The 44,726-nt window shown below is 56.8% G+C and carries 45 protein-coding genes, 2 tRNA genes and 3 rRNA genes (1 of these 50 cut by a window edge); 25 read left to right on the forward strand and 25 right to left on the reverse strand.

What is annotated here, in order from left to right; all coding sequences use genetic code 11:
* Positions 1-174, forward strand: partial view of a threonine ammonia-lyase, biosynthetic gene (gene ilvA, locus PuT2_RS02880; protein ID WP_093969506.1) — the 3' end only. It extends 1,335 nt beyond the left edge of the window; 174 of the gene's 1,509 nt are visible here — the last part of the coding sequence; its start codon lies beyond the left edge, outside the window; its stop codon occupies positions 172-174.
* A gap of 99 nt (positions 175-273) precedes the next feature.
* On the opposite strand, the gene PuT2_RS02885 is transcribed toward ilvA, so the two are convergent.
* Positions 274-810: an adenine phosphoribosyltransferase gene (locus PuT2_RS02885; protein WP_093969507.1), complete on the reverse strand. Its 537-nt coding sequence runs from the start codon at positions 808-810 to the stop codon at positions 274-276.
* A 65-nt stretch (positions 811-875) separates the two neighbouring features.
* Here PuT2_RS02885 and PuT2_RS02890 point away from each other — a divergent pair, with 65 nt between their 5' ends.
* The 10 genes from PuT2_RS02890 to PuT2_RS02935 all read left to right on the forward strand — a co-directional run bounded on the left by PuT2_RS02890 (position 876) and on the right by PuT2_RS02935 (position 8,468).
* Positions 876-1,862, forward strand: a complete 987-nt coding sequence (locus tag PuT2_RS02890) for an SIS domain-containing protein (RefSeq protein ID WP_093969508.1) — start codon at positions 876-878, stop codon at positions 1,860-1,862.
* 3 nt (positions 1,863-1,865) lie between these two features.
* Positions 1,866-2,465, forward strand: a complete 600-nt coding sequence (locus PuT2_RS02895; protein WP_093969509.1) for an HAD family hydrolase — start codon at positions 1,866-1,868, stop codon at positions 2,463-2,465.
* On the forward strand, positions 2,465-3,094 hold the full coding sequence (gene lptC, locus PuT2_RS02900) for an LPS export ABC transporter periplasmic protein LptC (protein WP_093969510.1): 630 nt from the start codon (positions 2,465-2,467) through the stop codon (positions 3,092-3,094). Before PuT2_RS02895 ends, lptC begins: the two co-directional genes overlap by 1 nt.
* Positions 3,091-3,690: a lipopolysaccharide transport periplasmic protein LptA gene (gene lptA, locus PuT2_RS02905; protein ID WP_093969511.1), complete on the forward strand. Its 600-nt coding sequence runs from the start codon at positions 3,091-3,093 to the stop codon at positions 3,688-3,690. Before lptC ends, lptA begins: the two co-directional genes overlap by 4 nt.
* A gap of 10 nt (positions 3,691-3,700) precedes the next feature.
* Complete coding sequence (gene lptB, locus PuT2_RS02910; RefSeq protein ID WP_093969512.1) at positions 3,701-4,492, forward strand: LPS export ABC transporter ATP-binding protein; 792 nt, start codon at positions 3,701-3,703, stop codon at positions 4,490-4,492.
* 186 nt (positions 4,493-4,678) lie between these two features.
* Positions 4,679-5,005 carry a ribosome hibernation-promoting factor, HPF/YfiA family gene (hpf, locus tag PuT2_RS02915; RefSeq protein ID WP_093969513.1) on the forward strand — a complete coding sequence of 109 codons (327 nt, stop codon included), beginning with the start codon at positions 4,679-4,681 and terminating at the stop codon, positions 5,003-5,005.
* A gap of 157 nt (positions 5,006-5,162) precedes the next feature.
* Complete coding sequence (locus tag PuT2_RS02920) at positions 5,163-5,618, forward strand: PTS sugar transporter subunit IIA (RefSeq protein ID WP_173862498.1); 456 nt, start codon at positions 5,163-5,165, stop codon at positions 5,616-5,618.
* Between the two features lie 7 nt (positions 5,619-5,625).
* Complete coding sequence (hprK, locus tag PuT2_RS02925) at positions 5,626-6,561, forward strand: HPr(Ser) kinase/phosphatase (RefSeq protein ID WP_093969515.1); 936 nt, start codon at positions 5,626-5,628, stop codon at positions 6,559-6,561.
* The gene (gene rapZ / locus PuT2_RS02930; RefSeq protein ID WP_093969516.1) at positions 6,558-7,421 is read left to right on the forward strand and encodes an RNase adapter RapZ; all 864 of its coding nucleotides are present in this window, start codon (positions 6,558-6,560) and stop codon (positions 7,419-7,421) included. Before hprK ends, rapZ begins: the two co-directional genes overlap by 4 nt.
* Positions 7,422-7,427: 6 nt before the next feature.
* Positions 7,428-8,468 (forward strand): septal ring lytic transglycosylase RlpA family protein, encoded by a 1,041-nt coding sequence (locus PuT2_RS02935; protein ID WP_093969517.1) that lies wholly within the window; start codon positions 7,428-7,430, stop codon positions 8,466-8,468.
* On the opposite strand, the gene rsmI is transcribed toward PuT2_RS02935, so the two are convergent.
* Entirely contained in the window at positions 8,465-9,394 is a 930-nt protein-coding gene (gene rsmI, locus PuT2_RS02940; protein ID WP_093969588.1) for a 16S rRNA (cytidine(1402)-2'-O)-methyltransferase, read from the reverse strand. The genes PuT2_RS02935 and rsmI overlap by 4 nt on opposite strands.
* Positions 9,395-9,434: 40 nt before the next feature.
* On the opposite strand from rsmI, the gene PuT2_RS02945 reads away from it, so the two are divergent.
* The 6 genes from PuT2_RS02945 (at position 9,435) to PuT2_RS02970 (ending at position 13,464) form a co-directional block, all read left to right on the forward strand.
* Positions 9,435-9,920 (forward strand): YraN family protein, encoded by a 486-nt coding sequence (locus tag PuT2_RS02945; protein WP_093969518.1) that lies wholly within the window; start codon positions 9,435-9,437, stop codon positions 9,918-9,920.
* Positions 9,921-10,001: 81 nt separating this feature from the next.
* Positions 10,002-10,595 carry a phosphoheptose isomerase gene (locus tag PuT2_RS02950; protein WP_173862499.1) on the forward strand — a complete coding sequence of 198 codons (594 nt, stop codon included), beginning with the start codon at positions 10,002-10,004 and terminating at the stop codon, positions 10,593-10,595.
* An 11-nt stretch (positions 10,596-10,606) separates the two neighbouring features.
* Complete coding sequence (locus tag PuT2_RS02955) at positions 10,607-11,308, forward strand: BON domain-containing protein (protein ID WP_254046918.1); 702 nt, start codon at positions 10,607-10,609, stop codon at positions 11,306-11,308.
* The gene (locus PuT2_RS02960; protein WP_093969519.1) at positions 11,305-11,799 is read left to right on the forward strand and encodes a TlpA disulfide reductase family protein; all 495 of its coding nucleotides are present in this window, start codon (positions 11,305-11,307) and stop codon (positions 11,797-11,799) included. The genes PuT2_RS02955 and PuT2_RS02960 overlap by 4 nt, the downstream gene beginning before the upstream one ends.
* 27 nt (positions 11,800-11,826) lie before the next feature.
* Positions 11,827-12,729, forward strand: coding sequence for an acetylglutamate kinase (gene argB, locus PuT2_RS02965; RefSeq protein ID WP_093969520.1), 903 nt, complete (start codon positions 11,827-11,829; stop codon positions 12,727-12,729).
* 3 nt (positions 12,730-12,732) lie between these two features.
* Positions 12,733-13,464 carry a pyrimidine 5'-nucleotidase gene (locus PuT2_RS02970; protein ID WP_093969521.1) on the forward strand — a complete coding sequence of 244 codons (732 nt, stop codon included), beginning with the start codon at positions 12,733-12,735 and terminating at the stop codon, positions 13,462-13,464.
* Positions 13,465-13,525: 61 nt separating this feature from the next.
* Here PuT2_RS02970 and PuT2_RS02975 read toward each other — a convergent pair whose 3' ends face one another.
* From PuT2_RS02975 to gpmA, 4 genes are read right to left on the reverse strand one after another with little or no spacing between them, the layout of a single operon-like run.
* Positions 13,526-14,278 (reverse strand): molybdopterin-synthase adenylyltransferase MoeB, encoded by a 753-nt coding sequence (locus PuT2_RS02975; RefSeq protein ID WP_093969522.1) that lies wholly within the window; start codon positions 14,276-14,278, stop codon positions 13,526-13,528.
* Positions 14,278-15,792 carry a S41 family peptidase gene (locus tag PuT2_RS02980; RefSeq protein WP_093969523.1) on the reverse strand — a complete coding sequence of 505 codons (1,515 nt, stop codon included), beginning with the start codon at positions 15,790-15,792 and terminating at the stop codon, positions 14,278-14,280. Before PuT2_RS02980 ends, PuT2_RS02975 begins: the two co-directional genes overlap by 1 nt.
* A 23-nt stretch (positions 15,793-15,815) precedes the next feature.
* On the reverse strand, positions 15,816-17,297 hold the full coding sequence (locus PuT2_RS02985) for a murein hydrolase activator EnvC (protein ID WP_093969524.1): 1,482 nt from the start codon (positions 17,295-17,297) through the stop codon (positions 15,816-15,818).
* Positions 17,298-17,302: 5 nt separating this feature from the next.
* Positions 17,303-18,055, reverse strand: coding sequence for a 2,3-diphosphoglycerate-dependent phosphoglycerate mutase (gene gpmA / locus PuT2_RS02990; protein WP_093969525.1), 753 nt, complete (start codon positions 18,053-18,055; stop codon positions 17,303-17,305).
* Between the two features lie 89 nt (positions 18,056-18,144).
* Here gpmA and PuT2_RS02995 point away from each other — a divergent pair, with 89 nt between their 5' ends.
* Genes PuT2_RS02995 through PuT2_RS03010 form a run of 4 tightly spaced genes read left to right on the forward strand, consistent with a single transcriptional unit; the run spans position 18,145 to position 20,465 of the window.
* Positions 18,145-18,558, forward strand: a complete 414-nt coding sequence (locus tag PuT2_RS02995; protein WP_093969526.1) for a rhodanese-like domain-containing protein — start codon at positions 18,145-18,147, stop codon at positions 18,556-18,558.
* A 29-nt stretch (positions 18,559-18,587) separates the two neighbouring features.
* Positions 18,588-18,845 carry a glutaredoxin 3 gene (gene grxC / locus PuT2_RS03000; RefSeq protein ID WP_093969527.1) on the forward strand — a complete coding sequence of 86 codons (258 nt, stop codon included), beginning with the start codon at positions 18,588-18,590 and terminating at the stop codon, positions 18,843-18,845.
* Between the two features lie 53 nt (positions 18,846-18,898).
* Positions 18,899-19,402 carry a protein-export chaperone SecB gene (secB, locus tag PuT2_RS03005; protein WP_093969528.1) on the forward strand — a complete coding sequence of 168 codons (504 nt, stop codon included), beginning with the start codon at positions 18,899-18,901 and terminating at the stop codon, positions 19,400-19,402.
* A gap of 1 nt (position 19,403) precedes the next feature.
* Complete coding sequence (locus PuT2_RS03010) at positions 19,404-20,465, forward strand: NAD(P)H-dependent glycerol-3-phosphate dehydrogenase (RefSeq protein WP_093969529.1); 1,062 nt, start codon at positions 19,404-19,406, stop codon at positions 20,463-20,465.
* Here the strand turns inward: PuT2_RS03010 and PuT2_RS03015 are convergent.
* Together PuT2_RS03015 and PuT2_RS03020 are read right to left on the reverse strand one after the other, a co-directional pair.
* Entirely contained in the window at positions 20,462-20,932 is a 471-nt protein-coding gene (locus PuT2_RS03015) for a tRNA (cytidine(34)-2'-O)-methyltransferase (protein WP_093969530.1), read from the reverse strand. The genes PuT2_RS03010 and PuT2_RS03015 overlap by 4 nt on opposite strands.
* Positions 20,933-20,934: 2 nt before the next feature.
* Positions 20,935-21,690 carry a ComF family protein gene (locus PuT2_RS03020; protein WP_093969531.1) on the reverse strand — a complete coding sequence of 252 codons (756 nt, stop codon included), beginning with the start codon at positions 21,688-21,690 and terminating at the stop codon, positions 20,935-20,937.
* A gap of 74 nt (positions 21,691-21,764) precedes the next feature.
* Between PuT2_RS03020 and PuT2_RS03025 the strand changes: the two genes are divergently transcribed.
* The gene (locus PuT2_RS03025; RefSeq protein ID WP_093969532.1) at positions 21,765-22,673 is read left to right on the forward strand and encodes a methyltransferase domain-containing protein; all 909 of its coding nucleotides are present in this window, start codon (positions 21,765-21,767) and stop codon (positions 22,671-22,673) included.
* Between the two features lie 19 nt (positions 22,674-22,692).
* Here PuT2_RS03025 and PuT2_RS03030 read toward each other — a convergent pair whose 3' ends face one another.
* The 4 genes from PuT2_RS03030 to rsmB are packed head-to-tail and all read right to left on the reverse strand — an operon-like array spanning position 22,693 to position 27,734.
* Positions 22,693-23,403 carry a response regulator gene (locus tag PuT2_RS03030; RefSeq protein ID WP_093969533.1) on the reverse strand — a complete coding sequence of 237 codons (711 nt, stop codon included), beginning with the start codon at positions 23,401-23,403 and terminating at the stop codon, positions 22,693-22,695.
* A 10-nt stretch (positions 23,404-23,413) separates the two neighbouring features.
* Positions 23,414-25,753, reverse strand: a complete 2,340-nt coding sequence (locus PuT2_RS03035; RefSeq protein WP_093969591.1) for an ATP-binding protein — start codon at positions 25,751-25,753, stop codon at positions 23,414-23,416.
* Positions 25,750-26,337 (reverse strand): DUF4390 domain-containing protein, encoded by a 588-nt coding sequence (locus PuT2_RS03040; protein ID WP_093969534.1) that lies wholly within the window; start codon positions 26,335-26,337, stop codon positions 25,750-25,752. Before PuT2_RS03040 ends, PuT2_RS03035 begins: the two co-directional genes overlap by 4 nt.
* The gene (gene rsmB, locus PuT2_RS03045; RefSeq protein ID WP_093969535.1) at positions 26,334-27,734 is read right to left on the reverse strand and encodes a 16S rRNA (cytosine(967)-C(5))-methyltransferase RsmB; all 1,401 of its coding nucleotides are present in this window, start codon (positions 27,732-27,734) and stop codon (positions 26,334-26,336) included. Before rsmB ends, PuT2_RS03040 begins: the two co-directional genes overlap by 4 nt.
* A gap of 134 nt (positions 27,735-27,868) precedes the next feature.
* Between rsmB and rimO the strand changes: the two genes are divergently transcribed.
* Positions 27,869-29,185 carry a 30S ribosomal protein S12 methylthiotransferase RimO gene (gene rimO / locus PuT2_RS03050; RefSeq protein WP_093969536.1) on the forward strand — a complete coding sequence of 439 codons (1,317 nt, stop codon included), beginning with the start codon at positions 27,869-27,871 and terminating at the stop codon, positions 29,183-29,185.
* Here the strand turns inward: rimO and fmt are convergent.
* Complete coding sequence (gene fmt / locus PuT2_RS03055; RefSeq protein WP_093969537.1) at positions 29,167-30,117, reverse strand: methionyl-tRNA formyltransferase; 951 nt, start codon at positions 30,115-30,117, stop codon at positions 29,167-29,169. The genes rimO and fmt overlap by 19 nt on opposite strands.
* A 6-nt stretch (positions 30,118-30,123) precedes the next feature.
* A complete protein-coding gene (def, locus tag PuT2_RS03060; protein WP_093969538.1) occupies positions 30,124-30,636 on the reverse strand; it encodes a peptide deformylase in 513 nt (170 codons plus the stop codon).
* A 121-nt stretch (positions 30,637-30,757) separates the two neighbouring features.
* Here def and dprA point away from each other — a divergent pair, with 121 nt between their 5' ends.
* Together dprA and PuT2_RS03070 are read left to right on the forward strand one after the other, a co-directional pair.
* Positions 30,758-31,936 (forward strand): DNA-processing protein DprA, encoded by a 1,179-nt coding sequence (dprA, locus tag PuT2_RS03065; RefSeq protein ID WP_093969539.1) that lies wholly within the window; start codon positions 30,758-30,760, stop codon positions 31,934-31,936.
* Between the two features lie 28 nt (positions 31,937-31,964).
* On the forward strand, positions 31,965-32,435 hold the full coding sequence (locus tag PuT2_RS03070; RefSeq protein ID WP_093969540.1) for a hypothetical protein: 471 nt from the start codon (positions 31,965-31,967) through the stop codon (positions 32,433-32,435).
* A gap of 33 nt (positions 32,436-32,468) precedes the next feature.
* On the opposite strand, the gene PuT2_RS03075 is transcribed toward PuT2_RS03070, so the two are convergent.
* The 11 genes from PuT2_RS03075 to PuT2_RS03125 all read right to left on the reverse strand — a co-directional run bounded on the left by PuT2_RS03075 (position 32,469) and on the right by PuT2_RS03125 (position 44,224).
* A complete protein-coding gene (locus PuT2_RS03075) occupies positions 32,469-33,485 on the reverse strand; it encodes an amino acid ABC transporter substrate-binding protein (protein ID WP_093969541.1) in 1,017 nt (338 codons plus the stop codon).
* A gap of 20 nt (positions 33,486-33,505) precedes the next feature.
* Positions 33,506-34,207 carry a YggS family pyridoxal phosphate-dependent enzyme gene (locus PuT2_RS03080; RefSeq protein WP_093969592.1) on the reverse strand — a complete coding sequence of 234 codons (702 nt, stop codon included), beginning with the start codon at positions 34,205-34,207 and terminating at the stop codon, positions 33,506-33,508.
* Between the two features lie 43 nt (positions 34,208-34,250).
* Positions 34,251-35,549, reverse strand: a complete 1,299-nt coding sequence (locus tag PuT2_RS03085; protein ID WP_093969542.1) for a sulfate adenylyltransferase subunit 1 — start codon at positions 35,547-35,549, stop codon at positions 34,251-34,253.
* Complete coding sequence (cysD, locus tag PuT2_RS03090) at positions 35,549-36,457, reverse strand: sulfate adenylyltransferase subunit CysD (protein WP_093969543.1); 909 nt, start codon at positions 36,455-36,457, stop codon at positions 35,549-35,551. Before cysD ends, PuT2_RS03085 begins: the two co-directional genes overlap by 1 nt.
* Positions 36,454-37,230, reverse strand: coding sequence for a phosphoadenylyl-sulfate reductase (locus PuT2_RS03095; RefSeq protein WP_254046919.1), 777 nt, complete (start codon positions 37,228-37,230; stop codon positions 36,454-36,456). The genes cysD and PuT2_RS03095 overlap by 4 nt, the downstream gene beginning before the upstream one ends.
* Positions 37,231-37,319: 89 nt before the next feature.
* Positions 37,320-38,258 (reverse strand): pseudouridine synthase, encoded by a 939-nt coding sequence (locus tag PuT2_RS03100; protein WP_093969544.1) that lies wholly within the window; start codon positions 38,256-38,258, stop codon positions 37,320-37,322.
* A gap of 92 nt (positions 38,259-38,350) precedes the next feature.
* Positions 38,351-38,463 (reverse strand): 5S ribosomal RNA (gene rrf, locus PuT2_RS03105).
* Between the two features lie 245 nt (positions 38,464-38,708).
* Positions 38,709-41,595: ribosomal RNA gene (locus PuT2_RS03110) — 23S ribosomal RNA — on the reverse strand.
* Between the two features lie 438 nt (positions 41,596-42,033).
* Positions 42,034-42,109: transfer RNA gene (locus PuT2_RS03115), tRNA-Ala, on the reverse strand.
* A gap of 14 nt (positions 42,110-42,123) precedes the next feature.
* A tRNA-Ile gene (locus PuT2_RS03120) sits at positions 42,124-42,200 on the reverse strand.
* A 132-nt stretch (positions 42,201-42,332) separates the two neighbouring features.
* Positions 42,333-44,224, reverse strand: a 16S ribosomal RNA gene (locus PuT2_RS03125).
* Together the 16S, 23S and 5S rRNA genes with 2 tRNA genes alongside form the textbook arrangement of a ribosomal RNA operon.
* Positions 44,225-44,726 lie beyond the last annotated feature (502 nt).

The following is a 44,726-nucleotide window of genomic DNA, read 5'->3' on the forward strand; positions in this document are numbered from 1 at the left end:
GACTGGAACATCAGCTTATTCCACTATCGCAATCAAGGCGACGACTATGGCCGTATTTTGGTTGGCTTGCAGGTCCCCCCATCCGACAAAAAAGACTTCAAGGCCTTTTTAGACGGCTTGGGCTACCCCTACTGGAATGAAACCGAAAACCCGGCTTACCGGCTATTTCTGTAGGCCGATCATCACGCCGTACGGCACATGCGGTCGTACGGCCAAAAAAATTGCCGGCCCAAACAAGGGCCGGCAATTTTTTATACTAAACCACTAAAGTGCTTAGAAGCTGCAAACGGTATAAATAGGCAAGCCAGTTTCTTTAAGGATGTCGGACCCGCCCAGTTCGGGCAAATCGATAATTGCAGCAGCCTCGACCACATTGGCCCCCAAACGCTGCAACAGCTTAGCCGCCGCTACCATGGTGCCGCCGGTAGCAATCAGGTCGTCGATCAACAACACCCGCTGACCCGGCTTTACCGCATCGGTGTGCATTTCGACCGTCGCGTTTCCGTATTCAAGGGTGTACTCTTCGGCCAGCGTTTGGTAGGGCAACTTGCCCTTTTTGCGCACCGGCACAAAACCTAGGTTAAGTTCGTAAGCCAGCACCGACCCCAAAATAAAACCACGGGCATCGACCCCGGCCACCAAATCGAGCCGCTGACGCATATAGCGATATACGAACAAGTCGACCAGAACACGGAACGAGCGGGGATCTTGTAATATCGGGGTAATGTCTCGAAACGTTACACCCGGGCTTGGCCAGTCTGGGACGCTGCGGATGGCATTGCGAATGTACTCTGCTGGGTCGGTATGCATTTAAATTGCCGTAAGACATAAAGTTGGACTTAGGGTTAACTATAACCTTAATTTAAAATGACAAGATGACATCATCACTGCTTTCCACCACCGAAACGCTGGCATCGGCGCGCCGTACGCTGCGCACCGAAATCAATGCGCTGCAGGCGCTCAACGACCGTCTCGACGCGTCGTTTCACATGGCCGTACAAAAAATACTGTCGTGCCAGGGCAAAGTGGTTGTGACGGGTATCGGAAAGTCGGGCCATATCGGCCGCAAAATCGCGGCCACCCTGGCCTCTACCGGCACACCCGCTTTTTTCATGCATGGCGTCGAAGCCATACATGGCGACTTGGGCATGCTCACGGCACAAGATGTCGTTATGGCCATTTCGTATTCGGGTGCCGCCCAGGAACTCATGACCGTTCTGTCGGTCTGTAAACGTATGGCCGTCCCCATCATCGCCATTACAGGCCACCCCGGCTCCGAGCTTGCCGCCAATGCCGACATCCACCTTAACGTGCATGTCGACCACGAGGCGTGCCCGCTTAATCTGGCCCCCACCGCCAGCACAACGGCCACCATGGCACTGGGCGATGCCATTGCCGTTGCTTGCCTCGAAGCTCGTGGTTTTCAGGCCGAAGACTTCGCCTTGTCTCACCCCGGCGGCGCGCTCGGGCGCCGGCTGCTTACCCATGTCCGCGATGTCATGCGTTCAGGCGAGGCCCTACCCATCGTGCTCGAAACCACGCCAGTGCCCGACGCACTGCAAGAGATGTCGCGCAAAGGCATGGGCATGACGATCGTCATCAACGAAGCGCATGCCCCTGTAGGCATTTTCACCGATGGCGACTTACGACGCCTGATCAGTCGCGAAGGCGATATCCGACACCTCTGCGTTGCCGACGGCATGTCGCGCAACCCCAAATACGTATCGGCCAACGCGATGGCCGTCGAAGCTGCCACCCTGATGGACACCAACCATCTAACTCAGGTTGTGGTCGTCGACGAGCAAGGTTTGCTTATCGGCGCCCTGCACATGCACGACCTAATGGCCGCAAAGGTAATTTAATTCATGAAACCCATTTCAATCCCCCACCCTGCCGAAGCCCTTATTCTGGCCAAAGTCAACAGCGCCGTTATCGACCGCGCCCGAGAAGTCCGCCTTATGGCCTTCGACATCGACGGCATCCTGACCGATGGCGGCCTGTGGTACGGTGAAAACGGCGAACTGGTCAAGCGCTTCAACTCGCTCGACGGCTACGGTTTACGCATGCTGCGCGAAAGCGGCATTGCCGTCTCTTTTATTACCGGGCGCAAAGGCCCCATCGTCGCCCGTCGCGCTGCCGAACTCGGCATCGAAATGGTGCAACAAGGCGTGCGCGATAAGGTCCAGGGGCTGACAACCATGGCTCAAGAACTGGGCTGCACCCTTGACCAAGTCGGCTTCATGGGAGACGACATCATGGATCTGGCCGCACTCCAGCGCGTTGGGTTCTCTGCCAGCGTCCCCAACGCGCCAGCGTATATTTCTCAAGCAGTACATTGGGTCTCGTCGGTCAATGGCGGGCACGGTGCGGCGCGCGAATGCTGCGACCTCATCCTTGCCGCGCAAGGTCGGCTTAGCACGTTCCTGCAGCCCAACACTGTCATTTTGGGCGACGTCACCCAATAATGAAAGAACGCCTTCCTTCTCTCGTCGCGCTTTTACTGCTTGTTTCACTGGTTTTTTTAAGCTGGTGGGCGGCCGATTACACCTTACGCTCGGTCTTGCTTGACGAGCCCCGCCGCCTTACACACGAACCCGACGCCTGGTCGCAAAAATTTGTCATGATCCGCACCAACGAAGAAGGGGTTGCCATCAACCGCCTCGAGGGTGACTACATGGTGCACTACCCTGACGACGACTCATACGAAGTCGATGAAGCGCGAGCCGTCGGGCAGCGCGTGGGTTCTCCGGTAACGGTTGCCACCGGCAACAAGGCCATCATGGACAACGACGGGAGCCGTATAACCCTCTCGGGCGATGCTAAATTACATCGCGTACCCTACGACGACCGACCGGCCCTCGACGTCACCAGCGAACAGCTTATTTTGCTGCCCGATGAAGATGTTGCGTACACCAACCTGCCTGCCTTGGTGGTCAACGGGAAGTCGCGCATTAACGGAAAAGGCATGCGCTACGACAACGACTCTCGTACACTTGAGGTTTTCTCCGCCAGCGACGTAAAAATTTCCGGCGAAGAATCCCGTAAACGCTCCGATAGCCAGAACAGCAACGGGCCTGACACGCAAACACCATGACTTCAAATCGCCCCTATCTTCTTACGTCTTTACTGGCCTGTACCTTGCTATGCCTGGGCTTTACAGCCAATGCCCAACAGGCGCAGGGCAATGCCCCCGCCGAAGAGCCCGACACGCTCATTTTGTCTGATACGCTCAACTACGACGATGCCAAGAAAGAAAGCACCTTCACCGGTAACGTCGTCATGACACGCGGTCAAATGACACTTAACTCCGACGTCCTCGTCACGCGCGAAGATGCCGAAGGCTTCCAGTACGGTACCGCTACGGCCAACAAAGGCAAGCTGGTGTTCATTCGCCAAGAAACCCCCGAGAAATTCGAGGTTGTCGAAGCCCGCGGACTTCGCGCCGAATACGATGGCAAAACTGAAACCATCGAAATGATCGGACAGGCCATCGTGACCAAATTTGTTTGCGGCAAGGCTTTCGACACCATCAGCGGCGAACGGGTCAAGTACAACCAATCGACTAGCGTTTACCAGGCATTTGGCGGCCCGAACTCGGCTGCACGCGGCGGGCGTGTACGCTCGCTGGCCACGCCCGGCGCCAAGGCCGAAGCCGCTGCGGCTGCTTGCCAGCAAAAGTCCAAACCTTAAGGCAGTACGCATGGCCTCTACAGCACCACATCGCGCGCCGCTGCGCGCGGCCAGCGATCAACCGGGTAGCCTGACAGCTACTGGCCTGAAAAAAACCTACGGCAAACGCACTGTTGTACAAGACGTCTCGCTATCGGTCGACAGTGGCGAAGTCGTCGGGCTGCTTGGCCCGAACGGCGCTGGCAAAACCACCAGTTTCTACATGATTGTGGGTATTGTCCCCACCGACTCGGGTCGCATCGAAATTGACGGCGTCCCTATTACTGCCATGCCCATGCACAAACGGGCGCGGCTGGGTCTGTCGTACCTGCCGCAAGACGCCTCGGTGTTTCGTCGGCTCACGGTCGAGCAAAACATTCAGGCCGTCCTCGAGCTGCAAGTCGACGAGGCGGGTCAGCCCCTGACCCGGAATGAAATCAATAACCGCCTGGAATCATTGCTCGACGAACTGCAAATCCAACACATTCGCAGCAATACCGCCATCTCTCTCTCGGGCGGCGAACGCCGACGCGTCGAAATTGCCCGAGCACTGGCAACCCACCCCCGATTCATCCTGCTCGACGAACCCTTCGCGGGCGTCGACCCCATCGCGGTCATCGAGATCCAGCGCATTGTGCACTTTCTCAAGTCACGCAACATCGGTGTGCTTATTACCGACCACAACGTACGCGAGACACTAGGCATTTGCGACCGCGCCTACATCATCAGCGAAGGTAAAGTGCTGACCAACGGCCATCCCGACGAAATCATCGACAACGAGGCTGTTCGTCAGGTTTATCTGGGCAAAAATTTCCGGATGTAAGTTCGACCCGGCCAAACGCCGGGTCACAGCGCACGGTTTTTTTTGATTTTCGACAAACCCTGTGTTTACCCCACTTGCTTTCGCCGCAGCAGGCGATACACTGAAAACGTTGACACTACCAAGGAGGCCCCTAAGTATCCGTAAACGGCGCCATGCGCCCAGTGTTGTTTTTAATAGGAGCTCAACATGAACCTGAGTATTACCGGTCGTCACCTCGAAGTAACCCCCGCCATCGATGAATACGTCAAAACGAAACTGGCACGGGTTTCCCGACATTTTGATCACGTTATCGACACCCAGGTTATGCTCTCTGTAGAGCGTCTGAAGCATACGGCCGAGGTCACCATGCGCTTGCGCGGCAAAGACTTGCACTGCGAAGCCTCCAACGAAAACCTCTACGCCGCCATCGATCTGCTGGCAGACAAAATCGATCGTCAGGTCATCAAATACAAAGATAAAGTTCAAGACCACACCCACGATCCGCTAAAACGGCAGGAAATCCCCGCCGAATAGCATCATCCGGCCCGGCAGTTGCCCCAGCGCTAATGGCGCAACGGTGACGCAAACCTGCAGGCCCATGAGCCAGCCCCAATCACTTAAAAGTGTTGGGGCTTTCGTACATTAGGACCCGCACTTTCTGTAAACACATTACCCTCATATAATGTTCACTATGAACTTAATGTCGCGTATTTTGCCTCTGCAGAACATCGTGCTTGACCTCGAAGCCACCAGCAAGAAACGTGCCTTCGAACAAGCCGCCCTGCTGTTTGAAAACCACCACGGCATCGCTCGTACGGCCGTTTTCCAAAGCCTTATCGGGCGCGAACGGCTTGGGTCTACGGCGCTAGGCCACCTCATTGCCGTGCCGCACGGCCGCATCAAGGGCCTCAAAGAGCCCGTAGCCGCGTTTTACCGGCTGGCCGAACCGGTACGCTTCGACCCAAACGACGGTCGACAGGCCAGCATGCTGTTTTTCTTGCTAGTCCCCGAGGCCGCCACACAAATTCACCTCGACCTTCTCGCTGAAATCGCCCGGCTTGCCGCCGACGAAACACTAAGGCAAAAACTGGCTTCCGCCACCGATCCGGCCGAGATTCACCAGCTGCTGACTACCAGCTCTTCGTAACGCCGCCATGCTGACCGTTCAAGAGCTCGTAAGCGACAACACCGAAAAAATTGCCTTTACCTGGGTCGCGGGGCTCAGTGCAGCGCACCGAGTTCTTCCCGACATCGGTATGGCCGGGGCCGATTTGGTCGGCCACCTTAACCTTATTCACCCCTCACGCATTCAGGTTTTCGGTAAAGCCGAACTACTTTATTACACCCGCTTCGAACCCAAGCGCCGCCTGCATCACCTCGAAGACCTGGTAGCTGGCGGAGTACCAGCCATTCTCATGGCCGAAAGTCTCGAAGCCCCCGAAGATCTGCGCGACTTTTGCAATGCCCAGCAGGTGCCCCTGCTTTCTACCTCCATCGAAGCAGCCAAGCTCATCGACCTGTTGCGTATTTATCTGGGCAAGCGGCTAGCGCCTAAAACCATCGTCCACGGCGTCTTCATGGACGTCCTTGGGCTCGGGGTCTTGATTACGGGCGAATCTGGCCTGGGCAAAAGCGAGCTGGCACTCGAACTGATTTCTCGAGGTCATGGCCTGGTGGCCGACGATGCCGTCGAGTTCTCGCGTACCGCACCTGGCATTATCGAAGGTCATTGCCCGCCCCTGCTACAAAACCTCCTCGAAGTTCGTGGCTTGGGGCTGCTCGATATCCGCACTATTTTTGGTGAAACGTCAGTACGACGCAAAATGCGACTCAAGCTGATTGTGCAGCTCATGCGCTCTAATGCCGACGCCTTCGAGCGCCTGCCCGTACAAGACCTGACCCAAGACATCCTCGAAACGCCCATTCGCCGCGTCATGCTGCAGGTGGCGGCAGGCCGCAATCTTGCCGTGTTGGTCGAAGCGGCGGTACGCAACACCATTTTGTCACTGCGCGGCATCGACACCATGGGCGACTTCATCGAACGGCAGGCGCTGGCCATCATGGAAAGCAGCCGCCCCGAGTCGCCATGAAAATCGTACTCATCACAGGCATTTCAGGCTCAGGCAAATCGGTCGCTCTGCGGCTACTCGAAGACTCCGGTTATACCTGCGTCGACAATCTGCCCGTCAAGTTCCTGCATGAATTCATTGCCACGGTTCGCGAAGAAAACCTCGATCGCGTCGCCGTTGCGATCGATATCCGCTCGCCAGGCGAGTTGGCCGGGTTACCCGACATCATCACGGGCTTGCGCGCACAAGGCACCGAACTCAAAGTTATTTTCCTCGACGCCAGCGACCATGCGCTCATGCAGCGCTATTCCGAATCCCGGCGACGGCACCCACTTACCGATCGCCTGCAAAGCAAGGGCGACTCACCCTCTTTGCTCGAGTGCATACACACCGAGCGCGAGCTGCTTGCGCCTCTGCGAGACCAAGAGCACGTCATCGATACATCCGACCTGACCCCGGGACAACTGCGCGCCTGGATGCGCGACCTCATCCAGGCGGGTCGTGCCGAAGTCGTCCTCACCTTTGCATCGTTTGCCTACAAGCGCGGGGTACCTGGCGACGCAGACCTGGTCTTCGATGTTCGTTGCCTGCCCAACCCCCACTACGACCGCGAACTCAGGCCCCTGACGGGGCGCGACGAACCGGTCGCAGCCTGGCTCTCTCAGTTCGGCAGTGTCGAAACCATGATCGAAGATATCAGCGGCTTCATCCGACGCTGGCTACCCCTTTATTTACAAGACACCCGCAACTACCTGACAATAGCCATTGGTTGTACCGGCGGGCAGCACCGCTCGGTGTATGTCGTCGAGCAACTCGCGCGCCGGTTCGCCGACCACGCCCCCCTGCTAGTCAGACACCGTAACTTGCCTGTTCGCCCGTAAATTGCTATGGCCTTTTACCGCTTGCGCTATTTCTGCCTGATCTTACTCCTGGCCATTTTGGCCGGGTGTTCATCGTCGGGCAAGCGCTCGGGCGGCTACTATCAAAACGACGGCCCAGGCAGCTCACCGCCGGCCAATATCGAAGCCATCCCCGACGCCATACCGCGCATCGAAGCCTATGCGCCTGCTAATTTGCGCCCTTACTCGGTCTTTGGTCGACGGTATGTGCCCATCAGTGGCAATGCCCCCTACCGCGAAGAGGGGATCGCGTCCTGGTACGGACGTCAGTTTCATGGCAACAAAACTGCCAATGGCGAGACCTACGATATGTATGCCATGACCGCGGCGCACCCAACGCTGCCTATTCCCAGCTATGCCCGCGTTACTCGGCCCACCACCGGGCGCTCGATCATCGTCCGCATCAACGACCGCGGCCCGTTTCACCCCGGCCGCATCATCGACCTTTCGTATGTGGCGGCTGCAAAACTGGGGCTGATTGGCCCAGGCAGCGGCAAAGTCGTCGTCGAAGCCATCACACAAACCGACATTAGTCGCGGAACCTGGAAAACACCCGGGCAAAATACAGTTGCTGTTGCCCCTCAAAACGCCCAGGACACGGGCGCCCTCCGGGCACAAACCTTTACGGCCGACGAACCTGCAATGACGCCCCTGATGCCCGATGCCCTGTCGGCCATTGCCCTGACAGACAGTAACGGGGTGACATCGCCCGACGATGCCGGCAACGCCTCCACGTCGCCCAATAGCACCTTTGCGGCATCGTCCGAGCAAGCGCAAATTGCGCCACCTGCAAGCAGTGGGTTTTATCTTCAATTTGGCGCATTTGGCAACGCCGAAAATGCCCAGGCGCTGGCTCAAAAGTTAAATACTCAAATTGCAGGGGTCGAGTCACAAACCGTACACGTTGCCCAGGGCGGCGAACTGTTTCGCGTTCAATTGGGCCCATACGCTGACCGCACCCAGGCCGTCAATGCTGCCGTGCGGGTCTACGATGCCGTAGGCGCCCAGCCCACTATCGCACTTCGCTAACCTTTTTGCTGTCGCTCAAGCGCCAGCTTGTAAAGCACATCACGCGGCATCCCGCTGACTTTTGCCGCAATTTTGGCGGCATCGCGCACACTCACAGACTCAAGCAAGGCATCCAGCAGCGTATCGGTGGCCGGATCAAGCAGCGTGGCGTCTGACACCGGCGGCGCATGCACAATCAAGACAAATTCGCCTTGTTCATGGTGACTATCACTATCGACCCAGGCTTGAGCCTGGGACAACGACAATGTATGCACTTGCTCAAAACGCTTGGTCAATTCACGTGCAATGGTCAGTTGCCGGTCGGGCCCGCAGACTGCCAGCAAATCAGCCAATGCCGCACGTAACCGATGCGGTGACTCGAACATGACTACCGGCGCGGGCGTCGTGCACCACGCTTGCAACCACTTACGCCGGGCGACCGGCCGGGACGGCGTAAAGCCGGCAAAGACAAACGCCGGATTTTCGTCGGACGTAGCGCCGCTGGCCATCAACGCAGCAATAACGGCACTGGCACCTGGGATAGGCACCACCCGATACCCGGCTTCGCGCACCGCACGCACCACGCGGGCACCTGGGTCGCTAACGCCAGGCGCGCCCGCATCGGACACCAGCGCCACACGTTGCCCCTGCCCCAACCGCTCGATAATAGACTGCGCCGCCTGAGCCTCGTTGTGACGGTGCGCAGCCAACAAAGGGGTTTGAACCCCCCAGGCATCCAACAGCTGACGACTCGCACGCGTATCTTCGGCGGCAACAACATCACAAAGCGCTAAAGCATGCAAGGCCCGTAACGTCAAATCTGCCAAATTACCGATAGGTGTCGCCACGACATATAAAGTCGACGCGGGCCAGTCTTGCCCCACCACACGATCAGTGAGACGTTTCCATGACCCCTCCAGGGCGCCTACATCGAAATTTTCAAGCATACTCAACCCGTTAAAACCTTCATAAGGTGGCCCGCCATACATGCCCGACCACGACGACCTGACGTTCGAGCTTGCGCGTATTGCGCAAGGCAAGGCCATCAGACGTCGGCGTGCGAAGCCGCGCAGTGCGCCGACGCCTCAACCAGAAACGGCCCAGGGGTCGCCAACACAACGTATCGGCTTCGAAGCCGAGCACCGTGCCTGCGAGTTTCTGACGCAGCGCGGGCTTCAGGTCGTCGACAAGAACCTGCGCTGTAAAGCCGGGGAAATCGACATCGTTGCCATAGACCCGGACCAGAGCCTGCTGATATTTGTTGAGGTTAAATTACGCACCGGCCAAGACTTTGGCGGCCCAGCTGCCAGTGTAAACCGTGACAAGCAAGACAAACTACGCCGCGCGGCTTTGTTTTTTTTGCCTCGTCTGGCGCGTACCTGCTTTGGCGGCAACGAACCGGCCTGCCGCTTCGATGTAATAACCGTCGATAAAGCCGGGCTGACCTGGATCCGTAATGCCTTTGACACCTGACAATACGCTCCTCGGGCCTTGTGCCAAAAAACGTTACATTACCTGACCTCGATTTACAACGCTCATGAGATAATACCGGGCATGGATATGACCTCTCGCATGTCGTCCCACTTCGACGACGCCATCGATACCTTCAAGGCCAGCGCACAGGCTTTGGCCGAGCCCCTTGCGGCATCTGTCGACGTTTTATTTGCGGCACTGGCCAACAACAATAAAATTCTTGCTTGCGGCAACGGCGGTTCTGCCGCCGACGCTCAACACTTCATCGCCGAACTTGTCGGACGTTTCGAGCGCGACCGCCTGCCATTGGCGGGTATTGCACTGAATACCGATACGTCCATTCTTACCGCTGTTGGCAACGACTACGGCTACGATCACATCTTCGAGCGCCAGGTTACCGCACTGGGTCAACCCGGCGACATCCTGGTCGCCATCAGCACCAGCGGGAACTCACCCAACGTATTGCGGTCTATCGAAGCAGCCCACGATCGCGAAATGATGGTGATCGCCCTGTCGGGCAAAGGCGGCGGCAAAATGAACGACGTCCTGCTCGACACCGACATCCACCTATGCGTGCCGCACGATCGCACCATGCGCATTCAAGAAGTCCACATTATCTTGTTGCATGCGTTGTGCGATGGTATCGATGCACTGCTCCTCGGAGACGCCCTGTAATGATTATGTCCATGCCAACCCTCCTCAAAAAAGGTTTTCTTGCCCCCCTGCTTGCGCTAACCACGCTCTTATCTGGTTGCGGCGTCATGCTGGTAGGCGGTGCTGCAACCACTGCAATGGTGGCCGCCGATCGTCGCACCGCCGGCGAGCAGGTTGAAGACCAGGCCATCGAAATGAAGATCGGCGCAGAAATGCGACGCCTGTTTGGCGACCGTGCACGCGTCATCAGCGTGTCTTATGCCGGTCGCGTCTTGCTGGTGGGCGACGTCCCCAATGCGCAAGACAAAGCCCAGGCCGAAACCGCCGCAGCAGGCGTCGAGAACGTCAAAGAAGTCATTAACCGCATCCGCATCGGCGACATTACACCGCTCAGCGTGCGCACCAACGACACCTGGATCAGCACCAAAGTCAGAACCGCCCTGATCGAAGCCAAAGAAGTACCGGCACGCACCATTGTGGTCACCACCGAACGCGGCATTGTCTACCTGCAAGGCAAGGTCACCGAAACCGAGGGCGTGTTGGCAGCCAAGGTCGCCTCCAATGTTTCGGGGGTCAATGAAGTCGTCAAGCTGTTCACCATTGTTTCCCGCGAAAGCCTCGTGTCGCCGACAGCGCCTGTTTCCGACGCCTCGCGCAGCACAGCGGCTCAGCCCGCCAGCGCAACACCGGCTAGCAGCAGCGGCCCCGATACCCAAACAATGCCTGTCCAATGAGCAAACTTAAAATCTTTATTGTGGCGGCGGTAGCCGCCGTCGGCCTGCTGGCCTGGCAACTGTCCTCGCCCGCACGCACCGCACCCCAGGTATCGTTCACCAACCTGCAGGGCAAAACCTTTACTACCGAAGACCTCCGCGACAAAGTCGTCATGGTCAAGTTCTGGGCCACCAGCTGCGTGACTTGCATCCAGCAAATGCCCGATACTGCAGCTACCTACACCGCGCTGGCCGACCAAGGCTACGACGTCATTGCCGTCGCCATGGACTACGACCCCATCGACTATGTCCGTAATTACGCCGAAACCCGCGAGCTCCCGTTTAATGTTGTGCACGATGCCGACGGCAAAATTGCCGCCGCCTTCGGCAACGTCCAGCTCACGCCAACGGCATTCCTTATCGATAAAGACGGCAACATCGTCAAGCGTTATCTTGGCAACTACAATAAAGAAGAATTCGTCAAAACCGTTCAGCGCGCGCTGGCCGGTTAAGTTTGCAAACTCTCTGCTTCTGCGCCCATGACCACACCCTCGTCCGACCCAACCACCTACACCTCCGAGATCAAGGCAGCCGTTCTTTCCGAAGCACTGCCCTATATCCGTCGCTTTCACGGTAAAACCGTCGTCGTCAAGTACGGCGGCAATGCCATGACCGAAGAGGCGCTTCAACGCAGCTTCGCGCACGATGTCGTATTGCTGAAACTGGTGGGTTTAAACCCGGTTGTCGTGCATGGCGGCGGCCCGCAAATCAACGAAGCGCTCAAACGCGTCGGAAAAGAAGGCGAATTCATTCAAGGGATGCGCGTCACCGATGCCGAAACCATGGAAGTCGTTGAATGGGTTCTGGGGGGCCAGGTCCAGCAAGACATTGTTATGATGATCAACGAAGCTGGCGGCAAGGCGGTGGGCCTGACCGGTAAAGACGGCTGCCTTATTCAGGCCACCAAAAAACTGGTGCCTAATAAAGAGCGCCCCGGTGAAATGATCGACATCGGTTTCGTCGGTGACATTTCCCGCATCGAACCGGCCGTCGTAAAAGCGTTGCAAGACGATCAGTTCATCCCTGTCATTTCGTCAATTGGCTACGGCGAAGACGGGCGCGCCTATAACATCAACGCCGATCTGGTCGCTGGCAAAATGGCCGAAGTTCTGGGCGCCGAAAAGTTGGTCATGCTCACCAACACACCAGGCGTTCTCGACAAGCAAGGCAAATTGCTGCGTAGCCTCTCGGCTCGAACCATCGACGAACTCTTCGAAGACGGCACCATTTCAGGCGGCATGCTGCCTAAAATTTCTTCGGCACTCGACGCCGCGCGCAACGGAGTCAATTCGGTTCACGTCGTCGACGGTCGGGTTCCACACTGCCTGTTGCTCGAAATCCTGACCGACCGCGGCGTCGGCACCATGATCAGCGCCCACTAGCGCATGCGGTCTATTCATACCCGTTTACCCACACAACGGGCACGACGGGCGTATGCACAGCATGCGCCCGTTTGGTTATTCGACCTCGACAACACACTGCACGACAGCTCCCGCGCCATTTTCAAAGTCATCGACGGGAAAATGACAGACGCCGTGGCGCAATGTCTCGATGTTGATATCGACTTGGCAAACGAGCTTCGCGCACGCTACTGGAAACGCTACGGCGCAACCGTTATCGGGTTGGTCAAGCACCATAACGTAAACGCCCGCGAATTTCTGCGCATCAGCCACGATTTCGATGCCGAGCCGCTAGTGCATTCCGAGCCAGGTCTGGCGCGCAAGTTTTCGCGCTTGCCTGGCAGAAAGGTATTGCTTACCAACGCGCCTCACGACTATGCCCGGTCGGTGCTTAAAACGCTGGGCCTGCTGCCGTACTTCGATATGATCTGGTCGATCGACCATATGAGGCTGCAGGGCAATATTCGCCCTAAACCTTCACGCGCCCTAATGCGACAAGTCGTAGCGCGGCTAGGCACTCGCCCCGATCAGGTCATTTTGGTTGAAGACACTCTGAAAAATTTGAAAACAGCACGCCAGATGGGTTTACGTACCGTGCACATTTTTCACCCAGGGACACCGTTTTCGGCCATGCACAGCGGGCGCAACAGCTACGTTAACCTGCGTATCAGTACCCTGGGCACACTACTAACCGCCAAACGGCCATTACGACGGTAACACCAGGGCCGTACCCGCCAGACCGCTGCGAAAGCCAAGGCAGCCTCTCAAAACCTCACCCCTAGCAGGACGACGCGCAGACCGGGCAACCCGGGTCTTGCCGATACTTAATTTGATGCCACTGCATGGTCAAGGCATCGAGACACTGCAACCGCCCCACTAACGGCTCGCCTATACCGGCAATGACCTTAATGGCCTCTGCCGCCTGCATGCTGCCCACAATGCCCACCAAGGGCCCCAGCACGCCAGTCGTCGCGCAATTCAGCTCGTCTACCTCGTCGCCTTCAGGAAACAGGCAATGGTAGCAGGGCGCATCGGGGCGACGGAGGTCGAACACACTGACTTGCCCCGAAAAGCGTATGGCTGCGCCTGAAACCAAAGGCTTACGGTGCGCTACGCACGCCCTATTAACGGCGTGACGCGTGGCAAAGTTGTCGCAGCAATCCAGTACAACGTCAACGTCGGCAACGGCCTGTGAAAGCGCCGCATCGTCAAGCCGTTCGAGGCGTGGCACCACGCTAACAAAAGGGTTGATAGCGTTCAGCGTCTGACGTCCCGATTCGGCCTTGGGGACGTCGAGCCGGGCGGTATCGTGCATGATCTGGCGTTGCAAGTTCCCAATATCAACGACATCGTCGTCGGCCAGAACAATATGCCCCACACCGGCAGCAGCCAAATACATCGCCGCCGGCGACCCTAAGCCACCGGCCCCCACAATGAGTACTCGTGCGGCCAGCAGCTTTTCTTGCCCCTCGATGCCCAGCTCGTCGAGCAAGATATGACGCGCATACCGCAGAAGCTGCGCGTCATCCATCAGTCAACCTTAATCATGCCTTCGGGAGTGAAGCGGTAACGCTCGACACCCGACGTATTGGCGCCATCAGAGGCACGCGCAGGGACTTCAGCCGTTTTTACGGCGCCGCTGTCATTTTTTTTTTCGGCCCCGGCATCAGCCTTGGCAACGATTTCATTCTTCTTGACCTGCTTACCTTCAAGCAAATTAATGGCCTGCTGCAGCTGGAAATCGTCTTTACCGCCAAACTCGAACATCTTGACATCGGGCGGCGCCATATCTTGCTCATCTTCCTGGGGCGTTACGACCTCGGGGGCCGACGAACCATTGGCCAGATGATGTTGAAGATCGGCTTCACGAGGAATGCGGAACAAGTTGCCCTGCGGCGTGTCGTCGACAACAACGTCGGGTTCGACGCCTGTTGCCTGGATAGACCGCCCGCTTGGGGTGTAATACAAAGCCGTTGTCAGTTTGATGCCGGAGTCTTCGGTAAGCGGCAACACGCTTTGTACCGAGCCCTTGCCAAACGAACGGTTGCCCAGCACCTTGGCGCGCTTGTGATCTTGCAACGCGCCGGCGACAATCTCGGAGGCCGAGGCCGAACCAACGTTGATCAACACCACCATGGGCACTGTTTTGGCCCATTCGGGGAAAACGACATCGCTGTTGGACACGCCACCGAAGCTGCGCACGTAGTTCACTGGCTTGGCGTGATATTCGCGGTTCGACGACGGAATACGGCCTTTGGTTGACACGACCAGGACATCTGGCTTGAGGAAAGCCGACGACACACCAATGGCGGCATCGAGCAGACCACCTGGGTCGTTACGCAAATCGAGGACCAACCCTTTAGGGGCCTTGCCACCCCCAAGCTCGCGCAACTGGCGAGCCAGGTCGGACACGGTGCGCTCTTGGAACTGGGCAATACGTACATAACCGATATCGTCAGGCAACATTTTGCTGCGCACGCTACGTACCTTGATCATGTCGCGGATGATTTTTACCATCAGGGGCTTGTCTTGGCCTGCTCGCTGAATAGTAAGCACGATAGGCGTTTGGGGCTCGCCACGCATGAGTTTGATGGCTTCGCTAAGGGTCATACCCTTGGTGGGCTTGCCATCAATGTGCGTGATCAGGTCACCCGACAAAATGCCGGCACGGGCGGCCGGAGTGTCTTCAATGGGCGCGATGACTTTAGGCATGCCGTCTTCGCTGCCGATTTCGATACCCAACCCGCCAAAACCACCCTGGGTTATGGCTTCCATTTCTTTGAAAGCTTCAGGGTCGAGATAAGCCGAATGCGGATCAAGGTCGTTGAACAGACCTTTGATGGCCTCATTCATGAGCTTTTGATCGGTCAGGGGTTCGACGTAACTGGCCTTGATGGCGGAAAACACATTGGCGAACTGCTGCAGCTCGCGCAACGGCAAAGGCTCGCCGCGCTGCGCAACTGCAGAAATACCCAGGCTGAGCAGCACGCCGCCGACCGCGCCCATCATGACCAGACCAAAACGACCAAACTTGCGAGTGCTCATGCACATTCCTGTATGTAAACGAATTAACGCCCCAACCAAAGTTGCGGGTTGACGGGCTTGCCGTTATGCCGAATCTCGAAGTATAGACCGGACTCGACCTGCCCACCGGTTGCCCCAACCGTGGCAATGGCATCGGACACCTTCACGGTATCACCCACCTGCCGCAGCAAGCTTTGATTGTAAGCATAGACAGAGAGATAGCCCTGCCCGTGATCGACAATAAGTAGATTACCAAAACCATTGAACCAACCGGCATAGGCCACTCTGCCGGGCGCGACCGGACGAACACGGGTGCCTTCGCGCGCACGAAGAACAATACCCCGCCAGACCCCGCCGTCGGGGCGCTCCATGCCAAATCGGCCCTGGATTTCCCCCTTCACCGGCAGAGGCAGGTTTTTACTAAGACCCTTCAAAACCGCAACAGGTTCCGCAGATTCCGGTTCAGTCGGCCCGCTATCCTCGTCGTCGTCGGCGGCAGTGGGGGCCATACGCTCGGCCGGACGGCGAGCGACCTGCGGCGGCGGTGCCGTTTCCTGGGCTTTTGCCGGCTCGGCATCGTCATTACCTATGGCATCGACAGTGACCACATCGGTTTCAGGTGCGACACGAACCTGCTCAAGCGCCTTAGCCTGACGTTCGGCCTCGGCCGCTTTGGCACGCTGTTCTGCGGCAAGCCGTTCACGCTCGGCTTTTGCTTTGGCCTCTGCAGCTCTGCGCGCGGCCTCTTCAGCTGCGCGCTTTTCACGCGCAATACGCTCGGCCTCGCGCTGACGGGCAATTTCGACCTGCAGCCCATCGACCAGAGACTCGAGACGGGTTTCGTTGCGCGCCAGGGTTTTGGCTTGCTGTCGCTGCGTTTTAAGCTCGGAATCAATCCGGGCCAGCACCTTCAGGCGCTCGGCCTTCTGGGCTTCGAGCTCAACTTTCTTCTGACTGGTTTCTGTCGTGAGTTCGGCCAGTTCGGCCTGCCGGGCAACCTGATTAGTTTGAAGACGCGACAGACGCTTGACACTGGCATCGAGCGCGCGCACCGAGTCGGCCTGGGCTTGCGACACGTAACCCAAATAGCCCAGTTCGCGCCCGATTTCTTGCGGGTTGTCACCGGACAGCAACGCAGCCCAGGGCGACAAACCGCCGGCATACTGGGCCCGCAACTGATCGGCTAGCTCTGCTTGATGACGCTCGACATCGGCTTTGCCTTTGGCAATTTGCGTTTCAAGCGTCGCCAACTGCGCACGCACGGCCTTGTCTTGGCGCTCAAGCTCGTCAAGACGCCGGTTGATGCCGGAAATGGCAGACTCGGACTCACGCAAAGCAGACGCGGCATCGTCGCGTGAAGACGTTTGCTTGTCGATGTCTTTTTGCAGCTCGGCAATGCGTTCGCGCAATTCAGTTTGCTGACGGCGTGCCTCGGCCTGCCGGGCTTCGAGGGCCTGGGAGGATTGATTGCCCGACGCAACACCCGCCCACAGGACCAACATTGCGCAACCGAGCACACGCCGCATGACGCTTATTCCTTTTTGGCTTTACCCTGGGCTGCAACCGCAGCCATGGCCGCCTCGATTTCGGCGGCGTCACCCAGATAATAATGACGAATAGGCTTGAGATCGTCGTCAAGCTCGTAGACCAGGGGCTGGCCGGTAGGAATATTCAGCGACACGATATCGTCGTCGGAAATGCCGTCGAGATGCTTGATCAGCGCCCGCAGACTGTTGCCGTGCGCCGCGACCAATACGCTGCGACCAGAACGCAAGGCCGGTGCTATAGAGTCGTTCCAGAAAGGCACCACACGCGTAACGGTGTCTTGCAGACATTCGGTTGCCGGGAGCTGGTCGGCAGGGATTTTGGCGTAACGCTTGTCAAAACGCGGGTGGCGCGGATCATCGAGCTCGAGCGGATTAGGCGCGATGGCATAAGCGCGGCGCCACACCAGCACTTGCTCTTCGCCATACTTGGCGGCCGTTTCGGCCTTGTTAAGGCCTTGCAAAGCACCATAATGGCGCTCGTTCAGGCGCCAGCTCAGGCCCACCGGCGTGTGCATAGCATCCATAGCGTCAAGGGCGATCCAGAGCGTACGAATGGCCCGCTTGAGCACCGACGAAAAAGCGATGTCGAACTCAAAGCCTTCGTTCTTGAGCAGTTCACCGGCTTTGCGGGCCTGTTCGCGACCGGTTTCGGTCAGGTCGACATCGGTCCAGCCGGTAAAGCGGTTTTCGAGGTTCCATTGGCTTTCGCCGTGGCGCATGAGTACGAGTTTATGCATGACAAAAAAGACCTAAAAGTTGAATTATCGCGTCCATTTTATAATCCCTGTAAACCTTGACCATTTCAAGCATCAACCTGGGACACATCGTGGATTTCATTCTTAGTGAGAACAACCTTTACATTTTACTGATTGCCGTCGTTTCCGGCCTAATGTTGTTGTGGCCGACGCTCATGCGCGGCAGCCGCGCATCCAGCGTGAGCGTATCCGAGGCTGTCCAACTGGCCAACCAAAAACAAGGCATCTTCATCGATGTACGCCCGCACGAACGCTTCAAGGCCGGCAGCATCGCTCAGGCACGCAATGTCCCATTAGCCGACATCGACGCCAAAATGTCCAGCCTGCCCAAAGACAAACCACTCATCGTGTTTTGTGATCAGGGCCGCATTTCAGGCTCGGCGGCCAGCAAATTGCGCAAAAACGGTTTCGCCGAGGTCGTCAGCCTTGAGGGCGGCCTGAACAAATGGACAGAAGCCGGCATGCCTACGTCGGCAAAACATTAAACCCAATCGCATCACCCAAAGGAACACACATGGCCGTCGTTACGATGTATAGCACCGCCGTCTGCCCGTTCTGCGTGCGCGCAGAAATGCTGCTGAAACAGCGCGGCGTCACCGAAATCCAAAAAATCCGTATTGACACCGACCCGGCGCAACGCGAAGCCATGATGGCGCGCACCAATCGCCGCACCGTACCGCAAATCTTTATCGACGACACGCATGTCGGCGGATACGATGACCTGGCAGCACTAGACAGGGCCGGCGGTCTGATGCCCTTGCTGAGCAAATAATTCGTAAACTGCGGCATGGCAATAGTGCCATGCCCAAACTCATAGGAAGACAAATGGCCGAACAGGACCAAGCCGCTCAAGGCAATAACACCCCCGACCCCAGCTTCAATCTGCAGCGCACCTACGTTAAAGACCTGTCGCTCGAAATGCCCAACGCGCCCCAGATTTTTCTGGAACAGGAAGGCCCGAGCGTCGAAGTCACCATCAATGTCGGCGGCCAGCAACTGGCAGAAAGCATCTACGAATCAACCGTAACAGTGACCGTCACGACCAAAATCCAGGACAAAACCCTGTACCTGATCGAAGCGACGCAAGCCGGTATTTTCGAAGCAGCCAACATCCCCGCCGAACAACTCGACCCGCTGTTGGGCATTGTCTGCCCGACCATGCTTTACCCGTACTTGCGCGCCACCGTTGCCGACGCCATCACGCGTACAACTCTGCCCGCATTGCACCTAGCCGAAGTCAACTTCCAGGCACTCTATGAGCAACGTCTGGCACAAATAGCCGAGCAACAATCGGACATCCAACTGCCGCCCGGCGCAACGCGTCAGTAACATGCCTCAGTCTGCATCAGCGCCGTTGCGCGTCAGTGTTCTGGGTGCCGGCAGTTGGGGCACAGCACTTGCAGCACTGGCCTGCGCCAATGCCCAGGTGATGATTTGGGCGCGCGACGCGGCGCTGGCAGAGGCCATCAACGCAACACACCAAAACGCTAGGTACTTGCCGGGCATCACACTGCCTTCGGCGCTTCTTGCCACCAGCAATCTGTCTCAAGCCGTTGCGCACGCGTGTGCGGGCCAGGGCGCTCCTGGGCTCATTATTCTCGGCGTGCCGGTTGCAGGCCTCGAAAGTACCTGCAGTGCCCTCGCTAACGAACTGACCAAACTAAACCACCCTGCAGTTTCGGTGGTCTGGACGTGCAAAGGTTTCGAGCAAACCTCGGCGCAATTACCGCACGCCATTGCCCAAAAAGCACTGGCCCCCATCCCCGGCGTCGGGCTGGGTGTCGTGTCGGGACCATCGTTTGCCAAAGAGGTTGCACAAGGTTTGCCCGTTGCGTTGACCGTTGCCAGTCATCATCCTCAAGTCATCGAAGCCACCACGCAAGCACTGCATGGTAGCAATGCCCGCATTTACAACAGCACTGACGTCATTGGCGTAGAAGTGGGCGGCGCCATGAAAAACGTCATGGCTATCGCCTGCGGCATTTCAGACGGCCTGACGCTGGGCACCAATGCCCGCGCAGCACTTATCACCCGTGGCCTGGCCGAGATGCAGCGGCTGGGCGTCGCCCTGGGCGGTTCTGCCGACACCTTCGCCGGCCTCACCGGCCTGGGCGACCTGGTCCTTACAGCCACCGGCCCGCTCTCGCGTAACCGGCAAGTAGGCCTGGCCATTGGCGAGGGCCAAACCCTAGACGCCATTTTGGCCAATGGCATGACAGCCGAAGGCGTGCGGTGTGCGCGCGCTGCGCTGGCCCTGGGTAACCAACTGGGCGTCGACCTGCCCATTACCCAAGCGGTATGCGATGTCTTGTTCAACGGGCTATCGGCACGGCAGGCGGTCTCCGACCTGCTATCGCGCGAAGCCAAGCCCGAAACACCCAAGCAAGCCTAAACGCTGCCTTCGTACCCCTGCTGTCGCCAGGCTTCATACACCGTCACGGCGACCGCATTCGACAAGTTCAAGCTGCGCTGGCCGGCACGCATCGGCAAGCGCAAACGTTGCTCAGGCCCAAACAGCGCCAACTGGTCAGCCGACAATCCGGCCGTTTCGCAACCAAAGACAAAAACGTCATTAGGCTGGAAAACAAACACCCCCAGCCGAGATGACCCCTTGGTCGTCAACGCAAACCGACGCATCGGATCGCCGCCGATGGCGGCCAGCGCGCCCGGCAAATCGTCGTGCACCCGGACATCCGCCCACTCATGGTAGTCGAGCCCGGCCCGGCGCAAACGTTTGTCATCGAGCTCGAACCCCAAGGGCCGGACTAGGTGCAAAGCCGCGCCAGTATTGGCGGCCAACCGAATAACGTTGCCGGTATTTGGTGGAATTTCAGGTGAAACCAGAACAATATGGAACATGTTTATCTTGATAAGACGTCGTTAAGTCGCTCGCGTACGGGAGTACGCGCCAGTACTACCCCTGTCACCGCCGTCGCACCCGCCGCCAGCAACACCCTGGATACGGCATTCAAGGTACTGCCGGTCGTCATGACATCGTCGACGACGGCAAAACGATGGCCGGCGACCTTCGACGAGCATCCAAAAAGCTCTGCTGTGCCAGCCAGACGCTGCTGACGATTCAGGAATTTTTGCGGCCCCGTCTCGTGATGTCGGTACAACCAATGATGCTTACAAACCAGACCTAATCGGCGCGCGAGTTGTGCGGCCAGCTCGGCAGCAGGATTAAACCCGCGACGCTGCAGAGAAGCTTTGGTCGCAGGGACAGGAACCAGGATTGTATCGTCGGGCAGGACATAGCGCGTGTCGCGCATACGATCGGCCATGAGTGTGGCTAATGTTTTAGCCAATACAAACCGTCGCTGCTGCTTGAACTGCAACAGCAGCAAATTGGCGGGGAATGTGTAGTCGACAGCCGCAAATACCTGACCAAACACGGGCACAAGCGCAGCGCAATCGTGACAACACCCTCGCGCATCGAGCCGCAGGCAGCACCGAGGGCAACGCCTTCCCGATGTTGTCATGCTGCGGCAGGCTTCGCCTGCACAAATGTTGCACAACAGCCCGCCCTGCACCGTAGAACGGCACAAGACGCACTCGCCCGGCAGCCATAGGGTCAGGCCGTCCACCCATTCGCGCAGCCGCAGACTATAGGCCATAATAGCCAGTGAAAATCAACATATCGCCATCTGACCATGGCGTCGGCCATGTGCCAAGCGCCGCATACACAAATATGTCATCACACCCCTCGCTGCCCATCCAGGCCGACCACGTCGTTAAACAGTTCGCTCGCCGTGCGCCGCTAGACAACGCCCAGTTTCTTTACGGTGAGGTTGCTCAGCGTATGCTGCAGCGGCTCAGTTATATCCGTGTCACGCCCGAAACTCTGGTCGATGCGGGCTGTGGCGCCGGGCATGCCATCGAACCGCTACGCGCCCGCTATCCCACCGTCGATTACATGGGGGTCGACAACTGCGCCGCACTGCTCGACGTGGCGCGCGAACGTCACGCCGGCAAGCGTGGGCTCTGGAATCGTCTGCGCAACAAGCCCACGCCCAATACCGACTTCACATGCGCCGACCTGGCCGACACTGCCCTGCCACCCGAGTCGGCGGGCCTAGTCTGGTCAAATATGGCATTGCATTGGCACCCCCGCCCGCACGACGTCCTTCTAGAATGGCGACGCGTTCTGAAACCCGAGGGGGTCGTGATGTTTTCTTGTCTGGGGCCGGGCACGTTTAAAGAGTTGCGCTCAGCACTGCAGGCTGCGGGGCTGCAAACAGCGACACCCGCTTTTGTCGATATGCACGATTTTGGCGATTTGCTTATCGAGTCGGGGTTCAGCGACCCAGTAATGGACCAAGAAACCCTGACACTCACCTACCGTAGCGCCGAAAAACTACTTGAAGACCTGGCGAGCTTGGGCGGCAACCCGGCTCAAAACCGCCGCAGCGGGATGGTAGGTCGCGAATGGCGCGGTCGCCTGCTGGACGCACTAGAAAAACAGCGTGCCATGGACGGCACTATTCATTTAAGCCTTGAGATAGCTTATGGCCATGCCTGGCGAGCGCGCACTTACAGCACGGCACCCGGCGAAGCCCGCATTTCGGTCAGCGCCATTACACGACGGCCGAAACCCTAAGGGCCGTGCTTAACGCAACCTAGCGCGACTCTTGGCGACGGCGCGATGCGTCGATACCCAGCTGTTTAAGCTTCCGGTACAAGTGCGTGCGCTCCAGGCCGGTGCGCTCGGAAACCCGCGTCATGCTGTGATTTTCTCGTGCCAGGTGGTATTCAAAATAAATACGTTCGAATTCGTCGCGCGCATCGCGTAACGGCTGATCGAGCGGGATATTACTAAGCTGCAGGGCATGTGGCTCGAGCGCTACCGAGGCTTCGGCAGCGGCAGCAACTGCTGGCGTTGCGGCCGACGACTGTATGACCGGAGCCGCTGCCATAGCTGCGTTTGCCGGAGCTGCCGCTGAAGCCGCCGCACCACGACTGACCACTGGGCGTGCCAACGCCGCCGCAATGGTCTTCAGCAACTTTTGCAACGTAATGGGCTTTTCGAGAAAATCGACCGCACCAATCCGCGTGGCCTCGACCGCCGTGTCGACCGTGGCATGGCCACTCATCATGATGACAGGCATATCGAGCAGGCCTTGTGACCCCCATTCGCGCAACAAACTAACACCGTCGGTATCGGGCATCCAGATATCGAGCAGCACCAGGTCAGGGCGCGCGCGCTGACGGGCTGCCCGCGCTTGAGCGGCGTTTTCAGCCAACTCAACGGTATGCCCTTCGTCGTAAAGGATTTCAGACAACAACTCTCGAATGCCGATTTCGTCGTCTACCACCAGTATTCTGGCCATAAAGCATCACCTATATTTTTTTCGCATTATCGTACCCTCGCCCGGCTTCGTCCAGCGCAGCGGCAGAATTTAGCAGCCGCGTGAACAAAATAGACACCCGAGCACCCCCTTCGCGACGGTTCGACACATCAATGCGACCGCCGTGCTCTTCGATAATTTTCTTGACGATTGCCAGCCCAAGGCCGGTTCCTGCCGATTTTGTGGTGACATAGGGCTCGAAGACCCGGGTCAGCACCTGCGGCTCGAACCCCGGCCCGCTGTCGGAAACCGTCAGCCGGACCGCCTGAATTTCCGGACCCTCGTCGTTAATACGCGAGAACGTCAGTTTGGTCTGCACATAGATTTTAGCCTCTGTCGCGCCGGCCAACGAAACCGCATCGCGCGCATTGGCCAGAAGGTTATGAATCACCTGGCGCAACTGAGTCGGATCGCCTTCGATGTGAGGCAGGTCGGCTTGCAGGTCGGCCTCGATCCGCAAGCCTGTCGGCTCATCGCGCACGACGGCACCGGAAGGGTCCCAACCGTATAGCGTCATAATTTCAGACACCAGCACATTCAGGTCAAGTGACTGCATCTGGGCCGGCGGCGTGCGGGCGTACTCACGAAAATCATCGACCATTTTCTTGAGTGACGCTACCTGATTGACAATGGTATTGGTTGAGCGCATCAACATGGCCGCGTCGGTATCATCCAGGCGCGACGCCAGCTTCATGGCCAAGCGTTCGGCCGACAGCTGAATGGGCGTCAACGGATTCTTGATTTCGTGAGCCAGACGCCGCGCCACTTCGCCCCAAGCAACGGTGCGGTTGGCCGAAATGACCTCACTGATGTCATCAAAAACGACCAAATACCCATTCGCCCGGCCATCAACCGTCAGGTGGGTACCGCGCGCCAGCAAGGTCACAACATTTTTCTTGGCTTCGTTATCGCTGGCCGCCTCACGCTCTAGCTCAAACTGCTGCTGCCAATATGCACGCTCCGACTCGACTGCGGCATGAGCCGCAAACGCATGGCGGATCAGTTGAGACAACGTAAATGCACCATCGACTGTTTCAAGCGGGCGGCCTTTAACCGAGCGCAAATCGACACGCAAGATGGATTGAGCCCCCTGGTTGAACATACTGACCCGGAAGCCTTCATCAAAAACCAGCACCCCCGAAGACAAGTTGCTCAGTACCGACTCGAGATAAACATTGGTTCGCTCGAGCTGTTGCCGGTTGCGTTCGACCATCTGCCGAGCTTCGTCGAGTTGACGCGTCATGGCATTGAACGAACGAGTCAGTTGGCCAACCTCGTCCTTTTCGGGAGGCTCGGGTAGGGGCCGGTAATCGCCAACACCCACGGCCTGCGTACCTGCTGCCAGCGTCAATAGCGGACGAACAAGACGACGAGAAACACCCAGGGCCACCACTACCGACGCGAACACCGCCAGAATCAATGCCAATGTCAGCGTTATCCCGTAAAGCTTACGCAACCCCTGACGAGAGAGCGCCAGCTCTTGGTAATCGCGAAAGCCTTGCTCGACCTGGCTGGCGTTGCGCGCAATTTGCTCGGCCACCGGCTGGATGACCTGCAACCAGCGCACTTCGGGCGTCACGCCCAATGCCGTCGTAGACCGGTCGAGTCGCTGAATAGGGACAACGACCCGCAAGAACAAACCCGTATGCAGATCCCCTTCGGGGCGTAGTCCTTGTCCGACATCGTCGGCCTCAGCCGCCGCATAACTGCGCGATACCCGCAACTGATTCATGACGTGCTGCGGCGGCATGTCGGGTATCAGCTTGCCATAATCGGCCGTTGAGAAGGCCACTGTGCGGCCGCTCCCAGAAAAAACCATGGCTTCGGCGACACTGCCCTCTTCACGTAGGCGAGAGATCAATACCCCCATGTCCGCATCGGGTTTGTCGCCCAGTTGCTCGGCCATAGACTTGGCGCGAACGTTCAGGTCGGCCAGTTGAAGGTCGAGCACGGCCCGCCCCAGACTCAAACCGGACTCAAGCGCACTATCGACCCGCACGTTGAACCACGACTCGATGGAGCGCGACATGAACTGAACCGAGAGCACATAAATCAGGGCGCCGGGCAACACCCCGATCAGCGCAAACGACAACGCGAAACGAGCCGTTAAACGGGCTCCGAACTGTCGCCGACGAATCTGGCGCACTAGGCGCACGGCCAGCACCACAACCCAGAACACCAGGGTGACCGCGAACACCGCATTCAGGCCTAACAGTGTGTCGTAGTGCTGAGCAAACCGTGAGGCATTACCCGTTGACCAAACCAGCAGGCTCAGCAACGCCAGCGCGCTGATCACCGCAATGACCAGCGTCAGCCGAATCGCCCATTTCAGGACGGGTCGGGTGTTTGCGGAGAAATTGAAAATAAGAAATCTTTCCATGGGGTCACAATTGACCAGACGCTGCTGTTGAAAGAATCGATGCGAAACGGGCGCGGCAGGCGAGAAGTATCGAGACGAAGACGAAGGCGGCCACTATATTCTTTGCCCGTTTCAAAGGCGTCGGCCGGCGCGACCGCCCAACCCCGAATGTGTTTGACGTAAGCCAACGCGTCTTCGAAGGTAGCTTCAGGCAAGGTCAGGTCGCCAGCCCCAACCCGCCATTGGCGGGTCAGCACGTTATAAGACAACCGAAAAGTCTGTTGCTCGTTGGCCAGCACCTTATCAAACCACCACCAACGGTCGGCCACGATCTCCAGATCGGTCGTGAAATACAAGGGCATGCCTTTTTCAGCCGCCTGACGCAGCTCGGGATCAACATAAATGTCGACGTCTGCGTCAATGTATAGCTGACCATTGCGCACAACCGGCTCGACGCTGACGATCTGATCGGCGTGCGCAAGCGACCAGCCCGTTTGTATTACAACAAACAGACCAACAACACACCAGACAGAAAACAGGCGCCGAAAAAAGGTCATGACGCATTATTGTTGTCGACAGCGGCCTGCTTTGCAAACAGGGCAAAAAAGAAACCATCGTGCGCTGCCGCCTGACCATCGACCGGCAAAGGCAACAATTGGCCCGGGGCATCCAGACGCACGGCATCGGGGTGCTGTTCGAGTACCCACTGCGCCTGAGACTCGCCTTCCTGAGGAAACACGGAACAGGTCACATACAAAAACCGCCCGCCCGGCTTCAGGGTCTTCCACAACGCCTTCACGATTTTTCGCTGCAAGGCGGCCGTACGAGCGATGTCGGCCTCGCGACGCAACCACAGAATATCTGGGTGACGCCTAACGACCCCTGACGCCGTACACGGCACGTCGGCCAAAATAGCATCGAAGGGCTGACCATCCCACCAAGTGTCGAGTCGCGACGCATCGGCGGCCGTCAGTTTGACATGGCTCGAGGCCAACCCCAGCCGCTCCAGGTTCTGCCCGACACGGGCCAACCTTGAAGCATCAGCATCAAGCGCGACCAAATCAAGGTCTGCCAACTCGAGCAAATGCGCGGTTTTACCGCCTGGCGCTGCACACGCATCAAGCACACGCATACCCGACTGAAGGCCCAGCAACGGCGCTGCCAGTTGGGCGGCGGCATCTTGCACCGACCACCACCCTTGAGCAAAGCCCGGAATATCTTGTACAGGTCGTGGATGTTCGAGCACCACCGCTGCGTCGGGGCCATGGGCAATCCCTTCGAGCTGGACCGCATGTGCATTAATACCTGCCGCGCCCAAATCGGCCAGAAACTGCGTGACTGTGCGCTTTCGCGTATTGACGCGCAGCGTCATGGGCGGAGGAAGCTGTGCGGCTGAGAGCACCGCCTTCCATTGGTCAGGATAAGCTTGGCGCAGTCGTCGAACCCACCAGTTGGGGTGATTCCATCGAGCTTCGGGGTTGCCGCGGGCGCGCGTTAAAATGGCCTCGCGCTCACGCGTGAAACGACGTAAAACACCATTGACCAGCGCCTTGAAGCTTTGCATGCGCCGATGTCCAGCTACGGCGCTTACAGCCTGATCTACCACCGTGTGCACGGCATAGACCGGCCAATCAGGGCGTACCGGCTTGCCTTCGCGGGTCAACTGCTCGGCAACCATGGCGGTATCAAGCAAACACAACGACACCTGCAGCACCGCATCGAGCAATGGCACGGGCGGCGTTTTGGCAACTAGCATGTGCTTGACCTCAAGGGCCTGGCCCAAATGGCGCATGACATGAAAGCTGACCGCTTGCGTCGCCCCCTTCAGGGTTGGCGGAGTTTGTGCCATCACATCGGATAGCGACCGCCCTTCGCGCACCGCCGTCAGGCATTGCGCACTGGCCAAAATAATGTCGGAAAGCGCATGGCGGGAAGGGGTTGTCGCGTCGGTCACGTTGTCAAATAGTCGTAAAAATTCATTCCACGGGAATGTAGCATTAATTTAGCTGCACGCCGTCGCTGTGCGCGACGGCACAACGCAGTAAAATTCTTTTTTCTTTCAAGCCTTAAGGCTCAAGAGGTTAACGCATGAGTTCCCCAAAAGTTGGTTTTGTCAGTCTGGGATGCCCCAAAGCGCTGGTCGACTCCGAACGTATTCTGACCCAGTTGCGCACCGAGGGTTATGCCATTACACCCGACTACGATAACGCCGACGTTGTGGTCGTTAATACCTGTGGCTTTATCGACAGCGCCAAAGCCGAATCGCTCGACGCCATTGGCGAAGCCATTGCCGAGAACGGCCGGGTGATTGTGACCGGTTGCATGGGGGTCGACGAGTCGGTCATCCGCGATGTACACCCCTCTGTTCTGGCGGTTACCGGCCCTCAACAATACGAACAGGTGGTACGCGCCGTTCACGAGGCCGCCCCGCCCAACCTCCAGCACGACCCCTACACCGATCTGGTCCCGCCGCAAGGGGTCAAGCTTACCCCCCGGCACTACGCGTATCTGAAGATCTCGGAAGGCTGTAACCACCGCTGCAGCTTCTGTATTATTCCGTCGCTGCGCGGCGACCTGGTCAGCCGCCCCATCGGCGACGTCATGAGCGAGGCCGAACGGCTGGTCAACGCCGGGGTGAAAGAGCTGCTGGTTATTTCGCAAGATACCAGCGCCTACGGGGCCGACATCAAGTTCCGTAGTGGCTTCTGGAATGGCCGCCCCATCAAAACACACATGACGCAGCTGTCCGAGGCGCTGTCAGAGTTCGGGATCTGGACCCGACTTCACTATGTCTACCCCTATCCCCATGTCGATCAGGTGATCCCGTTAATGGCCGAAGGCAAAATCCTGCCTTATCTCGACATCCCGTTCCAGCATGCCAGCCCTCGCGTCCTCAAACTCATGAAACGCCCGGCATTCGAAGACAAAACCCTGGCACGTATCAAACAGTGGCGCGAAACCTGTCCCGAACTCACACTACGTTCGACATTCATTGTGGGTTTCCCCGGCGAAACCGACGACGACTTCGAGTACCTGCTCGATTGGATGTCCGAGGCACAACTTGATCGCGTTGGTTGCTTTCAGTACTCTCCCGTCGACGGCGCAAAAGCCAACGAGCTGCCCGATCCAGTTCCCGACGAAGTCAAACAGGAACGTTGGGAACGCTTTATGGCTCACCAGCAAGCCATTTCGGCGGCGCGCCTGGCCCAAAAGGTCGGCCGGGAAATCGACGTGCTGATTGACGAGATTGACGAAGATGGCCCTATTGGCCGATCGAGCGCCGATGCGCCCGAAATTGATGGCAATGTCTTTGTAACGACCGACCGCACCCTGAAGCCGGGCGACCTGGTGCGAGTTAAAGTCACCGACTCTGACGAATACGACCTTTACGGCGAAACGATCTGAGGCGAACCCCGCAAGAAAGCGCCGATATCCTGGCGCTTTCCGCCCGGCTTTTGCACCTGCAAAATGCGCAACACGCCATCGCTAGTGGCCACATCAAGACCTGCCTCGGAAGCTGCCACGATGGTGCCAGGTTCCAGGGCCTTTACGGCCGGCATGGCTTGAGCGGCCCAGACCTTAATGGGCGCCTCCCAACCCGGTAGCTGCAAGGTTGCCCCCGGTACAGGGTCGAATGCTCTTACACGGCGCGCCAAAACGACGGCGGGTTGCGCCAGGTCTAGTGCGGCCTCGGCCTTGTTAAGTTTGGCGGCATAACACACACCTGCCTCGGGCTGCGGTGCCGGGGCCAGCGATTGTTGCGACAGCGCGTGCAAAGCCTCGACAATACATTGACCACCCAATTCGGCCAAGGCATCGTGCAGTTGCGCTGCCGTATGCGTTGCGCTAATGGGTAGGGACTTCACCAGCAGCATATCGCCGGTATCCAGGCCTTCGTCCATTTGCATGATGGTAATGCCAGTTTCGGCGTCACCCGCCTCGATGGCCCGCTGAATTGGGGCCGCGCCGCGCCAACGCGGCAACAAGCTGGCGTGGATATTCAAGCAACCCGCAGGCGGCAGGGTCAGCGTCCATTGGGGCAAAATCAGCCCATACGCCGCAACCACCATGACATCGGGCCGGGCCTCGATCAGGGCTGCCTTGGCCGCCTGGGCATCTTCCGGATACTTGCCATCGAGCCGAAGGCTACGCGGTTGCTGGACAGGAATGCCGGCCTGCAATGCCGCCTGCTTGACCGGGCTTGGCGTGAGCTTTAACCCCCGGCCCGAAGGGCGATCGGGCTGTGTCAGCACCAAGGGTACCTCGTGCCCGGCAGCAAGAATGGCATCGAGAGCGATGCGGGCGAATTCGGGGGTGCCGGCAAAAACAACACGCATTGCCGGTTATACCTTATCGAGTTCGCGTTCTTGCTTGCGCAATTTGGTTTTGATGCGGTTCAGTTTCAGCGACGAGAGGTATTCGACGAAAACCTTACCTTCGAGGTGGTCGAGCTCGTGTTGCACACAAACCGCCAGCAGGCCGTCGGCATCGAACTCGTAGGTCTCGCCCTTTTCGTTCAGGGCACGCACTCGGATATGTGCCGCGCGTTCGACCCGGTCGTAAATACCCGGCACAGAGAGACACCCCTCTTCGTAAACCTGGCGCTCGTCGCTTTTTTCGATGATTTCGGGGTTAATGAGAACCCGCAAATCGTTACCTTCTTCAGAGACGTCGATGACAACGACGCGCTCGTGAACGTCGACCTGTGTTGCGGCAAGCCCCACTCCGGGCGCGTCATACATGGTTTCGGCCATGTCGCGTACCAACTGGCGGATACGATCGTCGACCGTCTCGACCGGTTTGGCCACCTTGTGCAGGCGCGGATCTGGATAACGAAGGATGGGAAGCAAAGCCATGGCGTAATCAGTTTAAAAGGTGGTCTTCCATTATACCAACCGCCTTCCGGTCACGGCCGGCAGATGTTTATGTCGCGCACCATTTCACGCCGCCTGTAACTCTGTGGCAAACTGCTGCGCTATGCCTGTATCTCTTGATCACGACGAATTGGCTGCCTGGGTGCGCCTGACGCTTGAGCCCGGTCTGGGGCCCGCACAGGCCCGCCATCTGCTGGCGGCCATCGGGCTGCCGCAAGCTATTTTTACGCAATCTGTGGCACAACTCATGAAGTTTCTGCCTCAAAATCTGGCCCTGCAGCTTGCGCAAGCCCCATCAGCAGACATTGCCCAGGCCATTGCGCAAACGCAGCGCTGGCTCGAACACCCCAGCCACCATCTGTTAACGCTAGCCGACCCCGACTACCCCGCCAGTTTGCTCGAAATCCACGACCCGCCGCTGGTGCTGTACGTCAATGGGCAGCTTAGCACCCTAAACCGCCCCAGCATTGCGATTGTGGGCGCACGCAGCGCCACCCCCGGCGGCCTTGAAAACGCCAGCGCATTTGCCCGCCATCTGGCCGAACGCGGCTGGTGTGTTGTCAGTGGCCTGGCATCGGGCATCGACACGGCCGCCCACCAGGGGGCTCTGGACGCCGGCCCAAACGGCGGCGGCACGTTAGCCGTCATGGGAACAGGCATCGATATTATCTACCCTGCACGCAACCGCGACCTGGCCCACAAAATCGTCGAATACGGTACGTTGATCTCTGAGTTTCCCATGGGTCAACGCGCCATGCCTTACCAGTTTCCAAGACGCAACCGGATTGTCGCGGGCTTGAGCCGGGGGGTGCTGGTGGTAGAAGCCGCCGTGCAAAGCGGCTCGCTGATTACGGCGCGCCAGGCCGGCGACATGGGCCGCGAAATATTCGCCATTCCCGGCTCCATTCACTCACCGTTGTCCAAAGGCTGTCATCAACTCATCAGGCAAGGGGCAAAGCTGGTGGAGTCAGGACAAGATATTCTGGAAGAAATTTCGGGTGTTTTGCCGGGCCTGGGTAAGCCTTTACACGTTGTCGGTGCATTGCCCAAAACACGCGGCGCTTTGCAGGCATCGGGCGCTGCCGGTCATGACACACCCGACCCCATATTGCACGCCATGGGCTTTGACCCCATTGATGTCGATACACTCTTGCAGCGTACCGGGTTAGACATTACCCTGCTGAATAGCCGCTTAACCCTGCTTGAACTTGATAACCGGGTAGCCCGACTGCCCGACGGCCGCCTGCAAAGAGTCGCAGGCACAACAGGCCCCACCCATTAACTTTTTAACGCGAACCACTGAATACTCTATGCTGCGCAGCCAACGTCCCTCTGCTGAAGAACACGCCGAACTCATGCAAAAGCTGGGTCCGCTACCCATCGAAGGAGCGTCATGGCCTCGTTGGATAAAAATCGCGGCATGGATCATGCTTGGCCTCATCGCCTTCCAGTTTATTATCACCGCCACCGGGCCCAATGGGCAGAACGTCAATCCATACGTGGCCGCCAGTCTGGTCGCTTGCTACGTGGCGCTGATTGTTGTGGCGCGCTACATGACCACATCGGTCACCCGCATTACGGCCGAAGGCATCCAGCAAAGCTGGCTTAGCCAACGCCTGATCACTTGGGATGACATCCAGTTCACCAAATTTATCCCGCTGATTTCCTCAAAAAAACTGATTTGCTTTGTCAGCAAGGGCCGGCCGGTAGTTTTCCAGGGCGGCACCCGCGAGCTGCAAACCGCTTTTGCACAAATCTCGTTGGTTTACCGCCGGCGTTAAAGCGGCTTAGTGCCGTTTTGGATCCGGGCGTGACTACCGAATAGGCAACGGGTACATCAACCCACCCTGGCTCCACAACGCATTCAGCCCTCGATCAATTTTCAGGGGGCTACCCTGCCCAACATTGCGCTCAAAGCTTTCGGCGTAATTGCCCACCTGTTTGATGATTTGATAAGCCCAGCGCGCATCAAGCCCGAGATTTTTGCCGGCATTGCCCGAAACCCCAAGAAGCCGCTGTACGGCAGGCGTTGACTGCTGAGCATGAGCGTCTACATTGCTTGAATCAACGCCCAGCTCTTCGGCCAGAAGCATAGCCGTCAACGACCATTTCACAATATTCAGCCAGGCATCGTCCCCTTGCCGGACAAACGGCCCCAACGGCTCTTTAGAAATGAGTTCGGGCAAAACGATGTAATCGTCGGGGTTACCTAAACGTGAAGCCCGAATGGCGGCCAACCCCGACGCATCGGTTGAGAACACATCGCAACGACCCGCCGCAAAGGCACCGACGGCTTCATTAAACTGCTCAATAACCACCGGCTTATAACGAATATTATTGGCACGCGCCCAATCGGCCAGCGTGTTTTCATTAGATGTCCCTGTTTGCAGGCAGATAGTCGCGCCATCGAGCTCTTTAGCGCTTTTTACACCCAGCGACTTTAAAATCAGGAAGCCCTGACCATCATAAAAATTGATGCCGGCATGAATCACCCCCAGTGCTGTGTCGCGCTGTTGCGTTACCGAGGTGTTGCGAGCCAGCACATCAATTTCGCCCGACTGCAGTGCCGTAAAACGCTGCTGGGAGTTAAGCGGTACTGCTTTGTATTTCTCGGCGTCGCCCAATACAGCTGCTGCGACTGCGCGACACAAGTCTATGTCGAGGCCTCGCCAATGCCCTTTGTCGTCAGGGGCGGAAAACCCCGCAAAGCCAGTGGTAACCCCGCACTGCAAGTAACCCCGTTGCTTGACGACATCAAGCGTCTGCGCCTGTACTGCAGCACTGGCTAAACCCAACCCTAAACCGGCCAGCCAACATTTCCAGAATTTCATACTGTTTTTCCTGTGTGGATTCAATGCGGTGCATAGTCGCGCACGCCAAAAAGGGCCGACCCGATACGGATATCAGTCGCACCCTCTTCAATGGCCCACTCGAAATCGCCCGTCATGCCCATCGACAATCGCTTCACGTCATGATGCCCAATCGCCTGTGCCTCGTCACGCAATTGGCGCAAGCGGCGAAAACACCCACGTACAGCGTGCTCGTCGTCAGAATTGATGGCCAACGTCATTAGCCCTTTGACCCGAAGCGTAGGGAAGCCCTTAAGGGCATCAAGAAAGTCGGGCAGGTCGACGGGGTCGAGCCCGAACTTGGACGGTTCCGGCGAGGTTTTAACCTGGACTAGCACGTCGATACTGCGCCCTTCGTCTTGCAGCCGACGATGCAACACTTCGGCTAAAGCCAGACGATCTAGCGATTGAACTTCGTGTACCCAACGCGCCGCGTCTTTTGCCTTGTTAGTTTGCAAATGGCCTATAAGCACCCAACGCAGATCAAGGTCGGACAATTGCGGCAGCTTGTCGCGAAGCTCTTGCAAACGGCTTTCGCCAAAAGCGTTCAAACCCAGCGCGGCAGCTTCACGAACAGCATTGGCATCGAACGTTTTGCTGACCGCCAACAAATGAACGTCGGCAACGTCCCGACCGACGCGCTCACAGGCCTGGGCCATGCGCAGGCGAATCGCATCGAGCCGCTGCTTCATTGAATCAGACATATCGAAACCCGGTGACATCAGAGGGTTTCGATTGTAGTGCAAGCTATTGGATCATCCCGGCTGCGGCTGTTTGATGGGTAGCAGCATCGATGAGGATGAAAGCCCCCGTACCGGGCAAATCACGATATCGGTCTAGCACCAGCGCATCTCGAGCCGTCAACGTCACTTTGCCAATATCATTCATCTGCAGGGCATGCTGCTCGACTTGGGCTTGGCCAAGGGTATGAATATCACGCCGCGAATGAACGGCCTTCAACTTGACTTGCGTCAGACGCGTCCCGATTTTGAGCCAGTAGGTACGCGCCTGACTGAGCGGCTGCTGATCGAGCCAGCACAGTTCGGCGTCAAACGTTTTGTCGACATGCACCGGGTGCTGCCCCGTCACAAAGACATCGCCCCGCGATACGTCGATGTCCTGATCCAGTTCGACAACAACGCTGTCACCCGCCACGGTATGCTCCACGGGCTCCCCGCCGCGGTACAGTCGGGCAATATGAGCCGTAGCCCCAGATGGCAATACCTTAACCTGTGTGCCCACGGACAATTGACCGCTGGACACCTGCCCGGCATAGCCCCGAAAATCGTTGATCGAGCTGCCCCCATGACGGATCACCCATTGCACGTAAAGTCGAGTCGCGCTATCGGCGACAGGCGCGTCAAGCGGCAATTGCTCAAGTAAGCTCAGCAACGGTGGCCCGTCGTACCACGGGGTAAACGGCGACGCTTTGACGACGTTATCACCCTTTAATGCCGACACCGGCAGGATATGAAATTTGGCGATGCCTAATTGGGTGGCAAGCGCGGCATATGAGTCTCGAATGCGCTCAAAGACAGCCTGATCCCAACCCATCAGATCCATTTTATTGACAGCAACAACGATATGCTTGATGCCCAACAACGCTGCCAACGCGCTGTGGCGCTTGGTTTGCACCAACAACTCACCATCTTGAACACGTGTGGCGTCAATCAGGATAATAGCGGCCTGCGCGGTTGATGCACCGGTAACCATATTGCGTGTGTACTGCTCGTGACCAGGCGCATCAGCAACAATAAATTTTCGTGCTGGCGTTGCAAAGTAACGGTAGGCTACATCAATCGTAATCCCCTGCTCACGCTCGGCCTCAAGGCCATCTGTCAGCAAAGACAGATCCAACTCATTGGCCTCGGTTCGTTTGTACTTTGACCGCGCAATGGCATCCAGCTGGTCGGCAAATACGCCCTTGCTATCAAACAGCAAGCGCCCAATCAGGGTCGACTTGCCGTCATCTACCGAGCCTGCCGTAATGAAGCGCAGCACACTGGTCTCGGTTTGCGTAAAAGGTTGTTCAACCAATGCATTCATCAGAAATACCCCTGTTTCTTTCTTTGTTCCATCGACGCCTCAGACGTTTGATCGTCCATACGAGTTGCGCCGCGTTCGGTGATCGTCGTCAATGCCGTCTCGGCAATAATCGCTTCGGGTGTGGCCGCGTCTGACGCCACCGGGCAAGTGCACGAAATATCGCCCACCGTACGAAAGCGCACACGCACTGTTTCCGGCGTCTCGCCGTCGCGAGGCGGCGTGAGCGGGGTTAAGGGCACCAGCAAACCATTGCGCTTGATGACACTGCGATCATGCGCGTAATAAATGGGTGGCAATGCGAGCTTTTCACGCGCGATGTATTGCCAGACATCCAATTCCGTCCAGTTCGAGATGGGGAACACCCGCATATTTTCCCCTTTGGCAACCCGGGTGTTGTACAAATTCCAGAGCTCTGGACGCTGTGCTTTAGGATCCCATTGACCAAAGGCATCCCTGAACGAGAACACCCGCTCTTTTGCCCGGGCTTTCTCTTCGTCTCGGCGAGCCCCACCGATGCAAGCATCAAAGCCAAATTCCTCGATAGCCTCAAGCAATGTGGTCGCCTGAGCTGCATTTCGCGAATCGGTCTCCGATCGCAAGACAACGCTTCCGCGGCGGATTGAGTCTTCGACAGAGCGAACAATCAAGGTTTCGCCAAGCTCTGCAGCGCGCTGGTCCCGAAACTGGATGACTTCGTCAAAATTATGACCTGTGTCGATATGCATGAGGGGGAAAGGAAACTTGCCGGGCCGAAATGCCTTCTCGGCCAAACGCAACAAGACCACAGAGTCTTTACCGCCCGAGAACAGCAACACCGGCCGCTCACACTCGGCCGCCACCTCGCGCATGATGAAGATGGCTTCTGATTCAAGCCAGTCAAGATGGGTACGATCTGCGGGGTGACTCATAAGACTTCCTTTGTGCTAATGCTTGTGCTTGTCGCAACGTAATTCAAATTGTGTTCGTGCAGGCCGCATTCTTTCGAATCGCTGTTCTCCCACCACCAACGCCCAGCCCTGACATCCTCTCCTGGCTTAATGGCTCTTGTACAAGGCTCGCAGCCAATCGATGGATAGCCTTGATCGTGCAATGCGTTGTACGGAATATTCAAGGCGCGAATAACCGTCCAGATCGCGTCGTCAGACCAGGCGGCAACCGGGTTGTACTTTTCAAGCCCAAACGTCGTGTCATGCTCTTGCTCAGGCAGTTGCGTCCGAGTAATCGACTGATCACGTGTCTGGCCGGTGAGCCAGGCCGAACGACCTTTCAACATGGCCTTTAATGGGTCAACTTTACGCAAGTTGCAGCAGGCCTTACGCAAGGCCACAGACTCGTAAAACGGAAACAAGCCATGCGTTGCCGTAAACTCCTGCACGGCATGAGCCTCGGGGCGGCAAACGGTAATGTGGATATTCAAACGGCGACGCGTCTCGTCAAGCAACGCCAGCGTCTCTTTATGCAGACGACCCGTGTCAAGGGTAAATACTTGAATGGGCAGCGCGGACTGTGCGATGACGTAGGTCAGCACCATGTCGGACGGCGCCAACGAGGTTGCAAACACGGCATCAGGGTGACGCTCGGCAATCAGCGCAAGGCTGGCCTGAAGCTCGCGCCACTGCGCCTGCAGCTCTGTGGGTATGGCCGCATGGGCCAAGGGAAGCGATTCGATCGTCGTCGACACAAAAAACACCTGTTGGGTAAGAACAGGGTTAGTGTGCCCGCGTGTGGCATCGAACGGAACTACGAAATCGTTAAGTGCATATAACCAGGCTAGCTGGCCATTGCCAGCACCCTGTTGCTGGAGAACGTGCGTGTCTTGCCTGTGTACGGGTCGCAGAAAGATACTTCTCGGGCAAGCAGCTGTAATGGCCTGGAGAAATCATCAAACATCGATGAGGGCTGCAATTCGGGATAGAACAGGTCATTACAAATAGGAATGCCCAAGTTACTCATATGAACACGCAACTGGTGTTTGCGGCCCGTGTGCGGCGTCAGCCGATATAGCCCATAGGTGTCCACTGGCCGAATCAATTCGATAAGCGTGCTGCTGTTGGGTAAGCCCTCGACTTCCTGCATGGTGAAGTGCGTCGATTTGGCGTCTAGCCGTGTCTCACGACGTAGCGGCAACGTTAACAAGGGGTCCAGCGGAGCGACGGCCTCATACACTTTTGTGACGTCACGGCTTTGAAACAAGCTTTGGTAGGCGCCACGGCAGGAGGGGTCGATAGTAAACATCATCACACCCGCGGTTTCACGGTCAAGCCGGTGTACTGGACTAAGGTCAGGCAAGCCCAACTGTTGACGCAGTCGGGTCAGGGCGGTTTCTTTTAAATAGCGACCACCGGGAATGCTTGCCAGAAAATGAGGCTTATCTATGACAAGGAGTTGAGCGTCTCGATACAAAATATCGATCTCAAAAGGCACTTGGGGCTCGTCAGGGACTTCGCGGTAGTACCAGAGCCACTGATGTGGCGCGTAAGGCGTCTGGGGCGTGATGGGTACGCCTTCGGCGTCGACGATTTCGCCACGCACAAGACGTTCGTGAATGACGGAGGCTGCGGTAAACCTGAAACGCTGGACAAGGAAGTCGAAAATGGTAGCCCAATCGCCCTGAGGCAGATGCACCCGGCTGGGCGCAATACCGTCGCGCACCGGCAACGGTGCGGCCACACTAACCACAGAGCGAGATCCTGCTCGATTCAACGACATAGTGGCATATTACTGGGGAATCGCGTTTCGCGACTGTATCGCACAAAGAAAAACGCCCCGCAAAGTTATTTGCGGGGCGTTTTAGAATAAAAGCCTGACGATGACCTACTTTCACAGACGTTAATCAACTATCATCGGCGCAGAGGTGTTTCACGGTCCTGTTCGGGATGGGAAGGGGTGGGACCACCTCGCTATGGTCGTCAAGCGTAACTTGTTGCCTGGGCTGATTCTTGGGCCAGCCTGGGCCAATCGGGGAAGAAGCAACGTGTGGGGCCTTGAGGCGCTCACACACGGTGAAGTATGTTGGGTGCTTTACACGTTGAACATCGTTTGATGTTCTGGGGGTTGCGTTGTTTTGCGGTGCTGTTGCTGCGCTGGGGGGTTAACCCCTTGGGCGCAGACTTTCAATTTGTTTGAACGGCACTTGAACACGTTAACCTACAAGGTTATAGGATCAAGCCGCACGGGCAATTAGTACTGGTTAGCTAAGTACATTACTGTACGTACACACCCAGCCTATCAACGTCCTGGTCTCGAACGACCCTTTAGGGGGCTCTAGGCCCCGGGATACCTAATCTTCAGACGAGTTTCCCGCTTAGATGCCTTCAGCGGTTATCTCTTCCGTACATAGCTACTCGGCAATGCCATTGGCATGACAACCGATACACCAGAGGTACGTCCACTCCGGTCCTCTCGTACTAGGAGCAGGCTCCGTCAAGTATCCAACGCCCACGGCAGATAGGGACCAAACTGTCTCACGACGTTTTAAACCCAGCTCACGTACCTCTTTAAATGGCGAACAGCCATACCCTTGGGACCGGCTACAGCCCCAGGATGAGATGAGCCGACATCGAGGTGCCAAACACCGCCGTCGATATGAACTCTTGGGCGGTATCAGCCTGTTATCCCCAGAGTACCTTTTATCCGTTGAGCGATGGCCCTTCCATTCAGAACCACCGGATCACTATGTCCTGCTTTCGCACCTGTTCGACGTGTCAGTCTCACAGTCAAGCACGCTTATGCCATTGCACTATCAGCACGATTTCCGACCGTACCTAGCGTACCTTCGAACTCCTCCGTTACGCTTTGGGAGGAGACCGCCCCAGTCAAACTGCCCACCATGCACTGTCCCCAACCCGGATAACGGGCCAAGGTTAGAACCGCAAACAGACCAGGGTGGTATTTCAAGGTTGGCTCCCTCGAATCTAGCGACTCGATTTCAACGCCTCCCACCTATCCTACACAGGCCGGTTCACAGTTCAATGCAAAGCTACAGTAAAGGTTCATGGGGTCTTTCCGTCTAGCCGCGGGTAGATTGCATCATCACAAACACTTCAACTTCGCTGAGTCTCAGGAGGAGACAGTGTGGCCATCGTTACGCCATTCGTGCAGGTCGGAACTTACCCGACAAGGAATTTCGCTACCTTAGGACCGTTATAGTTACGGCCGCCGTTTACCGGGGCTTCGATCAAGAGCTTGCACCCCATCACTTAACCTTCCGGCACCGGGCAGGCGTCACACCCTATACGTCCACTTTCGTGTTAGCAGAGTGCTGTGTTTTTAATAAACAGTCGCAGCCACCGATTCTCTGTGACCCCATCATGCTCAGGGCGCAGGCCCATCACACTACCGGGGTATACCTTCTCCCGAAGTTACGGTATCAATTTGCCGAGTTCCTTCTCCTGAGTTCTCTCAAGCGCCTTGGAATATTCATCCCGTCCACCTGTGTCGGTTTGCGGTACGGTCTTGCAGTACTGAAGCTTAGAGGCTTTTCTTGGGACCACTTCCAATCAGTTTAAGACCGAAGTCTTATTCAGCCACACCCTTGAATTACGCGCCCGGATTTGCCTAAAGCGCCTTCTATAGTGCAGCAACGGGGACATCCAACACCCCGATGATCTTTCGCAATCCGTCCCCCCATCGCATACTGCAATGGTGCTGGAATATTAACCAGCTTCCCATCAGCTACGCATCTCTGCCTCGCCTTAGGGGCCGACTCACCCTGCGCCGATGAACGTTGCGCAGGAAACCTTGGACTTACGGCGAGGGGGCTTTTCACCCCCTTTATCGCTACTCATGTCAGCATTCGCACTTCTGATACCTCCAGCAGCCTTTACAAGCCACCTTCGCAGGCTTACAGAACGCTCTCCTACCGCGTATATCTAAAGATACACACCCGCAGCTTCGGTAACTGGCTTAGCCCCGTTACATCTTCCGCGCAGGACGACTCGATCAGTGAGCTATTACGCTTTCTTTAAAGGATGGCTGCTTCTAAGCCAACCTCCTGACTGTCTAAGCCTTCCCACTTCGTTTCCCACTTAGCCAATTTTGGGGACCTTAGCTGGCGGTCTGGGTTGTTTCCCTCTTGAGTCCGGACGTTAGCACCCGGTGCTCTGTCTCCCGCGCTGTACTTGCCGGTATTCGGAGTTTGCCATGGTTTGGTAAATCGCAATGACCCCCTAGCCATAACAGTGCTCTACCCCCAGCAGTAATACGCGAGGCACTACCTAAATAGTTTTCGGAGAGAACCAGCTATTTCCAGGCTTGTTTAGCCTTTCACCCCTATCCACAGTTCATCCCCTAATTTTTCAACATTAGTGGGTTCGGTCCTCCAGAACGTGTTACCGTGCCTTCAACCTGACCATGGATAGATCGCCTGGTTTCGGGTCTACACCCAGCGACTAAATCGCCCTATTCGGACTCGCTTTCGCTACGCCTTCCCTATTCGGTTAAGCTTGCCACTGAATGTAAGTCGCTGACCCATTATACAAAAGGTACGCAGTCACCCCATATAGAGGCTCCTACTGTTTGTATGCACACGGTTTCAGGATCTATTTCACTCCCCTTCCGGGGTTCTTTTCGCCTTTCCCTCACGGTACTGGTTCACTATCGGTCGATCACGAGTATTTAGCCTTGGAGGATGGTCCCCCCATCTTCAGACAGGATTTCACGTGTCCCGCCCTACTTGTCTGACGCTTAGTTCCACACGCTGTATTTCACCTACAGGGCTATCACCTGCTATGGCCGCCCTTTCCAGAGCCTTCGGTTATACAACATGCTAAATCGTCACGGCTGTTCCGGTTTCGCTCGCCGCTACTGCCGGAATCTCGGTTGATTTCTTTTCCTCGAGCTACTGAGATGTTTCAGTTCACCCGGTTCGCTTCAACACACCTATGTATTCAGTGTGTGATACCCACTTACGTGGGTGGGTTTCCCCATTCGGACATCTGCGGATCAATGCTTGTTTGCTAGCTCCCCGCAGCTTTTCGCAAGCTACTACGTCCTTCATCGCCTGTGATCGCCAAGGCATCCACCATGTGCACTTAGTCACTTGATCCTATAACGTTATAGGTTATAGGTCTCTAACTTGAGTTGCGTGTTTGTGCCGTTCATCATTTTCAAAGGCCCAACCTTAATAAATTAAGACTGGTTTTGAGAACTACTTGAACTAAATTGTTTAATGCAATCACAACCCGTACTTATCGTTTGCTACAACACGACACTAACTACCTGACACCGAAGTGCCAAACACTTAGCTTTGCGTTGCAACACACCATAACTACTTCATTGTGTTGTTGCTTCTTCCTGATTGTTAAAGAACGATTTACAGCCGCTAACTTTTAGTACCTCACCCAAAGGCAAGCTACTTTTAAAAGCTAACGAACAGAACCCTAGAGTATACCCTAAGATGCTCTTCGTTAACCTGCATGGAACCCAAGAATTTAACTCTCAGACCAATCACCCAACTCACACCCATTCTAGCCACACCGAAGTATGGTGGAGGATGACGGGATCGAACCGACGACCCCCTGCTTGCAAAGCAGGTGCTCTCCCAGCTGAGCTAATCCCCCTTCTCGTAAAACTATGGTGGGTCAAGTTGGAATCGAACCAACGACCCCCGCCTTATCAAGACGGTGCTCTAACCGACTGAGCTACTGACCCTTGGCCTTAACCCGATGGGTGCACTGCTGTAACCTGGATACCACCAGACCACAACCCATGCCGACTGCACTTTCAAACAACCGATAAGCGTGAGCACTTCAAATAATAACCACCCTGCACCAACGTGCTCTTAAAGGAGGTGATCCAGCCGCACCTTCCGATACGGCTACCTTGTTACGACTTCACCCCAGTCATGAATCCCACCGTGGTAAGCGCCCCCCTTACGGTTAGGCTACCTACTTCTGGTGAAACCCACTCCCATGGTGTGACGGGCGGTGTGTACAAGACCCGGGAACGTATTCACCGCGACATTCTGATCCGCGATTACTAGCGATTCCGACTTCATGCAGGCGAGTTGCAGCCTGCAATCCGGACTACGATCGGGTTTCTGAGATTGGCTCCCCCTCGCGGGTTGGCAACCCTCTGTCCCGACCATTGTATGACGTGTGAAGCCCTACCCATAAGGGCCATGAGGACTTGACGTCATCCCCACCTTCCTCCGGTTTGTCACCGGCAGTCTCATTAGAGTGCCCTTTCGTAGCAACTAATGACAAGGGTTGCGCTCGTTGCGGGACTTAACCCAACATCTCACGACACGAGCTGACGACAGCCATGCAGCACCTGTGTTCCGGTTCTCTTGCGAGCACTCCTCTATCTCTAAAGGATTCCAGACATGTCAAGGGTAGGTAAGGTTTTTCGCGTTGCATCGAATTAATCCACATCATCCACCGCTTGTGCGGGTCCCCGTCAATTCCTTTGAGTTTTAATCTTGCGACCGTACTCCCCAGGCGGTNTCATTAGAGTGCCCTTTCGTAGCAACTAATGACAAGGGTTGCGCTCGTTGCGGGACTTAACCCAACATCTCACGACACGAGCTGACGACAGCCATGCAGCACCTGTGTTCCGGTTCTCTTGCGAGCACTCCTCTATCTCTAAAGGATTCCAGACATGTCAAGGGTAGGTAAGGTTTTTCGCGTTGCATCGAATTAATCCACATCATCCACCGCTTGTGCGGGTCCCCGTCAATTCCTTTGAGTTTTAATCTTGCGACCGTACTCCCCAGGCGGTCAACTTCACGCGTTAGCTGCGCTACTAAGGCCCGAAGGCCCCAACAGCTAGTTGACATCGTTTAGGGCGTGGACTACCAGGGTATCTAATCCTGTTTGCTCCCCACGCTTTCGTGCATGAGCGTCAGTATTATCCCAGGGGGCTGCCTTCGCCATCGGTATTCCTCCACATCTCTACGCATTTCACTGCTACACGTGGAATTCTACCCCCCTCTGACATACTCTAGCCCGGTAGTTAAAAATGCCATTCCAAAGTTAAGCTCTGGGATTTCACATCTTTCTTTCCGAACCGCCTGCGCACGCTTTACGCCCAGTAATTCCGATTAACGCTTGCACCCTACGTATTACCGCGGCTGCTGGCACGTAGTTAGCCGGTGCTTATTCTGCAGGTACCGTCAGTTGCGCCAAGTATTATTCAGCGCCGTTTCTTCCCTGCCAAAAGTGCTTTACAACCCGAAGGCCTTCATCGCACACGCGGGATGGCTGGATCAGGGTTTCCCCCATTGTCCAAAATTCCCCACTGCTGCCTCCCGTAGGAGTCTGGGCCGTGTCTCAGTCCCAGTGTGGCTGGTCGTCCTCTCAAACCAGCTACGGATCGTTGCCTTGGTGGGCCTTTACCCCACCAACTAGCTAATCCGATATCGGNTGGTCGTCCTCTCAAACCAGCTACGGATCGTTGCCTTGGTGGGCCTTTACCCCACCAACTAGCTAATCCGATATCGGCCGCTCCAATAGTGAGAGGTCTTGCGATCCCCCCCTTTCCCCCGTAGGGCGTATGCGGTATTAGCCACGCTTTCGCGTAGTTATCCCCCGCTACTGGGTACGTTCCGATACATTACTCACCCGTTCGCCACTCGCCACCAAAAAGAGCAAGCTCTTTTCGTGCTGCCGTTCGACTTGCATGTGTAAAGCATCCCGCTAGCGTTCAATCTGAGCCAGGATCAAACTCTTCAGTTTAAACCTGTAAATCGTATTTTCCTTAGCCCGAAGGCCAGGTCATACGTCGCTATGCTCAAAGAAATAAACAAGTATTTGCGATCCATAAATGAACCGCAGCTTGACTTATTTCTGTGTAAGCACTTATGTAGTATTACTTTAGCCCCTTCGTGAGAAGGGTGTCGGCCAAAGTGGCTACCTTCAAAGTGCCCACACTTATCGGTTGTTTAATTGTTAAAGAGCAGTGTCGCTGCAACACGTTTGCCACATCGGTGCCGTAGAATCTAAACCCTACCGAACCGCAAGCGCTTCGTCTTGCTGCGCTTCGTTGATCTGTTTGATCAGCGAAGAAACGAGATTATGAACCCTTTTTTTATCGCTGTCAAATCGTTTTGCAGTTTATTTTAAAAAGTTTTTAATCAACTTCTTAAAACCACCACCACGACTTGAACAACTCGCCTTACTCAGGCCAACCCCACAACCGAAACCCAGAACCTGGACCCCAACTGCGCGGCTTAAAAAA

The sequence above is a fragment of the Pusillimonas sp. T2 genome, from assembly GCF_002236805.1.
Classification (GTDB): Bacteria; Pseudomonadota; Gammaproteobacteria; order Burkholderiales; family Burkholderiaceae_B; genus Neopusillimonas.

Excerpts from the sequence above, each read along its gene's own strand:
- PuT2_RS02885 (WP_093969507.1), bottom strand. The coding sequence starts at position 810 with ATGCATACCGACCCAGCAGAGTACATTCGCAATGCCATCCGCAGCGTC.
- PuT2_RS02890 (WP_093969508.1), top strand. The coding sequence starts at position 876 with ATGACATCATCACTGCTTTCCACCACCGAAACGCTGGCATCGGCGCGC.
- PuT2_RS02895 (WP_093969509.1), top strand. The coding sequence starts at position 1,866 with ATGAAACCCATTTCAATCCCCCACCCTGCCGAAGCCCTTATTCTGGCC.
- lptC (WP_093969510.1), top strand. The coding sequence starts at position 2,465 with ATGAAAGAACGCCTTCCTTCTCTCGTCGCGCTTTTACTGCTTGTTTCA.
- lptA (WP_093969511.1), top strand. The coding sequence starts at position 3,091 with ATGACTTCAAATCGCCCCTATCTTCTTACGTCTTTACTGGCCTGTACC.
- lptB (WP_093969512.1), top strand. The coding sequence starts at position 3,701 with ATGGCCTCTACAGCACCACATCGCGCGCCGCTGCGCGCGGCCAGCGAT.
- hpf (WP_093969513.1), top strand. The coding sequence starts at position 4,679 with ATGAACCTGAGTATTACCGGTCGTCACCTCGAAGTAACCCCCGCCATC.
- PuT2_RS02920 (WP_173862498.1), top strand. The coding sequence starts at position 5,163 with ATGAACTTAATGTCGCGTATTTTGCCTCTGCAGAACATCGTGCTTGAC.
- hprK (WP_093969515.1), top strand. The coding sequence starts at position 5,626 with ATGCTGACCGTTCAAGAGCTCGTAAGCGACAACACCGAAAAAATTGCC.
- rapZ (WP_093969516.1), top strand. The coding sequence starts at position 6,558 with ATGAAAATCGTACTCATCACAGGCATTTCAGGCTCAGGCAAATCGGTC.
- PuT2_RS02935 (WP_093969517.1), top strand. The coding sequence starts at position 7,428 with ATGGCCTTTTACCGCTTGCGCTATTTCTGCCTGATCTTACTCCTGGCC.
- rsmI (WP_093969588.1), bottom strand. The coding sequence starts at position 9,394 with ATGCTTGAAAATTTCGATGTAGGCGCCCTGGAGGGGTCATGGAAACGT.
- PuT2_RS02945 (WP_093969518.1), top strand. The coding sequence starts at position 9,435 with ATGCCCGACCACGACGACCTGACGTTCGAGCTTGCGCGTATTGCGCAA.
- PuT2_RS02950 (WP_173862499.1), top strand. The coding sequence starts at position 10,002 with ATGGATATGACCTCTCGCATGTCGTCCCACTTCGACGACGCCATCGAT.
- PuT2_RS02955 (WP_254046918.1), top strand. The coding sequence starts at position 10,607 with ATGCCAACCCTCCTCAAAAAAGGTTTTCTTGCCCCCCTGCTTGCGCTA.
- PuT2_RS02960 (WP_093969519.1), top strand. The coding sequence starts at position 11,305 with ATGAGCAAACTTAAAATCTTTATTGTGGCGGCGGTAGCCGCCGTCGGC.
- argB (WP_093969520.1), top strand. The coding sequence starts at position 11,827 with ATGACCACACCCTCGTCCGACCCAACCACCTACACCTCCGAGATCAAG.
- PuT2_RS02970 (WP_093969521.1), top strand. The coding sequence starts at position 12,733 with ATGCGGTCTATTCATACCCGTTTACCCACACAACGGGCACGACGGGCG.
- PuT2_RS02975 (WP_093969522.1), bottom strand. The coding sequence starts at position 14,278 with ATGGATGACGCGCAGCTTCTGCGGTATGCGCGTCATATCTTGCTCGAC.
- PuT2_RS02980 (WP_093969523.1), bottom strand. The coding sequence starts at position 15,792 with ATGAGCACTCGCAAGTTTGGTCGTTTTGGTCTGGTCATGATGGGCGCG.
- PuT2_RS02985 (WP_093969524.1), bottom strand. The coding sequence starts at position 17,297 with ATGCGGCGTGTGCTCGGTTGCGCAATGTTGGTCCTGTGGGCGGGTGTT.
- gpmA (WP_093969525.1), bottom strand. The coding sequence starts at position 18,055 with ATGCATAAACTCGTACTCATGCGCCACGGCGAAAGCCAATGGAACCTC.
- grxC (WP_093969527.1), top strand. The coding sequence starts at position 18,588 with ATGGCCGTCGTTACGATGTATAGCACCGCCGTCTGCCCGTTCTGCGTG.
- secB (WP_093969528.1), top strand. The coding sequence starts at position 18,899 with ATGGCCGAACAGGACCAAGCCGCTCAAGGCAATAACACCCCCGACCCC.
- PuT2_RS03010 (WP_093969529.1), top strand. The coding sequence starts at position 19,404 with ATGCCTCAGTCTGCATCAGCGCCGTTGCGCGTCAGTGTTCTGGGTGCC.
- PuT2_RS03015 (WP_093969530.1), bottom strand. The coding sequence starts at position 20,932 with ATGTTCCATATTGTTCTGGTTTCACCTGAAATTCCACCAAATACCGGC.
- PuT2_RS03020 (WP_093969531.1), bottom strand. The coding sequence starts at position 21,690 with ATGGCCTATAGTCTGCGGCTGCGCGAATGGGTGGACGGCCTGACCCTA.
- PuT2_RS03025 (WP_093969532.1), top strand. The coding sequence starts at position 21,765 with ATGTCATCACACCCCTCGCTGCCCATCCAGGCCGACCACGTCGTTAAA.
- PuT2_RS03030 (WP_093969533.1), bottom strand. The coding sequence starts at position 23,403 with ATGGCCAGAATACTGGTGGTAGACGACGAAATCGGCATTCGAGAGTTG.
- PuT2_RS03040 (WP_093969534.1), bottom strand. The coding sequence starts at position 26,337 with ATGACCTTTTTTCGGCGCCTGTTTTCTGTCTGGTGTGTTGTTGGTCTG.
- rimO (WP_093969536.1), top strand. The coding sequence starts at position 27,869 with ATGAGTTCCCCAAAAGTTGGTTTTGTCAGTCTGGGATGCCCCAAAGCG.
- fmt (WP_093969537.1), bottom strand. The coding sequence starts at position 30,117 with ATGCGTGTTGTTTTTGCCGGCACCCCCGAATTCGCCCGCATCGCTCTC.
- def (WP_093969538.1), bottom strand. The coding sequence starts at position 30,636 with ATGGCTTTGCTTCCCATCCTTCGTTATCCAGATCCGCGCCTGCACAAG.
- dprA (WP_093969539.1), top strand. The coding sequence starts at position 30,758 with ATGCCTGTATCTCTTGATCACGACGAATTGGCTGCCTGGGTGCGCCTG.
- PuT2_RS03070 (WP_093969540.1), top strand. The coding sequence starts at position 31,965 with ATGCTGCGCAGCCAACGTCCCTCTGCTGAAGAACACGCCGAACTCATG.
- PuT2_RS03075 (WP_093969541.1), bottom strand. The coding sequence starts at position 33,485 with ATGAAATTCTGGAAATGTTGGCTGGCCGGTTTAGGGTTGGGTTTAGCC.
- PuT2_RS03080 (WP_093969592.1), bottom strand. The coding sequence starts at position 34,207 with ATGTCTGATTCAATGAAGCAGCGGCTCGATGCGATTCGCCTGCGCATG.
- PuT2_RS03085 (WP_093969542.1), bottom strand. The coding sequence starts at position 35,549 with ATGAATGCATTGGTTGAACAACCTTTTACGCAAACCGAGACCAGTGTG.
- cysD (WP_093969543.1), bottom strand. The coding sequence starts at position 36,457 with ATGAGTCACCCCGCAGATCGTACCCATCTTGACTGGCTTGAATCAGAA.
- PuT2_RS03100 (WP_093969544.1), bottom strand. The coding sequence starts at position 38,258 with ATGTCGTTGAATCGAGCAGGATCTCGCTCTGTGGTTAGTGTGGCCGCA.